Origin of the sequence: Pseudomonas sp. PLB05, assembly GCF_021106615.1 — a bacterium.
Taxonomy (GTDB): Bacteria; Pseudomonadota; Gammaproteobacteria; order Pseudomonadales; family Pseudomonadaceae; genus Chryseomonas; species Chryseomonas benzopyrenica.
On sequence record NZ_JAJOHO010000008.1, the window covers coordinates 1 to 56,547 of the forward strand.

Genomic DNA, 56,547 nt, shown 5'->3' on the forward strand with positions numbered 1-56,547 from the left:
TTTCGTCATCACCCGGAGGTGAGAGCCAAATGGCGAAGAATCCGTGGACCCCTCGCCCGGCCCAGACCTAAGTGCTTGATTTTCAAGCCGCTTCAGCGTCTGCGCCGGAAGTGGGGCGCATTATAGGCGACTTCTGGAGGGCGTCAACAGGTTATTTCAATTTTATTGCTGACGGACGCTGATGCGGGCAAAAGCCTTCTTGCCGGCCTGACATATATAGGTACGGCCGATTTCGAACAGGAAGCCGCGATCGACCACCTCGCCATCCACCTTGACGCTACCTGCGGCCAGCAGATCGCGGGCTGCCGCAGCGTTCTTCACCAGCCCGGCCTTGTTGAGGACGGCCGCGACCGGCAAGGCGGCATCGGTTTCCAGCTCGACGTCCGGCAGGTCTTCCGGCAGCTCGCCATCCTTCATGCGGTTGCCTGCGGAGCGATGGGCCGTCTGGGCGGCTTCTTCCCCATGGAAGCGGGCCACGATCTCTTCGGCCAGCTTGATCTTGATGTCGCGGGGATTGGCCCCCTGCTCCACATCGCTGCGGAACTGGGCGATTTCCTCCAGGCTGCGGAAGCTGAGCAGTTCGAAGTAGCGCCACATGAGGGTGTCGGGAATGGACACCAGCTTGTTGTACATGACCCCCGGCGCTTCCTGGATACCTACATAGTTGCCCAGAGACTTGGACATCTTCTTGACGCCGTCCAGGCCTTCGAGCAGCGGCATGGTCAGGATGCACTGGGCTTCCTGGCCGTAGGCGCGCTGCAGTTCGCGCCCCATGAGCAGGTTGAACTTCTGGTCGGTACCGCCCAGCTCGACATCGGCGCGCAGGGCGACGGAGTCATAGCCCTGGACCAGGGGATAGAGGAACTCGTGGATGGCGATGGGCTGATTGCCGGCGTAACGCTTGCTGAAGTCGTCGCGCTCGAGCATGCGCGCCACGGTGTACTGGGAAGAGAGGCGAATGAAGTCGGCCGGCGACAGCTGATCCATCCAGGTAGCGTTGAAGGCCACTTCGGTACGCGCCGGGTCGAGGATCTTGAATACCTGGGCCTTGTAGGTCTCGGCATTCTCCAGCACCTGTTCCCGGGTCAGCGGCGGGCGGGTGGCGCTCTTGCCACTGGGATCGCCGATCATGCCGGTGAAGTCGCCGATCAGGAAGATGACCTGATGGCCCAACTCCTGGAACTGGCGCAGCTTGTTGATCAGCACGGTGTGGCCAAGGTGCAGATCCGGAGCGGTCGGATCGAAGCCTGCCTTGATGCGCAGCGGGGTGCCGCGCTCCAGTTTTGTTACAAGCTCTGACTCGACAAGCAGCTCATCTGCTCCACGCTTGATGACCGCCAGCTGCTCCTGGACCGTTTTCATGGGGGCTTCGCCTCTGAATTTCGAAAGCGTGAACCTTATCAAGATGCCCCTAGCAGCCGCCAGCCAACACGTCGGATCGACCACCCCAAAGGGTTGTGACAGCCAGCTTTTGATTATATTTTAGGCAGTTATTCACTTCTTTTAACGTCAGATCATCACTTTAGCTAAATGACGAAGCCAATTACCAAAAGCCCGTTCTACCCCAAAAGCCACCTCGTGGCCGCCAGCGGGGTGGCCGCGCTCTTGAGTCTGGCCTTGCTCGTGTTTCCCTCTCAGCAGGTCGAGGCGAAACGTACTTCCATCAGCTTGGATGTTGAACAGGACGCCCAGCGCGTCGTGCAGGGTCAGGATGACCTGAAGGAGCAAGTGCTCGCAGATACTCAGGTCGCGGACACCCAGACCACCTCCCCCTTCGCCCAGGTCTCTGCGGATCAGGCGGAGGCGCAGACCGCCGAGGAAGCCCCTGCCGAAGAAGAAGAGGTCGCCGCCACCGAAAGCGTCGAGCCGCAGTGGAAGACCGAAACCGTGCGCAAGGGCGATACCCTTTCGACGCTGTTCGAGCGGGCCGGCCTGGCTGCCGCCGTGGTGCACGAGGTACTGGCCAGCAGCAAGGAAGCCAAGAAGCTGACCCGCCTGCGGGTGGGTCAGAAGATCGAATTCCAGCGTGATCACGCCGGCGACCTGCTGGCGGTACGCACCAAGCTCACCGCGCTGCAGACCCTGTCGCTGGTCAAGTCCGACCAGGGCTATGAGGTCGAGCACAAGACCGTCACCCCGGACATCCGCCGGGCCTATGCCCAGGGCCGGATCAGCAGCTCGCTGTTCGCTTCGGCGCAGAAGGCCGGGCTGTCCCACGACATGACCATGGCGCTGGCGACCATCTTCGGCTACGACATCGACTTCGCGCTGGACATCCAGGAAGGCGACGAATTCGAGGTGGTGTACGAGGACAAGGTGGTCAACGGCAAGCACGTCGGCTACGGCAACATCCTGGCCGCGCGCTTCGTCAACAAGGGCAAGGCCTATACGGCCGTGCGCTACACCGCCAAGAACGGCACCACCAATTACTACACGGCGGAAGGCGGCAGCATGCGCAAGGCCTTCATCCGTACCCCGGTGGAGTTCTCGCGGATCAGCTCGCGCTTCACCATGGGCCGCTTCCACCCGGTGCTGAACAAGATGCGCGCGCACAAGGGCGTCGACTATGCCGCGCCCACGGGTACGCCGATTCATGCCACCGGCGATGGCAAGATCGCCAAGGCCGGTCGCGAGAATGGCTACGGCAACGTGGTGATGATCCAGCACGGCAAGACCTACACCACGGTCTATGGGCACATGAGCCGGATCGCCAAGGGCATGCAGGCCGGCGCTTCGGTGAAACAGGGCCAGGTGATCGGCTACGTGGGCATGACGGGGCTGGCGACTGGTCCGCACCTGCACTATGAATTCCGCATCAATGGCAACCACGTCGATCCGCTCGGGGTGAAGCTGCCCATGGCCGATCCCATCGCCAAGAACGAGATCTCGCGCTTCCTGGCCCAGAGCCAGCCGCTCATGGCCCGCATGGACCAGGAGCGCGCCTCTCTGCTCGCGATGAACAAGCGCTGAGATGGAGCTCTACCTGGGGGTGATGTCCGGCACCAGTCTGGATGGACTGGATATTGCCCTGATCGAACAGGACGAGCGGACCCGTTTCGTCGCCGCCGTAGGCATGCCCATGCCGGACGCGCTACGCCGCGAGCTGCTGGCGCTCTGTGCGCCCGGCGACAACGAGATCGAGCGCATCGCCCGGGCCGAACAGGCCTGGGTCAGGCTGGCCGCCCAGGGTATCGCCGAGCTGCTGGCCCAGCAGGGACTGACCTCCGCGGATATCCGCGCCGTGGGCAGCCACGGCCAGACCATCCGCCATCTGCCGGCCCAGGGCTACACCCTGCAGATCGGCGATGCCGCCCTGCTGGCCGAGTTGAGCGGTATCGACGTGGTCGCCGACTTCCGCCGCCGCGACCTGGCCGCCGGTGGTCAGGGCGCGCCGCTGGTCCCGGCCTTTCATGCCGATCTCTTCGGCCTGGATCGCCCGCGTGCGGTGCTCAACATCGGTGGCTTCAGCAACGTAACCCTGCTGGCGCCGGGGCTGCCGGTACGGGGCTTCGATTGCGGACCGGGCAACGTGCTGCTGGATGCCTGGATCCACCATAGCCAGGGGCAGCTCTTCGATGCCGATGGCACCTGGGCGGCGCAGGGAAAGGTCGTGCCGGCGCTGCTGCAACGGCTGCTGAGCGATCCCTTCTTCATGAAGAGCGGACCGAAGAGCACCGGACGCGAGCACTTCAATCTGCCCTGGCTACAGGGACAGCTCGCCCAGCATGAGGCGCTGGATCCGGCGGATGTCCAGGCCACCTTGGCCGAGCTGAGCGCTCGCAGCATCGCCGACAGCATCCTGGCCACCCAGGCGGTGGACGAGGTGCTGGTCTGTGGCGGCGGGGCGCACAATCAGGATCTGATGGCGCGTCTGGCGCGGCAACTGGCGCCAGCCAGGGTGCAGAGCACTGCGGCCTATGACGTCTCGCCGGACTGGCTGGAAGCCATGGCCTTTGCCTGGCTGGCCCAGCGCTTCTGCAAACGGCTACCCGGCAATTGCCCTGAGGTCACCGGAGCCAGCGGGCTCCGGGTCCTGGGTGCACTCTACCCACACTAGGCCGGGCGCGGCTCAGGTCAGATGGAGAAGGACTGACCGCAGCCGCAGGTGGTGGCGGCATTGGGATTCTTGATGACGAAGCGCGAGCCTTCCAGGCCTTCCTGGTAGTCCACCTCGGCGCCGGCCAGGTACTGGAAGCTCATGGGATCCACCACCAGGTGCACGCCATCGCGCTCGATGACGGTGTCGTCGTCGGCGGAATCTTCATCGAAGGTGAAGCCGTACTGGAAGCCCGAGCAGCCGCCACCCGTGACGAAGACGCGCAGCTTCAGGCGGGGATTGCCCTCTTCCTCGATCAGGTTCTTCACCTTGCTGGCCGCGCCCAGGGTGAACTGCAGGGGGGTCGGGGTGAAGGTTTCAATGGTCATTGCCGTAGTCTCCCGGCTTGCGCCGAACACAATTCAGTCAGGAAATTATCCGCTTGCCCGAGCAAAAGGGTCAACTATTGGGCGACCACGGGAGGCTGGCCGAGATGACTGGAGTGAATGACTTGCCGTCGGCGCCACTCTAATATCGCGCCGCCTGATAAGGAGAACGCCCCGATGCTCTATCTTTGGTTGAAAGCCTTCCACCTGATTGCCCTGGTCTGCTGGTTCGCCGGCCTGTTCTATCTGCCGCGCCTGTTCGTCTATCACGCCCAGAGCAGCGACGCCGTGAGCCACGAGCGCTTCTGCCTGATGGAGCGCAAGCTGTACCGCGGCATCATGCTGCCGGCGATGATCCTCACGCTGGTGTTCGGCATCGGCCTGCTGCTGATCAATCCGAGCTGGATGACGCAGGGCTGGATGCACACCAAGCTGGCGCTGGTGGTGGTGCTGATCGGTTATCACCATGTCTGCGGCGCCATGCGCAAGCGTTTCGAGCGCGGCGAGAACAAGCGCAGCCATGTGTTCTATCGCTGGTTCAACGAGGTGCCGGTACTGGTGCTCATCGCCATCGTCATCCTGGTGGTGGTCAAACCCTACTAGGTCCACGGCGAATCCGCCGGCGACCGGCGTTTTCCTGGAGAAAGCAGTATGCAGCGTTATGCCCTGGTAACCGGTGCCTCGTGCGGGATCGGCCTGGCCCTGGCCGAGGCCCTGGCGCGGCGGGGTCAGCCGCTGATCCTGCTGGCGCGGCGCAAGGACAAGCTGGAGAGCATCGCCGCCGAACTGGCCCAGCGCTTCGACGTGGAGGTGCTGTACCGGGTCTGCGACCTAGCGGAGCCGCTGCACCTGACCGGTCTGCTGCACGAGCTGGAGCAGAGCGAGAGAGCCATCGGCCTGCTGGTCAACTGCGCCGGGATCGGCAGCGGCGGGGATTTTCTCGCCGCTGACTGGCCGCGGGTACAGGAGCAGCTGGAGCTGAACATCCTGGCGCTCACCCGCCTGTGCCATGCCCTGGGCCAGCACATGGCGATCCAGGGCGGCGGCCAGATCCTCAACGTCGCCTCGACCGCGGCTTTCCAGCCGATTCCCTACATGAGCAGCTATGCGGCGACCAAGGCCTATGTCCTGCACTTTTCCGAGGGCCTGCGCGAAGAACTCAAGAAGCGCGGGGTGTCGGTGTCGGTGCTCTGCCCCGGGCCGACCCGTACCGCCTTCTTCAAGAATGCCGGGCTGCACACCGGGCGCATGGAGCAGGGCAAGCTGCTGATGTCCGCCGAGGAGGTGGCCCTGGCCGCGGTGCGTGGACTGGAGCGGCGCCAGGCGGTGATCGTGCCGGGCTGGCGCAATCGCCTGGGCAGCCTGTTGCCGCGCCTCTTGCCCCGCGCCCTGGTGCGTGCGGCCGCGGTGCGGATCGGCAAACTCTTTCAACCCGCGTAAGGGTGATCCCGCCGGCCGCACCTGACCCCAGGGCACAGCCGCTGGTACACTTGGACGCTATTCAGCCAGCAGGAGATCGACGTGGATTGTCTGTTCTGCAAGATCGTCGCCGGAGACATTCCGGCCAAGGTGCTCTACGAGGACGATCAGGTCATGGCCTTCCATGACATCGCCCCGCAAGCGCCCGTGCACTTTCTGGTCATCCCCAAGAAGCACATCGCGACCCTGCACGACCTCAGCGAGGCCGACGACAAGCAGCTCGCCGGCCATATCCTCTTCACCGCCCAGCGCCTGGCGCAGGAGCAGGGCTGCGAGGAAGGCTTCCGCGTGGCCATGAATTGCAACGCCTTGGGTGGCCAGACGGTCTATCACATCCATATGCATGTGCTGGGCAAGCGGCAGATGACCTGGCCTCCGGGCTGAGCCACATCCTGTCCTCCCTTCGCCCGCCAAGGAGATCACCTTGAGATCCAAGCGCCTCTACTCCCCCCTCGATCGACTGCTGATCCAGGCGGATACCGCCTTGCGTACCCTGACGCCCTTCAGTGGCGCCCCCACGCGCAGCTCGCCGGCCATTCCGCTGAAAGATGCTGAGCTGAGCGACGAGGAACGCCGTCATGCGGCCGGTCTCATGCGCATCAACCACACCGGCGAGGTCTGCGCCCAGGCGCTGTACCAGGGCCAGGCGCTGACCGCCAAGTTGCCGGAAGTCCGGGAAGAGATGGAGCGCGCGGCGGACGAGGAGATCGACCACCTGGCCTGGTGCGAGCAGCGCATCCGCGCCCTGGGTGAGCGCCCCAGCCTGCTCAATCCGCTGTTCTATGGCCTGTCCTTCGGGATCGGCGCCGGTGCCGGGCTGATCAGCGATCGCCTGAGCCTGGGCTTCGTCGCCGCCACCGAGAATCAGGTCTGCCGCCATCTGGACGAGCACCTGGACAAGCTGCCGGCGGCCGACGCCAAGTCCCGCGCGGTGCTGGAACAGATGCGCATCGATGAAGAGCAGCACGCCGAGCACGCTCTGGCGGCCGGTGGCTGGCGCTTTCCCACCCCGGTCAAATACGGCATGAGTCTGGTGTCCAAGGTGATGACCAAGACCACATACCGCATCTGAACTACGGATCACGCCAATGAAAAAGCCCTGCCTTGACAGGGCTTTTTGCTGTCTGGGCCCTCAGATGTCGAAGAAGACGGTTTCCTGCGGGCCCTGCAGGTGGATGTCGAAGCGATAGGCCAGGCGGCCATCGATCTCGCAGCGGCGTGCCAGCAGAGTCGGTCGGCGCTCCGGTTCCGGCAGGTTGTAGACCGGGCAGCGGGCATTGGCCTCGGCTTCGTCGTCGAAGTAGAGGCGCGTCTGCAGGTGGATGTTGATGCCGCGGGCGAACAGGGTGACGTTGATGTGCGGCGCCATGGGCTGGCCGCGCTGGTCGGCGACCTGGCCGGGCTTGATGGTGTGCAGCGTCCAGTCACCGGCATCGAAGGTGGTGGCGGTGCGGCCGAAGCCGTTGAAGGCCTTCTCCACGTCGTAGACCGGATCGTACTGACCCTGGTGATCGGCCTGCCAGAACTCCAGGAAGGAGTCGCGTACCAGGTTGCCATTGCCGTCGAACACCTGGCCGGTGAGCAGGATGTGCTCGCCCGGGGCACCAGGCTTGGCCAGCTGGTTCCAGATCTCGACCTCGCGGGTGGGGTTGCCGGCGGCGGCCAGGGCCAGGCCGATGTGCACGTAGGGGCCGGCGGTCTGGGAGGGTGTTTCTGGCAGCAGGTCGTGGCGGTTGGGGGTCATGTCTGCGTCCTCAATGATGTTCGAAGAACGTCTGCCGCGCGCCGCGGGTGACGATGTCGAAGCGATAGGCCAGGCAGTCCATGGGATTGGCCATGCTCATGTCCAGGCGGGCGATGAGGGTCTGCACGGCATCGGGATCGGCAATGGACTTGACGATGGGGCACAGCGGGATCAGCGGATCGCCCTCGAAGTAGAGCTGGGTGATCAGCCGGGTGGCGATGGCCGGGCCCATGACCGAGACGTGAATGTGCGCCGGGCGCCAGTCGTTGCTGCCGTTGCGCCAGGGATAAGGACCCGGGCGGACGGTACGGAAGACATAGTTGCCCTGGCTGTCGGTACGGGTGCGGCCGACGCCACCGAAGTTGGGGTCGAGCGGCGCCAGGTAGACGTCGTTCTTGTGCCGGTAGCGGCCACCGGCGTTGGCCTGCCAGATCTCCACTAGGGAATTGGGCACCGGCTTGCCGAACTGGTCACGCAGGGTGCCGAACAGGATGATGCGTTCACCCTGAGGCAACTGGCCGGTGCCGAAGTTGAGCAGCAGGTCGTTGTCGTGGGGCCCCAGGGGCAGCCGCGAGAAGTCCGGGCCGCTGCGCTCGGACACAGTCTGGTGCTGCAGGCTAACCAGCGCCTGGCGCGGCGAGCGGGGAATCGAGGATTTGTAGGCGGGCGTATAGGCCTGGGGATGCCAGGTGCGATCACGGGCGACGTAGCGAACGTCGTGGGGCTTGTTATGCATTGGAATGCTCCACGGAAGGATCGAAGCCAAGGGCTGGCTGATCCCAGTGTGGCCCAGGACGCAGCCTGGCTGAATTGAAAGGTGCGCCCTTCTCCATAACCTAGTGGTTATGGGTTAGCTCGCCGGCCACTTCGCGCAAGACGTCGCAGAATCTCTGGGTGGCCAGCGACAGGGCCACGCTGCCATTGCGGCAGATGCCGACCGAGCCGCCGGCTTCGCGGACGCCAAGCTCCACCTCGATCAGCTCGCCGCTGGCCAGGTCGCGGCGTACCGCATCCAGCGGGGCGATCCACAGGGCCTCGCTCTGACGGACATACTGGCGGCTCAGGGTCGGCGACAGGGTTTCCAGGCGCTGGGGACTGAGCGGGATGCCGCACTGGACGAAGAGACTCTCGGCGTGGCGGCGGATGGTGGTACCGGGCAAGGGCAGCACCAGGGGATAGCGCGCCAGGGTCGCCAGGTCCGCCGGCAGCGCCTGGCTCAGTGGATGCCCCGGACGGACCACCAAGGTCAGGGCCTCGGTATAGAGGTGCTCGAAGTCGAGGCCGTGGATGTCGGGGCTGTCGGTCATGCGCCCGACTACCAGATCCAGATCGCCAACACGCAGCTGGCCCAGCAGATAGGCACTGGGGCCGGTGGCGACGTTGACGATCAATTGCCGATGCCGCTCGTGCAGCCGCGCCAAGACCTCGGGCAGCACCTGGCTTTCCACCGTCGACAGCACTCCGACCCGTACCAGGCCACCGGCCTCGCCGCCGCGCACTAGTTGCATTCCCTCGCGCAGGGCCTGGACGCAGGGACCGGCATGGCGCAGGAACAGCAGGCCTGCGTCGGTCAGGGTCACCTCGCCCTTGCCGCGTTCGAACAGGCGCACCTCAAGGATCTCCTCGAGTTCGCGGATGGTCTTGGAAATGGCCGGCTGGGACACGGCGATGGCATCGGCGGCCTTGGCAAAGCTGCGCTGCTGGGCGATCTCCAGAAAGCACAGCAGGTGGCGAAACTTGATACGGTTGTCGAGATTCATGACGCTCTCAAGGCAAGGCTCGGGCCAGAGCCTACCACCCGGCGGTCGTGGAAAACCCTTGGAGTCAGCAGGGGCATCCTTTGCTACAGTGCCGCCTTCTCTCCCGGAATCTCTCCATGTCGATTCGTGCCCAGCAGAAGCTGCAAACGCGCCAGGCGCTGCTGGAATCGGCGCGCCTGCTGATGAACAGCGGCCGCGGCTTCGGCAGTCTCAGCCTGCGCGAGGTGAGTCGCCAGGCCGGCATCGTCCCGGCGGGCTTCTATCGCCACTTCAGCGACATGGAAACCTTCGGCCTGGCCCTGGTGGCCGAGGTGGGCGACACCTTTCGCGACGCCCTGCGCCAGGTGCGTCATCACGAATTGCAGCAGCGCGGCATGATCGAGGCTTCGGTGGAGATCTTTCTCGGCGCCGTGAGCGACAACCGCGATCAGTTCCTCTTTCTCGCCCGAGAGCAATACGGCGGCTCCCAGGCCGTGCGCCAGGCCATCGCCGAGTTGCGCCAGCGCATCACCCAGGACCTGGCCCGCGACCTGCTCGCCCTGGGTCGGCTGCCCCATCTGAGTCCGTCGCAGATCGATGTCCTGGCCGACCTGGTGGTGAAGACGGTGTTCGCCACCCTGCCGGAGTTGATCGATCCGCCGCCGCTGACCACACCGCCGCCGCTGTGGCCGGCGGCGAAGATGGTGCAGCAGCTCAAGCTGATCCTGATCGGCAGCAAGCACTGGCGACGCGGCGAACGCATCAACGCCCCAAAGGAGGGCGTTGCCTTGCTGGCCGACGCAATGGCGCACCAAATAAGAGCAACCTGAACGCCAGGTCAACTTCCGGCGCCCCATAACCAGGCGACTTGCGCGCCTTGGCAGGCCCCTTGCTGTAGAGCTGGGCAAAACTGCCAAGAGTCCTGCCATGCTGGTCGTCCAACGCCGCTGCGCGCCCCGGGATACCTGGGACGCCGAACTCCACCTCACCTACGACGCCCGCAGCAAGAGTCGCCTCAGAGCCACCACCAGTGCCGGCGAAGACATCGGCCTGTTTCTCGAACGCGGACAACCGCCGCTGGCCGATGGCGACTGTCTGGAAGCCCGCGATGGCCGCATCGTGCGGGTCGTCGCCCGGCCGGAAAAACTGCTACATGTGATCTGCGCCAGTGCCTTCGAGCTGACCCGCGCCGCCTACCACCTGGGCAATCGCCACGTCGCCCTGCAGATCGGCGATGGCTGGCTGCGGTTGCTGGACGACTATGTGCTCAAGGCCATGCTGGAGCAGCTCGGCGCCCAGGTCAGCGAGATCGAAGCGGGCTTCCAGCCCGAGCATGGCGCCTACGGTGGTGGCCACCATCACTCGCACCATGGCGAGGAAGGCTTCAACTACGCGCCCAAGCTGCACCACTTCGGCGTGCGCACGTGAATGCGCCGTTCGCGCTGCTGCGCCTGGCCAGTCCTCAGTTGCCCATTGGCGGCTACAGCTATTCCCAGGGACTGGAACTGGCCATCGACAGCGGCCTGATCCGCAGCGCGGCGGAGGCCGAGGTCTGGCTGCGCGACAATCTCGAACTCAATCTGGCGCGCTTCGAGGCGCCGCTGCTGCTGGCCCACTGCGAAGCTGCGGCGGCCAGCGAATGGACGCGCCTGGGCGAACTGGCCGAGCGTCACCGCGCCAGTCGCGAGACCGCGGAATTCCAGCTGGAAAGTCGCCAGACCGGCTATTCCCTGGCGCAGCTGCTGCTCGGTCTGCCGGAGCTGGATGACGCCAGCCGGCGCCTGCTCGCCGAGCTGACCCCGACCTTCGCCCTGGGTTGGGCGCTGGCCGCCCGGGCCTGGGCGATCGCCCCCCGGGCCGCCCTGGACGCCTGGCTGTGGACCTGGCTGGAGAATCAGCTGGCGGTACTGATGAAAACCCTGCCGCTGGGCCAGCAAGCCGCCCAGCGCCTCACCTCCCTTCTGCTGCCGACCCTGGCCGCCACGGCCGAGCAGGCCGCCGAGCTGCCCGAAGCGACCTGGGGCGGCGCCCCCTTCGGCCTGGCCCTCAGCAGCATGGCCCACGAGCGGCAGTACAGCCGCCTGTTCCGTTCCTAGGAGATCCCTTGATGACTACCCAACCCCTGCGCGTCGGTATCGGCGGACCGGTCGGCTCCGGCAAGACCGCCCTCACCCTGGCCCTCTGCCGCGCCCTGCGCGAGCGCTATAACCTGGCGGTGGTGACCAACGACATCTACACCCGCGAAGACGCAGATTTCCTGGTGCGCAACGAGGCCCTGGCGCCCGAACGCATCCTCGGCGTGGAGACCGGCGGCTGTCCGCACACCGCCATCCGCGAAGACGCCTCCATCAATCTGGAGGCAGTTGACCAGCTCAATCGCCGCTTCCCCGGTCTGGACCTGATCCTGGTGGAATCTGGGGGCGACAACCTCTCCGCCACCTTCAGCCCCGAGCTGTCCGACCTGACCCTCTACGTCATCGACGTCTCGGCCGGCGACAAGCTGCCGCGCAAGGGCGGCCCTGGCATCTGCAAGTCGGATCTGCTGGTGATCAACAAGATCGATCTGGCCGAGCAGGTCGGCGCCTCTCTGGAGGTGATGGACCGCGACACCCGCAAGATGCGTGGCGACAAGCCCTTCGTCTTCAGCAACCAGAAGACCGGTCTGGGCCTGGAAGAGATCATCGCCTTCATCGAGAAGCAGGGTCTGCTGACCGCCGCCTAGGAACCTGCTCACGACCTCGCGAGCTAGAGACAAACGAGGCGAAAAGGCCTGAGGAAGCGGAGTTTACAAGTGGTAAATGAGCATTCCGAAGGACTTTTCAACGCCGTTTGGCCGACGCGCAGCAGGTCGTGAGCAGGTTCTGAGTCCAGGATTTCATCCCCAAGGAGCCACCATGAAACACACCAAGATCCTCGCCACCGCCGCCCTGCTGCTCGCCCCGGCCCTGGCTTTCGCCCATCCGGGTCACGCCGAGAACGGCCTGGCCGCCGGGGTGCTGCACCCCCTGACCGGTCTCGACCACCTGCTGGCCATGCTGGCCGTGGGCCTCTGGGCCGCCCAGCAGCAGGGCAAGGCGCGCCTGGCGCTGCCCTGCGCCTTTGTCGGCACCATGCTGATCGGCGGTCTGCTGGGCTTTGCCGGGCTGGAGCTGCCCTTGCTGGAGACCGGCATCGCCGCTTCGGTGCTGGCCCTGGGCCTGCTGGTGGCCCTGGCCGCCCGTCCGCCGGTGGCCGCAGCCGTCAGCCTGACCGCCGCCTTCGCCCTGTTCCACGGCGTGGCCCATGGTCTGGAATTGCCGGAAATGGGCAATCCCTGGGCCTATGCCCTGGGCTTCGTCGCCGCCACCGCCACCCTGCATGGCCTGGGCTATGCCGTGGTACGCTACCTGCCCCAGGCGGCCACGCCGCTGGTGCGACTCGCCGGCGTCGCCACTGCCGTGGCCGGTGGCTGGCTGTTAGCCGCCTGACCTTTCAGAGCCTGCTCAAAGGCTGCTGCGCGTCGGCCAAACGGCGTTAAAAATGGCTTCGGAATGCTCATTTACTATTTGTAAACTCCGCTTCCTCAGCCATTTTCGCCTTGTTTGCCTCTAGCTCGCGAGCCTTTGAGCAGGCTCCTAGGTGATCCCCAACTGCTGGCGCAGCCGCGCCAGCACGCCCTCTTCCGCCACCGCCGGCAACTGCGCGGTATAGCCGCCAAAGCCGGCGAAGCGTGTGGCGAAATCCACCTTGAGCACGAATCTGTTGTCGAACTGCGGCGAGGCCAGGGGCGCCAGCACCGCGGCGGAATAGGTGTCGCGCGGATCGCTGCCCAGCCACACCGGCAGGTCGCCGCTCTGCTGGCGATAGGCGACCCAGGGCGAATAGGTGAAGGCCTCCAGCCGGCCCCGCGCCAGGTCCAGTTCCAGCAGCCGCAGCAGGCCGTTGCCGCCGGCGTATTCGGTCTGGTAGTTGATCAGTAGCAGATCCACGGGATGGCCCAGGTCATTGGTCAGCCGCAGATGACCGCTGCCGTGGTTGTGGCCGTTGAGGGTCAGAAAGATCTGATCGTTGCGGCGAATCAGCCGATGCCATAGCCGCACCCCGGTGTCGTTGCGGCGGGTGGAAAGCACGGCCTGGCCGTTCACCAGGTCGACGATGTTGTGCGAGGCCAGGATGGTCGGCAGGTGCGGATAGCGATCCAGCATGCCCTGGGCCCAGTCCAGACTCTGGTCCGAGGGGCACCAGTCCAGGGTCAGCAGCAGGAAGCCCTGCCCTAGGGCCGAAAAACGATGGGCCTCGTTGAGGCCGGTGACATCGCGTTCGATGAAGGTAGCCTGGCGCGCCGCTCGCTCGCGGCCGAAGTACTGGGTGAAAAGTTCGCGACCGTCGCGCAGGCGATCCTCGGTGTAGAGGTCGACGACATCATGGTCGCCGGTCATGACGCTGTAGGGCACGCCAGCCTGCTCCAGACGTGCCATGGCATGACTGGCCAGGGCCCACTCGCCGCGCTGCTCGGCGTTTTCCACCAGATCGCCCAGGTGCACCACGAAGGGCAGGTTCAGGGCCGCGGCGTTGTGCGCCAGCCAACGGGTCTGAGCATGAAAGGCCAACGCCGGCGAATAGCCCAGGTGACCATAGCGCTTCACCCGCCGGCCATTGGGCAGCATCTCGTGATTGTTCTCGCTGTAGTACTGGGTATCCGGCAGCACGCCGAGCAGGAAGCTGCTGCGCGACGGCAGCGGCGCCAGGGGTTCGAAGGCATGCCGTTCGAACCAGAGTGCGCGGTGTTCCGGCAGGCCGTAGCGCTGGGTCGGCTTGCAGGCGGCCAGCAGCGGCAGACCGGCCAGCGCCAGGCACAGCCGGCGACGTTTGAAATCGGGCAAATCGGTCATCACAGCGGCCTCAGGGCAGGTAGTAGGCCTGCCAGCGGTTGTCGTTGAAGCGCCCTTCCAGCACCGGTCGGCGACTGGCCAGCGGGGTGCCGGCCAGAGCGGGCTGGCTGTCGGCGTCGAGCAGCACATAGGCGGGTCGGGTGACCTGGGCGAGCTGCGCCGCCTGGCCGATATCGAGGAAGGTCGGCAGGGGCACGTCGTAGTCCAGATTCATCAGGTAGCGAAAGGCCTTGGTGTCCTGGCCCAGGCCAAGGAACACCAGTTGCCCGGGCTCCCCCTGGCGCAGGCTTTCCAGGCGGGTGACAAAGACCCGGGTGTCGTAGCGCAGCGCCTGCATCGGATCCAGCGCCAGCACCACCAGCAGCCATTGCGCCAGGGCTGCCGCGGCCAGGGGCATGCCCAGGCGGAAGGCGCCGCGCTCGCGCCAGGCGGCCACCAGGGCGAACAGCGTCAGGATGGCAAAGGCGCCCAGCAGGAAGCGCAGATCAAGTTCAGGCCACCAGCCCGCGGCCTGCAGCTTGGGCTGCTGTAGCTTGACCAGCACCCCGAGCACCAGCGGGAAGATCACCAGCAGCGGCAGGAACAGCCGCCGTACCCAGGCCAGGGCACCCTGCCCCTGCAGCAGCACCCAGGCGCCGAGGGCGGCGCAGGCCGGGATAGCCGGAAGGATGTAATAGGGCTTCTTGAAGGTGGGTATCGACAGGGCCACCACGATTAGCGTGGCGAAGCCGGCCAGCTGGAGCAGCAGGCGGCTGTCCGCCTGCTCATGGCGCAGCCGCCAGTGGTGCCTCAGCGTCGGCAAGGCCAGCAGTGCCAGGGGAAAGGCCGGCGCATAGCGATAGAGCCCCAGTTGCAGGAAGTACCACCAGGGATAGCCGGCACCGTCGGTGTCGTCCAGCCGCCCGGAGACCTGCATGCGCAGCACGTCTTCGACAAAGACCGGGCCGCCGGTACGCCAGGCCAGGCCAAACAGCAGGGCGCCGCACAGCGCCAGCACCACGGCGCCCACCAGCCCGTAGCCGAAGCTGCGCCGCCAGTCGCCCTGCAGCAGCCAGTAGACGCAGACCACGCCACAGGGCTCGATCAGCCCCAGGGGTCCGCGCACGGCGAAGCCGGCGGCCAGGCACAGGAACACCAGCGCGCGCCGCCGGGGCAGGCCGCGCTGGTCGGCGCTCCACAGCAGATAGAAGCAGCCCAGCGCCGCCAGGGTAACGAACTGATCGAGGCAGATGGAGCGGGCCTTGGCCAGAAAGCCGTTGGTGAGCAGCAGCACCAGTACCGCCAGCAGGCCCCAGGCGCGGGACCGCTCGGCCAGCAGGCGATAGAGCAGACCGACGATGGCCGCGGAGGCCAGCGCGGTGGGAATCACCGTGGCCAGGCGATTGACCTCGCCGAATAGCTGGGCGAAGACGTCGATCAGCAGCGTCGAGGTGGCGGGATAGTCCGGATAGGGCTGTCCGTAACTGGTCGGGAAGGCACTGGCCCCGTGGCGAAACATCTCCTGGGCGAACAGCGCGAAGCGGCCGTCGAAGCCGATGAAAGGCTGCTCCCACAGTCCGAGGGTGAACAGCAGCACCGCCAGCAGGCACAGCGCCAGACTTTCGAGGCGCAGGCGCGCCGGACTCGGGATGGAGGACACGCGGCAGGACTCCGGCAGGCTGGGAAAGACGGGCTCGCGGCCCGCCGCCACTATCGCCGAACAACCTTAGGGATCGCTGAAACCAGGCTGACGGTAGGCTGACAGAAACCGCAGGACAGAGCGGTTCGGCCGTGAGGCGGTGGCGACTATGCCGCTAAATTGAAAATTTTTTATGACAGCTGCATCCAAGGCCCCGGCTGCCGGGTATAGCCCCTACAGTCCAGCCGACTGTGCCCCCTCTCAATCCGGAGCAAGTGCATGAACAATATCTCCAGCCGTTGCAGCATCCTGGCCCTGACCGCCCTGTTGAGCACCCCGCTGCTAGCCCAGGGCGAGCTGCCCGAGGCCGTCCGTGTCCCCGCCGGCAACAGCCTGATGCTGGAAACCGTGGGCAAGGGCACCATCGTCTACGAGTGCCGTGACAAGAAGGACATGCCCGGCCAGACCGAGTGGTTCTTTGTCGGCCCCAAGGCCGACTTGCATGATCGCCAGGGCAAGCCGGTGGGGCGCTACTACGGTCCGCCCGCGACCTGGGAAGCCAGTGACGGCTCCAAGGTGGTCGGCAAGCAACTGGCCGTCGCCCCCGCCGGCGCCGGCAACCTGCCCTATCAACTGGTGGAGGCCGCGCCTGCCGAGGGCAAGGGCGCCTTCCAGGGCACCACCTACATCCAGCGCACCGCGCTCAAGGGTGGCGTCGCGCCGACCAAGGCCTGTACCGCGGCCAACAAGGGCGAACAGCAGACCGTCAATTACCAGGCCGACTATCTGTTCTGGAAGAAGGGCTGAGGTCCAGGGGACAGCCACGACCGGATCGGCTAGGCTCGGCTGATCCGGTCGCCACCCCTGGCGCCCCCGAGCCTGGCGTGACCTAGTGACCGACCGTCCCCATGACCCTGAGGCCCTGCTCGCCGCCTGCGCCCGGGGCGAGCGCGCCGCCCTGCAGCGGCTCTACCAGACCGAGGCGCCGCTGCTGCTGGGCATCGTCCTGCGCCTAGTGCGTGATCGCGGGCTGGCCGAGGACATCCTCCACGACGCCTTTCTGCGCATCTGGCGCGGCGCCGCCGGGTTCGCCCCGGAGCGTGGTTCGGCGCGTGGCTGGATGTGCAGCGTAGCGCGCAACCTCGCGCTCAACGCCCTGCGCGATCGCCAGCGGCTGGTGCCCCTGGCGGACTGCTGGGAACCCCTGGCCGAGTTTGCCGATCCGGTGCGAGAGGCCAACGGCCGCCGCCTGGAGGGCTGCCTGCAGAACCTGGAAGCGCCACGGCGGGAGGCCATCCTGGCTGCCTACCTGGACGGCTGCTCCCATGGCGAGATCGCCCAGCGCCTGCAGGCGCCCCTGGGCACGGTGAAGAGCTGGATCACGCGAGGCCTCAAGGCGCTAAGGGAGTGCATGACATGAACGGCGACACCACCCTGCTCCCGGACGAAGAGCGCGAACGCCTGGCCGGCGAATACGTGCTCGGCACCCTGGACGCCGAGGAGCGTCGGCGGGTGGAAGGTGCGCTGACGACGGACGCCCTGCTGGCAGCCGCCGTGGCGCGCTGGGAGGCGCGTCTGCAGCCGCTGGCCGAGCGGGTGCCACCCGTCCAACCCGGCGCGAATCTGTGGCCGCGCATCGAGCGCAGTCTGGGCGAGGCCGACGCCAAGGTCACCCCCCGGCGCGAGTCGCTGTGGCAGCGCCTGGCGCTCTGGCAGGGCCTGAGTGCGGCAGGGCTGGCCGCCAGTCTGGTGCTCGCGGTGCTGCTACTGCTGCGCCCGGTACCCACGCCAAGTTACCTGGTGGTGCTGGCAGCACCTGACGACCGTACGCCCGGTTGGGTGATCCAGACCGCCAGTGCCCGTGACCTGCAGCTGATTCCCCTAGGGCGCGACGCCGTGCCGAGCGGCAAGGCGCTGCAATTCTGGACCAAGGCCGATGCCTGGCAGGGCCCCGTGTCACTGGGCTTGGTCGAGCCGGGGCGTACCCTGCAGGTGCCGCTGGACCAGCTGCCGCCGCTGGAAGCCAATCAGCTGTTCGAACTCACCCTGGAAGACCAGGGCGGCTCGCCCACCGGCCGACCCACCGGACCGATCCAGTTCATCGGTCGGGCGGTCAAGGTGCTCTAGTCCACTACGAACAGTGCGGTGCTCGGCGATGTTTGATCAGAACCGAGCGAGCGGCCTCAGCTGTTGCGATGGATGTTGAAGTTACTGAACGCCTGGCAGGTCGCCATCAGCTGAATGCGGTTGATGTTGACGTGCTTGGGTTGGTTGAGGGTCCAGTGGATGGATTCGGCGATGTCGTCCGGGGTCAGGGGTTCGGTACCGGCATAGACCGCATCGGCCTTGGCCTTGTCGCCACCGAAGCGCACCACCGAGAACTCGCTTTCCGACAGGCCCGGCTCGATGTTGGTCACCCGCACCCCAGTGCCCAGCAGGTCCGATCTCAGGCTCAGACTGAATTGCTTGAGGAAGGCCTTGGTGGCGCCATAGACGTGGCTGCCCGGATAGGGATAGTCGCCCGCCACCGAGCCCAGGTTGACGATGCCGGCACCGGCGCCATGGGCGATCAGTCGGGGCAACAGCAGGCGGGTGCAATAGAGCATGCCCTTGATGTTGGTATCGACCATGGTGTCCCAGTCGTCCAGGTCGCAGCTCTGGGCGGGGGTGTTGCCCAACGCCAGACCGGCGTTGTTGACCAGGGCGCGCAGCTGGTTGAATTCCTCCGGCAGGCCGGCGACCGCGGCTTCCACGGCGGCGCGATCCTGGACGTCCAGCACCAGCGGCAGCACCTTGGCCTGCCCGGACAATTCCTCGGCCAAGGCGTGCAGGCGATCCTCGCGGCGGCCGGTGATGACGATCGACCAGCCGTCCTTGGCGAAGCGGCGAGCGGTGGCGGCGCCGAAGCCGGAGGTAGCGCCGGTGATGAAGATCGAAGACATGAAAGATTCCTTCTGCGAGGGAGTTTGGCCGAGACCCACGATAGCTCAGGGACGTTGGTCAGGCGAATACTCAGATCGCTGGGAATCCAGCGGATCAGTTATAACGCCTTGGTATCTCGAGGTTTTTCTTGCACTGGCGATTTTTTGAACAGTTCCCGCCAGACCAGGCGCCCTGGGCTTCGCATCCGGCTATGCCAAGCTTATCCACAGGACGATCCACGGAATTCCTGTACAGAACCCGAGCCCACTATCAGCTGGATAAGTCCGCCGATGCGAGCCAGGCGGGCGGTCCGGCCGGCGCCAGTCCGGTGCAGGCCGCTTCCACGCAGGCGGCCAGGCCGGCGAAGCGCAGCTCGCGACCGGTGAGGCCCGGGCCATAGTGGGCGAACTTGCCAGAGTTGGTCAGCAGGGTAAGGGCCAGGGGCGGCACCAGGGGTTCGCCGAGCATGCACCAGCAGGTGTCCCCCACCAGCTGGGCACCGAAGGCTTCCAGTTCGGCCAGGCTACCGTTCCGCCCGGCCGCTTCGCGCACGTCCCGCCCGAGGGTAATCACCAGGGCTACCCCGGGATGCTTGTACCGGCCCCGGCATAGTTCGGCCAGCCGCTGGCATTCCTCGGCAGAGAAATGCGGATTACCCAGGGCTACCAGCTGGACCTCGCAGGCAGTGGCGCTGTCCAGTTCGGCCCAGGCCTGACGCAGATCGGCCAGCTCGATGTCCTCGACCTCCAGCTCAGGCGCGGCGACCGCAGCCAGGGTCGGCGCCTCGGGCGTTACCCCGACCAGATGAAACAGCGGCGCCGCCGAGGTGGTGGCGAAGGCGGCGCCAAAGGCCTTGAGATCGTCGCGGCTGGGCTGGGCGTGTTCCAGCCCCAGCACCGCGGGAATCCGGGTGGGCAAGCGCAGGCCGATCCAGTAGCCGAGCAGCGGATAGAAGGCGTCGTCATGGCCCGCGGGCATGCTGACCCGGAACACCTTGGCCGCGCGGCGGCCGCTGTCCAAGTGGCAGCCGGCCCGGGGTGCCCGTCCGGTCAGGGCGGTGCAGATATCGAGAAAGTCGGCGTACTTCTGGGTGCGCGCGCCCAGCACGCTGTTGGCGAAGACCACGGCGTTGGATTCGGCCCAGACCACCTGCTCGCCCAGCGCGGGAGCACTGTCCAGCAGATAGGGCGCGCAGGTGAAGGTGGGGCGACAACCCAGGGCCACATAGGCCTCGGCCAGAGCGCTGGCCGGCTCGCCCAGCGCCGGGTCGACGCCCTGCTCACGCCAACGACGCTGGTCCACGGACACCGCATTGAGACTGGTGGGCACCCGCACCCGACCGCCCCACTCCACCAGCCGCTGGGCAAAGGCCAGACTGGCCGGGCCGGTGTAGATACAGCCGTCGATATGGGCCTGGGTGATGTCGAGCAGTTCGCGGGCGCCCTGCAGCTGCGCCATGCGTACCAGGATCTTCATGGCCGCCTGGACGGCCTTGCCCTGGGCGCCATCCAGCATCGCCTGGTCGGTCACGCTCAGCTGGAGCTCGGCGATGTCAGGCGGCTCCATTTCGGCAAAGTGGCTATTCGGCGTTCCGACCCAGCCATCGGCTACCGCGATCTCGTCGCACTCGGCCAGGGCCGCGAAGGCTGCGGCGCCTAGGCTGACCACCGGCAGGGAGCGACCGAAGAGTTCTTCCGCGACGATGGCACCCAGGCTGAGGATCTCGTCCGGCTCGGCCAGTACCAGCGCTGCCGGTCCGCGTCCCGCCAGCAACAGCTCCAGGAGCACGGCGCTGCCGGTACAGGAGCCGCGTCCGCTGGGGATGGCCAGTATGCGACCGGCCAGCTCCAGACCGTGCAGGGGATGGTGGCGATCGATCACCCGGCCGCTGGCCGGATCGACGCCACCCCAGAAACTCAGGCCCAGGGGCGCCCAGGCCAGGCGTCCCCGGGCGTGGCCCGCGACCAGAGCGCGCCCGCGGACCGCCGCCATCGTTAGTGACCGCCCAGATAGGCTTCGCGCACCTGGGGATTGGCCAGCAACTCCTGGCCGCTGCCGGTCATGCGGATTTCGCCGGTGACCATCACATAGGCACGGTCGGACAGGCGCAGGGCATGGTTGGCGTTCTGCTCCACCAGGAAGATGGTCATGCCGCTCTTCGCCAGTTCGCGCAGGATCTGGAAGATCTGCTTCACCACGATGGGCGCCAGGCCCAGGCTGGGTTCGTCGAGCAAGAGCAGCTTGGGTCGCGCCATCAGCGCCCGGGCGATGGCCAGCATCTGCTGTTCGCCACCGGACATGGTCATGGCGCGCTGGTTACGGCGTTCCTTGAGCCGTGGGAAGAGCTCGAACATGCGCTGCATGTCCTCGTCCACCCAACGGGTGCCGATGGGAATGGTGCCCATCAACAGATTTTCCTCCACCGTCATGTCAGGGAACACATGGCGCCCCTCCGGCGACTGGGCGATGCCGTTGGAAGCCACGTAGTGGGCGTTCTTGCGAGTGATGTCCTCGCCGCGGTAGAGGATCTGCCCATTGCGCGCCTGGGGCTGGCTGAAGATGGACATCAGCAGGGTGGACTTGCCGGCACCGTTGGCGCCGATCAGGCTCACCGTCTCGCCTTCGTTGATGCTCAGGGAGACGCCTTTCAGGGCCTGGATCGGCCCGTAGAAGACGTCGACGTTGCGAAATTCCAGGATCGGCGTGGTCATGCCACCTCCTCTTCTTCGGCGCCGAGGTAGGCGGCGATGACCTTGGGATCGTTGCGAATGTCGGCCGGCAGGCCGCGGGCGATGACCTGGCCGTGGTCCAGCACCACGATGTGGTCGGAGATGTTCATCACCATGCCCATGTCGTGCTCGATCAGCACCACGGTGATGCGGTGCTGGTCGCGCAGGAGCCGGATCATGCCGGCCAGGGCCTCGGTCTCGGCCGGGTTGAGGCCGGCGGCCGGTTCGTCCAGGCAGACGATCTCCGGGCGGGTGCACATGGCCCGGGCGATTTCCAGGCGGCGCTGCTGGCCGTAGGAGAGTTCGCCAGCCAGGCGGTTGGCGTGGTCCACCAGGTCCACCACCTCCAGCCAGTAGAAGGCCGTGTCCAGCGCCTTTTCCTCGGCGCGGCGATAGCCGGGGGTGTTGAGGATGCCGGTGATCAGGTTGCGATTGCACTGCATGTGCTGCGCCACCAGCAGGTTCTCCACCACCGACATCTCCTTGAACAGGCGGATGTTCTGGAAGGTGCGGGCGAGACCGGCGCGATTCACCAGGTGGGTGCCGCCGAACATCTTGTACCAGAGCCGACTGCCGAACTGCATCGGATTGACGAAGTCGGCCGCCTGGAAGCGCTCGCCCATGATCTTGCCGACGCGGGTCGAGCGACCATCGGCGGTGTCCAGGCGGATCTCGCCATCGGTGGCCTTGTAGAAGCCGGTCAGGCAGTTGAACACCGTGGTCTTGCCGGCCCCGTTGGGGCCGATCAGCGCGGTGATGGACTGGCGTTTGATCTCGAAGGACACGTCCGAAAGCGCCTTGATGCCCCCGAATCTCATGCCGAGACCCTTTACGGTCAGAATGTTGTCGCTCACGGCGCCACTCCCTTGCGAATCGCGAAGCCACTGCGGGCGATACGGATCAGGCCGCGCGGCCGCCACATCATCATCACCACCATGAGCACGCCGAACACCAGCATGCGGATGTCGCCGAATTCGCGCAGCAGTTCGAACAGCAGGGTCATGACGAAGGCCGAGACCACCACCCCGACGGTGGAGCCCAGACCGCCCAGTACCACGATGGCCAGCACCAGCACCGACTCGAAGAAATTGAACGAGGCCGGGTTGATGAAGCCCTGGTAGGTGGCGAAGAACACCCCGGCGAGGCCCGCGGTGGAGGCACCGATCATGAAGGCCGAGAGCTTGACCAGCACGTGGTTCAGACCCATGGCGCGACAGGCGATCTCGTCTTCGCGCAGGGCTTCCCAGGCCCGGCCGACCGGCATGCGGGTCAGCCGGTGCTTGATGTAGAGCACCAGCAGCACCACCAGGAACAGCACGGTGTAGATGAAAATCATGGTCGCGTTGGGGTTGTAGCTGATGCCCAGCAACTCATGGATGGGTACCCCGCCCTCCTTTGCGCGCCGACCGAATTCGATGCCGAAGAAGGTCGGCGACGGCGCGGCGATGCCGTTGGGACCCTTGGTCACCTCCAGCCAGTTGTTGAGCACCAGGCGGATGATCTCGCCGAAGCCGAGGGTGACGATGGCCAGGTAGTCCCCGTGCATGCGCAAGACCGGGAACCCCAGTATCGCCCCCGCCACCGCGGCCAGGATCGCGGCGAGCGGCAGCATGGTCCAGAAGCCCAGCCCCAGATACTGGTAACCCAGCGCCAGGCCATAGGCGCCGATGGCATAGAAGCCGACGTAGCCGAGGTCGAGCAGACCGGCCAGACCCACCACGATGTTCAACCCCAGGCCCAGCAGCACATAGATCAGGCAGAGGATGATCACCGTCAGCCAGTACTTGGTGGCCAGGAAGGGAAAGGCGATGGCGACCAGGATGATGATGGGCAGGATGAATCTGAGATTGGACTTGTGCCCCGGCGGCAGCACATGGACGCCGCCGTCGTTGCGCTTGAAGGACTCGATCCAGTCGCGCCCCTTGGCGGTCTGGCCGAACAGGCTGAGCAGGAAGCGGCCGGCCATGACCACCGCAACCATGATGCCGACGCGGCCGGGCTCGACGTTGTAGCCATAGCCGTCGAGCACGATGCCGACGATGGGGCCGAACAGGATCAGCGAGACCAGGCCAACCATGAGGGTGTCGCGCAGCACGACCTTGAGATCGAAGGAGGAAGACGTCTGACTCATGGATTCACACCTTCGTGACCTGGGGTTTGCCGAGCAGCCCCTGGGGCCTAAAGATCAGGATCGCCACCAGCAGCGAGAAGCTGAAGACGTCCTTGTAGTCCGAGTTCACCAGGCTGGCGAACTGGGCTTCTGAGATGCCGAGGATGATGCCGCCGAGCATCGCGCCGGGCAGCGAGCCGATGCCGCCGAGCACCGCCGCGGTAAAGGCCTTGATGCCGATGATGAAGCCGGCATAGAAGTCGAAGGTGCCGTAGTTGAGGGTGATGAGCACCCCGGCCAGTGCCGCCATGGCCGCGCCGATGATGAAGACATAGGAGATCACCCGGTCGGTGTTGATGCCGAGGATCTGCGCCATCTTGCGATCCTGCTGGGTGGCCCGGCACATGCGGCCGAGGGTGGTCTTCTGGATCACGTAGGTGAGCAGGCCCATACCGATGATGGACGCCACGATGATGAAGATCTTGGTGTAGGTGATGATCACGAAGCCTTCGCCGATGTGCAGGCGCAGAGCGCCGTCGAGCAGCGTCGGTACGCCCTGCTGGCGCGCGCCCTGGGCGAGCTGCACGTAGTTCTGCAGGATCAGCGACATGCCGATGGCCGAGATCAGCGGGGCCAGGCGCGTGGAGTTGCGCAGTGGCTTGTAGGCGATGCGTTCGATGGCCCAGCCGTACACGGAGGTGACCACCACGGTGAAGATCAGGGTGCCGAGGATCAGCACGGGAAAGGAGTGCAGGCCGAACACGCTCAACAAGGCGATGCCGATGGCGGCGAGATAGGCCGACACCATGTACACGTCGCCGTGGGCGAAGTTGATCATGCCGATGATGCCGTAGACCATGGTGTAGCCGATGGCGATGAGTCCGTAGACCGAACCCAGGGTCAGGCCGTTGACCAGTTGTTGCAGGAAGATACCGTCCACGTTTGCAGTCTCGCGTTGGATGGATGACGAGGGCCGCCGGCCGCCCTCTCGTCCTGGGGCGGAGACGAGAAGGCGGCCAGCGGATTCACGCGAGGATCAGGGCAGCTGGTTGTACTTGCCCTTGTCGTCCCATTCGTACATCACGTAGTCGGAGACCTTGAGGTCGCCCTTGCTGTCCCAGCTCTTCTCGCCCAGCACGGTGTTGACGCTGTGGGACTTCAGCCACTCGGCGGCCTTGGCGCCGTCGGCGCCCTTGATGCCGTTGAAGGCAGCGGCCACGGCCTGCAGCGAGGCATAGGAGTAGAGGGTGTAGCCCTCGGGCTCGTAGCCGGACTTGCGCAGGGTTTCCACCACGGTCTTGCCGGCTGGGTTCAGCAGCGGATCGGCGCCAAAGGTCATCAGCACGCCCTTGGTGTACTGGGGACCACCGGCGGTGGTGACCAGGTCGGCGGAGACGATGCCGTCGCCGGAAACGAACTTGGCGGTCACGCCCTGTTCGCGCATCTGGCGGACCAGCGGACCGGCTTCGGGGTGCAGGCCGCCGAAGTACACCACGTCGGCACCGGAGGCGCGGATCTTGGTGACCAGGGAGTTGAAGTCCTTCTCGCCGCGGGTCAGGCCCTCGTAGAGCACCTCTTTCACGCCGCGCTTGTTGAGCTGCGCCTTGGTGGCGTCGGCCAGGCCCTGACCGTAGGTGTCCTTGTCGTGGATGATGGCGACCTTCTTGGCCTTGAGGGTATCGACGATGTAGTCGCCGGCCACGATGCCCTGCTGGTCGTCACGTCCGCACATGCGGAACACCCCGGTCAGGCCACGCTCGGTGATCTTGGGGTTGGTGGACGCCGGGGTGATGGAGATGATGCCGGCCTCGTCGTAGATCTCCGAGGCGGGCATGGTGTTGGAGGAGCAGAAGTGGCCGATGACGGCCTTGACCTTCTCGGAGTCCACCAGGCGGTTGGCCACGGCCACGGCCTGCTTGGGCTCGCAGGCGTCGTCGCCCTGCACCAGCTTGATCTTCTCGCCATTGATACCACCGGCGGCGTTGATGTCCGCCGCGGCCTGGGTAGCCCCCTTCCAGAACTGCTCGCCGTAGGCGGCACTGGCCCCGGTATAGGGACCGGCGACACCAATCACGATGTCGGCATGCGCCAGGGAGGAGAGAGTGAACGCAGAACCGATAGCGAGAGCCAGAATGCCTTTTCTGTAAATCTTCGACATGGGAGGTTTGCTCCAGAGGGTGGTTGGCCTGTTCGCCGGAGCAAAGCCTGTGCCATCACCCAGTTGTGTACCGGGCGCAAAGGCCATTTGCCGCCACCGCGACAAGCCAAAACCACCGCTTGCCTACGGCGAGGGCCGCAGTCAGTGGCACGGACTGCCCTTTAGACTTTTGTCTTAACTGGCTCATTAGTCTGAATAATTCCGCATGGCGGTAGCAGCGAGAGTGGCGAAACGCAGCGGTTTGTTACCAGATAGCAACCCGGTTGCACCTGTTTCGCACCAAAACGTAACACCGCCCCCACACTGTGCCACCAAAGTAACCATGATCGCGCCTATCCAAGGTCGCGGGAGCCATCTGTTTCTCGACGTATGCCTGAGCAAGGCAAAGCGGCCGGGTTGCACAGAGTAGGATGCGCAAATCGGCCGCTTGGGAAAGCCATCGCAGGCCAAGGAGCCAGGCATGGCCAGAGATTGGCGGGTCGCTAGAGCACCACGCGCAGGCATTGCCCCGCGTGATAGAGGGTAAAACCGGCTTCGTACATCAGACTGCGCCATTGCCCGACCGGATTGGCATCCAACGGAGCCAGCGGCATTGGCAGCGCGTGGCGATCGCCACTGCACAGATAACGGGCAAAGGCCTGCCCCACCACTGTGCCCGTGGTAACCCCGCGACCGTTGTAACCGGTCACCGCCAGCAAGCCCGGCGCCGGCTCGAACAGGCGCATCAGGTGATCGGGGGTAAAGCCGATGCGGCCCGTCCAGGTGCACTCCCACTCCACCCGCCCGAGCGCGGGGAAATAGTGCCGCTGGATGCGATCGGCCCAGGCGCGGATGAAACCGGCCGGCCGCCCCGCCATGTTGCCCAGGCTACCCAGCAACAGGCGGCCCTCGGCATCGCGGCGGATGCTGCTGAGCACCGTGCGGGTATCCCAGGAGCCACGCCCCTGGGGCAGGATGAAGTCCGCCTCGGGTCCGAGGGGCCGCGAGGCCACCTGGTAGTAGTAACCGGGAAAGAACTGCTTGCGCAGGCTGGTCCATTCGCCTTCGGTATAGGCGTTGGAAGCGATCACCACCTGGTCGGCGGTCACCCGCCCCTGTGGGGTTTCCACCTGCCAGCGATCGCCTACCCGCTGCAGGCGCTGTACCGTGCTCCGCTCGAACAGCTCGCCACCTTCCTGGCGCAGGGCTTTGGCCAGACCCAGGGCATACCCCATGGGCACCAGGGTGCCGGCGCGATGATCGAGCAGCGCGCCACTGATGTCGCGCGTGCCGCAGGCGCTGTAGCAGACCTCGCCTTCCAGCAACTCGACCCGGGCGCCACGCCGCTGCCACTGCTCGGCACGTTGCCCCAGATCGGCCAGGCCCTTGGCGCTATGCGCCATGTGCAGCGTGCCGGCTCGGCGCGGCTGGCAGTCGATGCCATAGCGCTCGATGAGGCCGAATACCTGGCTGGGCGCATCGCCCATCACCCCCAGCAGGCGTTCCCCCACCTCCGGCCCCAGGGTGGCCACCGCCTCGTCCGGCGGGATCCACATGCCAGCATTGACCAGCCCGACATTGCGCCCGGAACCGCCATGGCCGACGCCATGGGCCTCCAGCACCACCACCCGCCGCCCGGCTTGCGCCAGGTGCAGGGCGGTGGAGAGTCCAGTGAAGCCACCGCCGATGACGCAGACCTCGGTGTCACGCTCGCCCTGCAACGGGGCGCCCGGCACCGCCGGATACAGCCGCTCCCACAGGCACTCCTCACGCAACTGCATTCTCGGCGCTCCTGGCGGATCCACTCAGTCGAAGACGATGCCCTGAGCCAGCGGCAATTCGCGGGAATAGTTGACGGTGTTGGTCTGGCGGCGCATGTAGGCCTTCCAGGCATCGGAGCCGGATTCGCGACCGCCACCGGTTTCCTTCTCGCCACCGAAGGCGCCACCGATCTCGGCACCGCTCGGCCCGATGTTGACGTTGGCGATGCCGCAGTCGCTGCCGGTCGCCGACATGAAGGCCTCGGCTTCACGCACGTCGGTGGTGAAGATGCAGGACGACAGGCCCTGGGGCACGGCGTTGTTCAGGGCTACCGCCTCGTCGAAATCGTCGTAGGTCAGCACATAGAGAATGGGGGCGAAGGTCTCGTGGCGTACCGCCTCGCTCTGCTCGGGCATCTCGACGATGGCCGGGGCCACGTAGTAGGCCTCGGGATACTGCTCAGCCAGCTGCCGCTCGCCGCCGTAGACCACCCCGCCCTCGCCCCGCGCCTGCTCCAGCGCACCCTGCATGGCCTGGAAGCTGGCGGCATCGATCAGCGGACCGATCAGGTTGCCTTCCAGCGGATGGCCGATGCGGACTTTGGCATAGGCGGTCTTGAGCCGGGCGACGATCTCGTCCTTGACCGAGCGATGGGCGATCAGGCGGCGCAGGGTGGTGCAGCGCTGGCCGGCGGTACCCACGGCGCTGAACAGGATGGCGCGCACCGCCATGTCCAGATCGGCGCTCGGCGCGAGGATCATGGCATTGTTGCCGCCCAGTTCGAGGATGCTGCGGCCGAAGCGCGCCGCAACCCGCGGTCCTACCTCGCGCCCCATGCGGGTGCTACCCGTAGCGCTCACCAGCGCCACCCGCGGATCGTCCACCAGGGCCTCACCGGCGGCGCGGTCGCCGACGATGACCTGGCTGAGATCGGCGGGGGCATCGCCGAAGCGCGCCAGGGCCTTGTCGAACAGCGCCTGGCAGGCCAGGGCGGTCAACGGGGTCTTTTCCGAGGGCTTCCAGATCACCGGATTGCCGCAGACCAGGGCCAGGGCGGCGTTCCAGGACCAGACCGCCACTGGGAAGTTGAAGGCACTGATGATGCCGACCACACCCAGCGGCTGCCAGCTTTCGCGCATGTGGTGACCTGGACGCTCGGAGGCGATGGTCAGACCATAGAGCTGGCGCGACAGACCAACGGCGAAGTCGCAGATGTCGATCATCTCCTGGACTTCGCCCAGGCCTTCCTGGGTGATCTTGCCGGCTTCCCAGGACACCAGCTCGCCGAGATCGGCCTTGTGGGCACGCAGCTCTTCACCCAGCAGCCGCACCAGTTCGCCACGGCGCGGCGCCGGCACCGCACGCCAGGCCTGGAAGGCGCGCTCGGCCCGAGAGATCTTCTGCTCCACCTCGGCGGCGCTTTCCAGGGCGACGCTGCCCAGTTGGCTGCCGTCGATGGGGGAATTCACCCGATGCTCGCCTTGGGTGTAGTGCTGGGCAGAAACGCCGAGGCGTTCCAACAGGGCCTTGCTCATGCTGAGGTCTCCGCAGAAAGGAAATCGTCCCTGAGTATGGTCAGGCCAGCGGCGCCGGACAACCGACCTTTGCTCGGCATATCATTCCCTTTTTTCATGCCGCGAGTCCGCTCATGCAACGTCGCCACCTGCCGTCCATCACCGCCATGCAGTGCTTCGAGGCGGTCGCGCGTCATCTGAGCTTTACCCGCGCGGCCGACGAGCTGGCGCTGACCCAGAGCGCCGTCAGCAAACAGGTCGCCCAATTGGAGGATCTGCTGCAGCACAGCTTGTTTCGCCGGGTCCGGCGCCGCCTGCAACTGACCCCGGCCGGCGCCCTCTACCTGGCCGAGGTGGACAAGATCCTCAACCAGCTGGAGATGTCGGCACGCTACCTGAGATCCTATGGCGGCGAGACCGAGGTACTGCGCGTGGCCACCCCGCCGACCTTTGGCGAGCGCTGGCTGGTACCGCGACTGAAGGGTTGGCGCCTGCGCTTTCCCAACATCCACCTGGATGTCTCCAGCGCCCTGGAACCGGTGGACTTCCGCGATCCTCGCCATGACGTGGCGTTGTTCTATGGCCATGGCAGCTGGCCGGGTGCCGAGTGCGAACTGCTGCTGCACGAACACATGGTCGCGGTCTGCGCGCCGGACCTGCTGCCCGCCGAGGGCATCGCCGGACCGGAGCAACTGGTGGACTTCGTCTTGCTGCAGAACACCACCCGCCCGGAATCCTGGCACGACTGGTACGCCAGCCTCGGACGCGAGGAGGTCCATAGCCATCATGGGCCGCGCTTCGATACCTTCACCCTCTGCGCCCGCGCGGCCCAGGAAGGTTGCGGGGTGGCCCTGCTGCCGGAATTCCTGGTCGCCGAAGAGCTGGCCTCCGGCCGCCTGGTGCTCGCCTGGCCGCATCGCCTGGCCAGCCCCCATGCCTATTGGCTGGCCTATCCGGAACAGATGGCCGAGGTGCCCAAGGTGCGCAGCTTCATCGAATGGATTCGCGAGAAGGCCTAGCACGGGGCCAATCGCGGCTCAGGCGGTCCGCCGAGTTATCGGCTGATCGCGGCCATGGGCCGCTCCTACCGGTAGTTCTGTCGTAGGAGCAACTGTCTTATCGCGGCCTCGGCGGCGATATAAGGTAGGTTGGGTTGAGACGGCTCTATCGTCGAAGCCCAACATTGCAGGCACTTGGGCCATGTGGGGCTCCGATGGACGGTAGAAGCGGACCGCCAGGACCTCGATGAAATATCCGGTGAGCACCTCACCCCATCAGAAACGAAAAAACCCGGCCGAGGCCGGGTTTTTTCGTTACGCGAGGTCGTCTCAGACGCCGGAGGCTTCCGCCGCCGCCACGTCCTTGATCGACAGCTTGATGCGACCGCGGTTGTCCACGTCCAGCACCAGCACCTTCACTTCCTGACCTTCCTTCAGCACGTCGGTGACCTTCTCGATGCGCTGATCGCTCAGCTGCGAGATGTGCACCAGGCCGTCCTTGCCGGGCAGGATGTTGACGAAGGCGCCGAAGTCGACGATGCGCTCCACCTTGCCGACGTAGATCTTGCCGATCTCGGCCTCGGCGGTGATGCCAAGGACGCGCTGCTTGGCTGCTTCAGCGGCTTCGCGGGTCTCGCCGTAGATCTTGATGGTGCCGTCGTCTTCGATGTCGATCGAGGCCTTGGTCTCTTCGCAGATACCACGGATGGTGGCGCCACCCTTGCCGATCACGTCGCGGATCTTGTCCTGGTCGATCTTCATCGCCAGCATGGTCGGAGCGTTCTCGGACAGCTCGGCACGCGACTCGGAGATCACCTGGTTCATCTGACCCAGGATGTTCAGACGCGCTTCCAGCGCCTGCTCCAGAGCGATTTCCATGATCTCTTCGGTGATGCCGTTGATCTTGATGTCCATCTGCAGGGCGGTGACGCCCTTGGCAGTACCGGCCACCTTGAAGTCCATGTCGCCCAGGTGATCTTCGTCACCCAGGATGTCGGTCAGGACGGCGAACTTCTCGCCTTCCTTGACCAGACCCATGGCGATACCGGCAACCGGGGCCTTGACCGGCACACCGGCATCCATCAGCGCCAGAGAGGCACCGCAGACCGAGGCCATGGAGCTGGAGCCGTTGGACTCGGTGATCTCGGAGACCACGCGGATGCTGTAGGGGAAGGCGTCCTGGGTCGGCAGCATGGCCTGGATGCCACGACGGGCCAGACGGCCGTGACCGATCTCGCGACGGCCCGGGCTACCCATGCGGCCGCACTCGCCAACCGAGAAGGGCGGGAAGTTGTAGTGCAGCATGAAGCTGTCACGACGCTCGCCTTCCAGGGTGTCCAGCAGCTGCGAATCACGGGCGGTGCCCAGGGTCGCGGTGACCAGGGCCTGGGTTTCACCGCGGGTGAACAGGGCCGAACCGTGGGTCTTCTTCAGCGGACCGACTTCGATCTGCAGCGGGCGAACGGTGCGGGTGTCGCGACCGTCGATACGCGGCTTGCCGTCGACGATGTTCTGGCGCACGGTGCGGTATTCCAGCAGACCGAAGGCCTCCTTGACCTCGGCTTCGCTGTACTGACCGTTCTCACCGGCCAGCTTGGCGATGGCCTGGTCACGCAGGGCGCCCAGGGCCGCATAGCGATCCTGCTTGATGGTGATGGTATAGGCACGGGACACGGCCTCGCCGACCTCGGCCTTGACGGCTTCGATCAGGGCGGTGTTCTCGGCAGGCGCCTGCCAGTTCCAGGTCGGCTTGCCGGCTTCGGCGGCGAACTGGCTGATAGCCTCGATGGCCACCTGGAATTCTTCGTGAGCGAACAGCACGCCGCCCAGCATCTGGTCTTCGGTCAGCTCGTCGGCTTCGGATTCCACCATCAGCACGGCGTCACGGGTACCGGCCACGACCATGTCCAGGCTGGAGCTCTGCAGCTGCTCGTAGCTGGGGTTCAGCAGGTAGCCCAGCTCGCTGTGGTAGCCCACGCGCGCAGCAGCGATCGGACCGGCGAAGGGGATGCCGGAAATGGCCAGGGCGGCGGAGGTGCCGATCATGGCGGCGATGTCCGGATCGGACTTCTTGTTGGTGCTGACCACGGTGCAGACCACCTGGACTTCGTTGAGGAAGCCCTCGGGGAACAGCGGACGGATCGGACGATCGATCAGGCGCGAGGTCAGGGTTTCCTTCTCGGAAGGACGGCCTTCGCGCTTGAAGTAACCACCGGGGATGCGGCCAGCGGCGTAGGTCTTCTCCTGGTAGTGCACGGACAGCGGGAAGAAGTCCTTGCCAACGGCAGGCTGCTTGGCACCGACCACGGTGACCAGCACGCTGACGTCTTCGGTGGAGACCAGCACGGCACCGGTCGCCTGGCGCGCGATGCGGCCGGTTTCCAGGGTGAAGGTCTGCTCACCGAACTTGAATTGCTTGATTACTGGATTCACAGTCTTTCCTTCTCTTTATTGCCTTGGGGGAAATCGGGGCGACCAGAGGGATTCGGACCCTCGCTGATCTCCAGGTGACGCAGGCCGATTCTGGCGGCCTTTCAAGCAAAAAAGCCGGAGGCCGGCGCGAGCCGACCTCCAGCTTCAGACTGCTTGCAGCAGGTCTGCATCGTATTAACGACGCAGGCCCAGGCGAGCGATCAGTGCGCTGTAACGAGAGGTGTCCTTGGACTTCAGGTAGTCCAGCAGCTTACGGCGCTGGTTAACCATGCGGATCAGACCACGACGGCTGTGGTGATCTTTGCCGTTGGCCTTGAAGTGACCTTGCAGCTTGTCGATGTTGGCGGACAGCAGGGCAACCTGCACTTCCGGCGAACCGGTGTCGCCTTCGCTCTGCTTGAACTCGTTTACGATCTGGGCTTTGTCTTCAACGCTCAGTGCCATGATAGGGCTCCTCTGAGGAACAGGCCGGGATGGATCCCGTGCTTAAGGAAAGAGGTGTGACCGTGCCTGCTGACAGCCACCCTCGGTATCGGTCTAGGACCGAATCAGTCTACGGGGAGCAACCTGCCCCTCGTCATCAATCTCGCCGATGCCGATGAAACGACCCTGGTCGTCCTGCACCCGCATCAAGCCGAATTTCGGTGCATTGGCCGCCCGGACGGGCTGACCGTGCAACCAGTAGTAGGCGCTGTGCTGCGTCAACTGCACCAGCGGCCAGTGCTCCAGGCCACTGTCGACCGGCAGCAGGAAGCGATCCAGCGCTTCGGAACCGCCTTCGGCGTGCGCCGCCTCCAGCTCTTCCAGGCTGATGGCCTGCGCCAGGCCAAAGGGGCCGGCCTGGGTGCGGCGCAACTCGGCCACATGGGCACCACAGCCAAGACGGGCGCCGAGGTCTTCGACCAGGGTACGCACATAGGTGCCCTTGCTGCAGGCCACTTCCAGCGTCGCACGATCTTCCTGCAACGCCAGCAGTTCCAGACGGGCAATAGTAACAGAACGCGCCTCGCGCTCCACTACTTCCCCGGCACGCGCCAGCTTGTACAGCGGCTGGCCGTCGCGCTTGAGCGCCGAATACATCGGCGGAATCTGCTCTATCTGGCCGCGGAAGGCCGGCAGCGCCGCCTGGATGGCCGCTTCATCGACCGCGACCGCCCGTCGCTCCAGCACTTCACCCTCGGCATCGCCGGTGGTGGTGGTGACGCCCAGTTGCGCCACGGTGCTGTAGCCCTTGTCGGCATCCAGCAGGTACTGGGAAAACTTGGTCGCCTCGCCGAAGCACAGCGGCAGTACTCCGGTGGCCAGAGGATCCAGACTACCGGTGTGCCCGGCCTTCTCGGCGTTGAGCAGCCAGCGGACCTTTTGCAGGGCGGCGTTGGAGGAGAAGCCGCGCGGCTTGTCCAGCACCAGCACGCCATGTACCTGGCGGCGAATACGCTTGACCTGGGCCACCCCTACTCCTCCCCTTCGTGGCGACGGTCTTCGGCGACCGCCCGCTCGATCAGGGCCGACAGCTGGGCGCCGCGACGAATGCTTTCGTCGTACTGGAAGCTCAGTTGCGGAACGGTGCGCAATTTCATCGCCCGACCCAGCTGCTGACGCAGGAAGCCGGCGGCGTCCTTGAGGATGCCGATGTTCTGCTTGATGGCGTCGGCATCGTCGTCCTTGCCCAGGACGGTGATGTGCACCTTGGCATGGGACAGGTCGCGCGCGACGTCCACGCCGGTGATGGTCACCATGCCCAGTCGCGGATCCTTGATCTCACGCTGGATCAGCAGTGCCAGTTCACGCTGCATCTGATCACCGATGCGCTGGGTACGGCTGAATTCTTTGGCCATGTCGAAACTCTCGTACGAAAGGCCGCAGACACCAGGCCTGCCAGCCATGAACCTTGGAAACGCGAACGGCAAGTCCGGACCTGGCAGGGGTCTGCCAGGTCCGCGACCTGCCGTCCTGGTGCAGAGTCGTCGTTACAGCGAACGGGCGACCTGAACCTTCTCGAACACCTCGATCTTGTCGCCGACGCGGACGTCGTTGTAGCTCTTTACGCCGATACCGCATTCCATGCCGGCACGCACTTCGGCCACGTCATCCTTGAAGCGACGCAGGGATTCCAGCTCGCCTTCGAAGATGACCACGTCTTCGCGCAGGACGCGGATCGGACGGTTGCGGTGCACCATGCCCTCGGTGACCATGCAGCCGGCGACGGCGCCGAACTTGGGCGAACGGAAGACGTCGCGCACCTCGGCGATACCCAGGATGTTCTCCCGGACGTCACTGCCCAGCATGCCGGTCAGCGCCTTCTTCACATCTTCGATGATGTCGTAGATGACGTTGTAGTAGCGCATGTCGAGGCCTTCCTGCTCGACGATCTTCCGCGCCCCGGCATCGGCCCGGACGTTGAAGCCGAACAGCACGGCATTGGAAGCCAGCGCCAGGTTGGCATCGCTCTCGGTGATACCACCGACGCCTCCGCCGACCACGCGCACCTGGACTTCGTCGTTGCCCAGACCGGACAGCGAGCCCTGCAGCGCTTCGAGGGAGCCACGCACATCGGACTTGAGCACGATGTTGAGGGTCTTCTTCTCGTCCTGGCCCATGTTCTCGAAGATGTTCTCGAGCTTGCCGGCGTGAGCGCGGGCAAGCTTGATCTCGCGGAACTTGCCCTGACGGAATAGCGCCACTTCGCGGGCCTTCTTTTCGTCGGTCAGCACGGTGAGTTCGTCACCGGCGTCCGGGGTGCCGTCCAGGCCGAGGATCTCGACCGGGATGGAGGGACCGGCTTCCTTGATCGGCTTACCATTCTCGTCGAGCATGGCACGGATACGACCGAAGTTGACGCCGACCAGGGCCATGTCGCCCTGACGCAGGGTGCCGTTCTGTACCAGTACGGTAGCGACCGGACCGCGACCCTTGTCCAGGCGCGATTCGATGACCACACCGCGACCGGGTGCTTCCGGCGTAGCGGTCAGCTCCAGGACTTCGGCCTGCAGCAGGATGGCTTCGAGCAGCTCGTCCACGCCGGTACCGGCCTTGGCCGAGACGTGCACGAACTGGGTGTCGCCGCCCCACTCTTCCGGGATGACCTGACGACCAGCCAGATCGTGCTTGACGCGATCCGGATCGGCGTCGGGCTTGTCGATCTTGTTGACCGCCACGACGATGGGGACACCCGCCGCCTTGGCGTGCTGGATGGCTTCCTCGGTCTGCGGCATGACGCCGTCATCGGCCGCGACGACCAGGATGACGATGTCGGTGGCCTTGGCACCACGGGCACGCATGGCGGTAAACGCGGCGTGGCCAGGGGTATCCAGGAAGGTCACCATGCCACGCTCGGTTTCCACGTGGTAGGCACCGATGTGCTGGGTGATGCCACCGGCTTCGCCCGACGCGACCTTGGCGCGACGGATGTAGTCCAGCAGCGAGGTCTTGCCGTGGTCGACGTGACCCATGACGGTCACCACCGGCGCGCGGTGCAGGGCCTTGCCACCCTCGAACTTGAGAGATTCGGCCAACTGGTCTTCCAGGGCGTTCTCGTTGACCAGCTTGACCTTGTGGCCCAGCTCTTCGGCCACCAGCTGCGCCGTCTCGCGGTCGAGCACCTGGTTGATGGTGGCGGGGGACCCCATCTTGAACATGAACTTGATGACTTCGGCGGCCTTCACCGACATCTGCTGAGCAAGCTCAGAGACGGTGATGGTCTCACCTAGATTGACTTCGCGCACTACAGGTCCTGTCGGGCTCTGGAACCCGTGTTGGTTTCGCTTCTTGAGTCGCGACTTGCCACCGCGACCGCCACGCCGGCCAAAGCCCTCTTCCTCGTCGTCGCCACTGCGCACGGTACGGGGAGCTGCGACCTTGTCCTTGATCGACGGGCGATGCTGGGCGTTCTTGCGCTCACGGCGCTCGTCTTCTTCGCGCTTGCTGCTCGGGGCAGGATGCACGGGACGACGCGGCTCTTCGCGCTTGCGCTCACTGGCCGGATCCGCTTTCTTGACCTCGACGGCAGGCTCGGCAGCGGGTTGCTGCTCGGCTACCACGGCCGGGGCTTCCGGCGCGGCAGGGGCTGCAGCCTCGGCGGAGACCGCCTGCTGCGCGGCCTGAGCAGCGGCTTCAGCCTGCTGCTGGGCAGCCGCTTCGGCAGCGCGCTGAGCCTCTTCCGCGGCACGTGCCTGAGCGGCGGCCTCTTCGGCGGCGCGCAGGGCTTCCTGCTCGCGGCGCTGTTCGGCTTCCAGCTCAGCGGGACTGCGCTTGACGAAGGTCTTCTTCTTGCGCACTTCGACACTGACTGTCTTGCTGCCGGCCACTTTCAGCGTGGTCTGGGTCTTGCGCTGCAGGGTGATCTTGCTGGGCTCGTCGAGCTGCGCAGTCCCCTTCAGGTGTGTCAGTAGCGCCTGCTTTTCCGCATCGCTCACCGTTTGCTCGGCGTTGCTATGCGTCAGACCTGCCTCGCGCATCTGCTGTAGCAGACGTTCCACCGGCGTATTGACCGTTTGGGCCAGTTCTTTCACCGTGACTTGCGTCATGCACTTCTCTCCTCAGACTGCGCCGCTTACTCGAACCAATGGGCACGGGCAGCCATGATCAGCTTGCCGGCACGCTCTTCGGTCATGCCGTTGATGTCGAGCAGGTCGTCGATCGACTGCTCGGCGAGCTCTTCGCGATTGACCACACCACGCTGGGCCAGCGCGCTGGCGAGCTGGGGATCCATGCCGTCGAGGGTCAGCAGATCTTCGCTGGGGCTCTTCTGTTCTTCGGTCGCGATGGCCCGGGTCAGCAGGCGATCCTTGGCCCGGGTACGCAGCTCGTTGACGATGTCTTCGTCGAAGCCATCGATATTGAGCATCTCTTCCATGGGCACATAGGCCACTTCCTCGAGGGAAGTGAAGCCCTCTTCCACCAGCACCTGCGCCAGTTCCTCGTCGACATCCAGCTCGTCGATGAAGCGCTGGATGATGTCGCCGGTCTCGGCCTGCTGCTTGGCGTTGATGTCCGCTTCGGTCATCACGTTGAGCGTCCAGCCGGTCAGCTGACTGGCCAGGCGCACGTTCTGACCGCCACGGCCAATGGCCTGGGCCAGGTTGTCCTCGGCGACGGCGATGTCCATGGTGCGGCTGTCTTCGTCGACGATGATCGAAGCAACTTCGGCCGGGGCCATGGCGTTGATGACGAATTGCGCCGGGTTGTCGTCCCACAGCACGATGTCGACCCGTTCGCCACCCAGCTCACCGGATACCGCCTGGACACGCGAACCGCGCATGCCGATGCAAGCACCCTGGGGATCGATACGCTTGTCCTTGGAACGGACGGCGATCTTGGCCCGCGAACCCGGATCCCGGGCAGCCGCCATGACATCGATCAGCTGCTCGGAAATCTCCGGTACTTCGATGCGGAACAGCTCGATCAGCATCTGCGGATCGGTGCGCGACAGCATCAGCTGCGGACCGCGGTTCTCGGTGCGGATTTCCTTGAGCAGGGCACGCAGACGCACGCCCATGCGGAAGGTCTCACGCGGAATGATGTGCTCGCGCGGCAGCAGGGCCTCGGCATTGTTGCCCAGGTCGACGATCACGCTGTCACGGGTGACCTTCTTGACGGTACCCGAGATGATCTCGCCGACCTTCTCGCGATAGGCATCCACCACCTGAGCCCGCTCGGCCTCGCGCACCTTCTGCACGATCACCTGCTTGGCGGTCTGGGCAGCGATCCGACCGAATTCGATGGACTCGATCTTCTCTTCGATCACTTCACCGGCCTTGACGCCGGGATGCTCTTCCTGGGCGTCTTCCACCGTCAGATGCGAATCGGGCAGCTGATAGTCTTGGTCTTCCACCACGGTCCAGCGGCGGAAGGTTTCGTAGCTGCCGTTGTGTCTGTTGATCGACACCCGCAGATCCACATCTTCTTCGTAGCGTTTCTTGGTAGCCGTGGCGAGAGCCAACTCCAGTGCCTCGAAGATGACGCCGGGTGGAACACCCTTCTCGTTCGAAACAGATTCCACTACCAGCAGAACTTCTTTGCTCATCTTACGCCTCGTATTCGCAATCCTTGGGATCCGCGGTCTCGCGCTCAAATCACTCGAAACGGGGAACGACGTTGGCCTTGTCGATCATCTCGATGGGCAGCAGATACTCATGCTCGTCCACCTGCACCACGACGTCCTGGTCTTCCACACCGCGCAGCAAACCCTGGAAATTACGTCGCCCTTCGAAGGGCGACCGAAGTTTGACCTTGACCTGTTCACCCGCATGGGCAGCAAATTGCTCCAGCGTAAACAGCGGTCTATCCATACCGGGGGAAGACACCTCGAGGGTGTATTCATTGGTGATCGGATCTTCCACATCGAGTACGCCACTTACCTGGCGACTGACAGCCTCGCAGTCTTCAACGAGAATGCCATTGGGATGATCGATGTAGACACGCAGTAGCGAATGCCGCCCTTGGGAGATGTACTCGACACCCCAGCAGACATAGCCAAGCGCCTCGACGACGGGGGCCAGCAAGGCCTGCAACTGTTCTAGCTTGCTCGACACCTGGTTGCCTCGCGTTTTTTGAGAATAAAAAATGGGCATTACGCCCATCCCTAAGAGGTCTGCGCAAGAAAGCGCGACCCGAACTGTCCAGCCAACAAAAAGCCCCTATAAAGGGGCTTTAAATAACTGGTTGCGGGGGCTGGATTTGAACCAACGACCTTCGGGTTATGAGCCCGACGAGCTACCAGACTGCTCCACCCCGCGTCAAAGCTGGAGCGAGATTATATTCAACTGAACTCTAGGAGTCAACCTACTCTCTCTCGCCGCGTCCTGCAGGACGTCTTTGCTATTTGGTGCCGAAGATGGGACTCGAACCCATACAGCCTGTGGCCACTACCCCCTCAAGATAGCGTGTCTACCAATTCCACCACTTCGGCATGAAACCTTTGAAACCTACTTGGACTCCTGGGGCACGTCCCCGGAAGTACCACCCTGGGCAGCGCGGGGCTGACTCAGGGGAACATCGTTACCATCCTGCTTCGGCTGAGGAGCCTGCTGGACCGGCTGAGTGGGCAAACCCACCTCACGCAGACCCAACGCACGGTCTTTGGCGAAATACGCCAGACCCAGGCTAGTCGCGAAAAAAACCGCGGCTAGTATAGCAGTAAAGCGACTCAGAAAGGTAGCAGAACCTTGACTACCGAACACGGTACCCGAGGCACCCGCACCGAAGGATGCACCGGCTTCGGCACCCTTGCCCTGCTGCATCAATACCAGCACGATCAGGCCAAGCGCCATCAGCAAGTGGATCACGACAACTGCAGTTTCCAACATTATCCACGTCCTGCAGCGCGGCAAATCGCACTGAACTCTTCAGCATTCAGGGAGGCTCCACCCACTAGCCCCCCATCGATATCCGGCATGCCGAACAACTCGGCAGCATTGGCAGCCTTGACACTGCCGCCATACAACAGCTGAAGGCCTTCAGCGACCCCAGCATCGGCTTCGCGCACCAGGGCGCGAATCGCCGCATGAATCTCTTGCGCCTGCTCCGGCGTCGCCGTCAGCCCGGTACCTATCGCCCAAACAGGCTCGTAGGCCACTACAGCCTTGGCGAAAGCCGCGACCCCGACTGCGTCGATGACCGCCTTCAGCTGGCCACCCACCACATCCAGAGTACGCTCGGCCTCCCGCTCTTCACGGGTTTCGCCGACACAGAGCACGGGAATCATCCCGCCCTCCTGGATGGCCGCGAATTTCTTTGCCACCACCACATCATCCTCGCCCAGCAGAGCACGCCGCTCGGAGTGCCCCACCAGTACGTAACGGCAACCGAATTCTGCCAACTGGGTCGAGGATACCTCGCCAGTCAGAGCCTTCTCGCCCGCGACGGGAGCACAGGTCTGCGCCCCCACCATCAGCGACGTTGCCGCCAGCGCTTCAGCCACCCCCGGCAGATGCACCAATGTCGGAATCACCACGACATCGACACCCGCTGCGCCATCTAACCCTTTCAAGCCTGCGACCAGCACCGACACGCCTTGCAGCGAGCCATGCATTTTCCAGTTACCGGCAACCAGGGAACGACGCATGCGTTTTACCTCAGGGAGCGAAGTGGGCGCAGATGTTACTCAATCGAAAACCGGCATGCAAGCAAATCAAGCACATACCTCGGTTATCAACTGAGCGAGCGCCTCGGCATGGGCCCGCACCTCACGCTCGTTCTCGCCTTCGACCATGACCCGCAGCAACGGCTCGGTACCGGATTTGCGCAGCAGCACCCGCCCCTTGCCGGCCATCTTCTCGGTGACCTCGGCACTGGCCTGCTTGACCCGCGGATTCTCCAGGGGATCCTGGCCGCCGCCGAACCTCACGTTGATCAGCACCTGCGGGCACTTGCGTAGCGCCATGCGCGCCTGGGCCAGGGTCTGACCGGCATTGCGCAGGGCGATCAGCACCTGCAGGGCGGCGATGGTGGCGTCACCGGTGGTGGTGTACTGGCAGCAGACCACGTGCCCGGAATTCTCGCCACCCAGCACCCAGTTGCGCTCCAAGAGCTCGGCCATCACATAGCGATCGCCTACCTTGGCGCGGACGAAGGGAATCTCCAGCTCCGCCAGTCCCAGCTCGAGACCGAGATTGCTCATCAGGGTACCCACCACCCCACCCTCGAGGCGACCACGACGCTTGAGATCGCGGGCGATCAGATAGAGCAGCTCATCGCCATCCACTGCCGCTCCGGTGTGATCCACCATCAGCACCCGATCACCGTCGCCGTCGAAGGCGATACCGAGATCGGCGTGCTGGTCGAGCACCGCCTGCTGCAGCCCCTCGAGGTGAGTGGAGCCACAGTCTTTGTTGATGTTGAGCCCGTCCGGCTGCACCCCCAGCACGCTGACATCGGCGCCGAGTTCGCGGAAGACACTGGGCGCGATCTTGTAGGTGGCGCCATTGGCGCAATCGAGCACGATCTTCAGGCCGGCGAAACTAGTCCCGGTCGGCACGCTGCTCTTGCAGAACTCGATGTAGCGACCGGCCGCATCATTGATGCGCGAGACCTTGCCGATACGCGCCGAATCCACCACGGTCATGGGCGTATCGAGCAGCTCCTCGATCATGGTTTCGAGCTCATCGGGCAGCTTGGTGCCGGCGCCGGAAAAGAACTTGATGCCATTGTCGTAGTAGGGATTGTGTGACGCACTGATGACAATGCCGGCACTGGCCTGGAAGGTCCGTGTCAGGTAGGCGATCCCAGGGGTTGGCATGGGACCGAGCAACATGACATCGGCACCGGCAGCGGACAGCCCGGCTTCCAGGGCTGACTCGAACATGTAGCCCGAGTTGCGGGTGTCCTTGCCGACCAGCACCCGACAACCGCCGCGACTGCGAAAGGCAATGCCCGCCGCCCAACCCAGCTTGAGCATGAAATCCGGGGTGATGGGATAGGTGCCGACCTTGCCGCGAATGCCATCGGTTCCAAAATACTTTCTTGCCATCAGTTTTGTTCCTGCCTGAAGCCTTCGACCGCGGTGATCATCTTCACCACGTCCACCGTTTCCGCCACATCATGGACCCTGAGGATCTGCGCGCCCTTGACCAGCGCCAGGGCCGCCAGGGCCAGACCGCCCGCCAGGCGCCCCTCCACAGGCCGCCCGGTGACCGCGCCGATCATGCTCTTGCGCGAGACGCCTACCAGCAAGGGTAGCCCAAAGGCGAGCAACTCGGCTTGTCGCTTGAACAGTCCGAGATTGTGCTCGAGGGTCTTGGCGAAGCCGTACCCCGGATCAAGCACCAGCCGCTCGCGTGCGATACCAGCCGCTTCGCAGCGCCTGACCTGCTCGGCCAGAAAAGCACCTACCTCGCCTGCGACATCGGTATAGACGGGCGCCTGCTGCATGGTGCTGGGCTCCCCCTGCATGTGCATCAGGCAGATCGCCAGATCGCTCGCGGCGGCAGCTTCGAGAGCGCCAGACCGGCGCAGCGAGCGGACGTCATTGATCAGGCCGGCGCCCGCCCTGGCACCTTCGCGCATCACCGCGGGCGTGGAAGTATCCAGGGAAATGACGACATCCAGCTCTCGGGCGATCGCCTCGACCACCGGGATGACCCGATCGAGCTCCTCCGCCTCGGACACCGCTGGCGCCCCCGGGCGAGTGGACTCTCCACCGACATCGATGATGGCCGCACCAGCGTTCACCATCCCTTCGGCATGGCGCAGAGCGCTTTCCACCGCCGTATAGCGACCACCATCGGAAAAGGAGTCGGGGGTGACGTTGAGGATGCCCATGACCTTGGGCGCGTCAAAAACAAGAACCCGATTGCCGCAAGGCAATCGGGTCGAAGGAAACGGATTGAACATGGGTGTTTCAGTGTTCTCCGGCTGGACCACCGATGGGGGTTTCCGGACGATCGCTACCACTCTGGGGCGCTGGGGCATCACCGGTAGGACCACCACGGTCATGCCAGTCACGCGGCTCGCGCGGGACCTTGCCGGCCATGATGTCGTCAATCTGATCGGAGTCGATGGTCTCGTACTTCATCAAGGCATCGGCCATTAGCTCGAGCTTATCGCGGTTCTCGTCCAGTAGCCGCTTGGCGGTGCCATAGCAGTCATCGATGATCCGGCGAATTTCCAGGTCGATCTGCTTGGCGGTTTCGCCCGACATGTTGCCGGCGCCACCACCACCCGAGCGACCCAGGTAGCCTTCGTTCTCTTCCTCGCCATACAGCAAAGGACCGAGCTTTTCGGACAGACCCCACTTGGTCACCATGTTCCGCGCCAGCGAAGTCGCCCGCATGATGTCATTGGAGGCACCAGTGGTAACGCCTTCGAAACCCAAGGTCATCTCCTCGGCGATACGGCCACCGAACAGCGAGCAGATCTGGCTTTCCAGTGCCCGCTTGGACAGGCTGTAGCGATCTTCCTCGGGAAGGAACATGGTCACGCCCAGGGCCCGACCACGGGGAATGATGGAAACCTTGTAGACCGGATCGTGCTCAGGCACCAGGCGACCGACGATGGCGTGACCCGCCTCATGGTAGGCCGTGTTGCGCTTCTCCTTCTCGGACATGACCATGGTCTTGCGCTCGGCGCCCATCATGATCTTATCCTTGGCCAGCTCGAACTCGCGCATGTCGACAGTGCGCTTGTTGGCACGCGCGGCGAACAGCGATGCTTCGTTGACCAGGTTGGCGAGGTCAGCACCGGAGAAACCCGGGGTACCACGCGCGATGACACCGGCATCGACGCGCTCGCCGACCGGCACCTTGCGCATGTGCACCTTGAGGATCTGCTCGCGACCACGGATGTCCGGCAAGCCGACCACCACCTGGCGGTCGAAACGACCAGGACGCAGCAGCGCCGGGTCCAGGACATCGGGACGGTTGGTGGCGGCGATGACGATGATGCCATCGTTCATCTCGAAGCCGTCCATCTCGACCAGCAACTGGTTCAGGGTCTGCTCACGCTCGTCGTGCCCACCGCCCATGCCGTTGCCGCGATGACGACCGACCGCATCGATCTCGTCGATGAAGATGATGCAGGGAGCGTGCTTCTTGGCCTGGTCGAACATGTCGCGGACACGGCTGGCGCCGACACCCACGAACATCTCGACGAAGTCCGAACCGGAGATGGTGAAGAACGGCACCTTGGCCTCACCCGCCACGGCCTTGGCCAGCAGCGTCTTGCCGGTACCCGGCGAACCGACCATCAGCACACCACGGGGAATGCGGCCACCCAGGCGCTGGAACTTGCCCGGATCACGGAGGAACTCGACCAGCTCGGTGACCTCTTCCTTGGCTTCGTCGCAACCGGCGACGTCGGCAAAGGTGGTTTTGACCTGGTCTTCCGACAGCAGGCGTGCCTTGCTTTTGCCAAAGCTCATAGGGCCGCCGCGACCGCCGGCACCTCCCTGCATCTGGCGCATGAAGAACATGAAGACGGCGATGATCACCAGGATCGGGAAGCTGGCCACCAGCAGCTGAGTCCAGATGCTCTGCTGCTCGGGCTGCTTGCCAGTGATGGTGACGCTGTTGTTGACCAGATCGCCGATCAGGCCATTGTCCTGGATCGCCGGACGGATGGTCTTGAAGGGATCGCCATCACGATGCTTGCCGGTGATGACATAGCCATCCACGGTCACGCTCTCGATCTGCCCGTCCTTCACCTGCTGGATGAAGTCGGAGTAGTTGAGCGTTTGGGGTTCGTTGGGGCTGGAGAAGTTGTTCATCACGGTGACGAGCACCGCGGCGATGATCAGCCACAGGATCAGATTCTTTGCCATGTCGTTCAATTGACTACCCTCTGCGCCGGTTTCGTGGGTAAACCGTTCGAAGCGAAACCGGCAGTGACCGGTAAGTTACTACACAAAGCCTGGCCCACGGCAGACATCGTCTGTAACGCTATATGAGTCTTCTGCCTTTGACTCTAGGGCAATGCAGACGTTGCGGCCATCAATTCTCTCAATTGCCCCTAAAACCGCGACCCAATAGATATTGCTGGCGCGATCTGGTCCCGCGACGCGGAAGGCGGCGCCTGAGCCTCTGCCCGTAGGACTCAACCGCCCTGAAACAGGCGGCAGTTTCCTAGCAGCAGAGCGCCCTGGAGCAGCCCAACGCACTCAGCTCGCTCATATGGGGGCCAAGTCGTAAATAACAAGGTCTCTTGGCAAGCACTTGATAGCTTGCCAAGCGGAGGGTCAACGTCGGCATCCTGCCGGCGTTCTCTCGGCCTTCGGAATCTTCAGCATCGCCATCCTTTCAGGCTGACTCGACGCCGCGCCTGTCGAGGTGCTCCTTGAGCGGACGAGGCAGGTTCCACCGGGCTAATGGCAAGTTGTCGCGTATCGCTGGGCGGCACCGGGCAGCTGGGATAAACTCTTCGGCTTTTATCTGGGGTGAATTATGGCGCTCAACAACGAGCTTAAAAAGCGGTTCAAGGCGATCGGTCATCAACTCAAGCCGGTGGTCACCATCAGCGAGAACGGCCTGAGCGAAGGCGTGCTGGGCGAGCTCGACCGCGCACTGAACGATCATGAACTGATCAAGATCAAGCTGGCCGTCACCGAGCGCGAAGACCGTCGCGCCCTGATCGATGAGCTGTGCGCGTCGAGCAAGGCCGAGCTGGTGCAGGTGATCGGCAAGATGGCGCTGATCTATCGCAAGGCTCGCGAGCAGAACCGCAACCTGTCCAATGTGGTGCGCTACACCGTCTGATTGCCCGGCGCGCGCCCGGGAACGGGCTGTAGCACCAGGATCAGACCGCAGAGCAGCAGGACCAGGTAGCCGGCCAGAGCGGTCGGCCCGGCCCAGAAGCGCGCCAGTTCGTTCTGCAGCAGCACAGCGAGTGCGCTGGCCAGCAGCAGCTGGCCACGCAGGTCACGCCACAAGGCGCTTACACCCGCCCACCACACCAGCACCACGATCTGGGTAAAGACCCCACCGCCTGCGGCGCTGAGCATCATGCGCAGCAATTCTTCGCGCCCGGACTGGATCAGCAGGGGCGCCCAGCCCGCCTGGGCGAGCGCCACGGGGATGCACAGGTGCAGGGCGACCAGCGGGCCGACCCAGAACACCTGGGCCAGCTGCCAGGCTGCGGCGAGCAGCCTGGCGAGCCAGCCGCCGGTGCGAGGATCAGAGGTGACGGACGGCGACAATTTCGTATTCGACATTGCCGCCCGGGGTCTTCACCAGCACCACGTCGCCTTCTTCCTTGCCGATCAGGGCACGGGCGATGGGCGAACCCACCGACAGCTTGCTCTGCTTGATGTCCGCCTCGTCGTCACCGACGATCTGGTAGGTCACCGTCTCGTCGGTTTCGGTGTTGGCGATCTCCACCGTGGTACCGAAGATCACCTTGCCGGTGTGCGGCAGGGCGGCCACGTCGATCACCTGAGCATTCTGCAGGCGGCCTTCGATGTCGCGGATACGGGCCTCGACCATGCCCTGCTGTTCGCGAGCGGCGTGGTATTCGGCGTTCTCCTTGAGATCGCCCAGCTCGCGCGCCTCGGCGATGGCCTGGGTGATCTGCGGGCGCAGTTCGGTCTTGAGGTGCTTGAGCTCCTCTTCCAGGGCGCGAGCGCCCTGGACGGTCATCGGGTACTTGGTCATGCCTTCACTCCTGCATGCAGATCTTGCAGCCGGCGCACGGTCTTTTCGGCGCCGAATTTCAAAGCTTCGCAAATGGCCTGGCCGCCGGCAATGGTGGTGGTACAGCAGAGCTTGTGCTGCAGGGCGTTGCGGCGGATCGAATAGGAATCGGCGATGGACTGCCGGCCTTCGGTGGTGTTGATGATCAGGGTGACTTCGTCGTTCTTGATCATGTCGACCACATGGGGGCGACCCTCGGTGACCTTGTTCACGCGACGCACCGGCAGACCGGCCGCCTCGATCACCCGCGCGGTACCGGCGGTGGCCACGACCTCGAAGCCGAGGCTGACCAGATCGCGGGCGACCTGCACGGCTTCGGGCTTGTCGTCGTCACGCACGCTGATGAAGGCGCAACCGGAATTCGGCAGGATCTCGTTGGCACCCAATTGAGCCTTGGCGAAGGCTTCGCCGAAGCTGTCGCCGACCCCCATCACCTCGCCGGTGGACTTCATCTCCGGGCCGAGGATGGGGTCGACACCGGGGAACTTGTTGAAGGGGAACACCGCTTCCTTGACGCTGAAGAAGGGCGGGATGATCTCCTGGGTAAAGCCCACCTCGGCCAGGGTCTTGCCGGCCATGACCCGAGCGGCCACCTTGGCCAGGGATTCGCCGATGCACTTGGAGACGAAGGGCACGGTACGGGAGGCGCGCGGGTTGACCTCGATGACGTAGATGTCTTCGCCCTGCACGGCCATCTGCACGTTCATCAGACCGACCACGCCGAGTTCCAGGGCCATCTTCTTGACCTGCTCGCGGATCTCGTCCTGGATGTGCTTGGGCAGCGAATAGGGCGGCAGCGAGCAGGCGGAGTCGCCGGAGTGTACGCCGGCCTGTTCGATGTGCTGCATGATGGCGCCGATCACCACGGTCTTGCCGTCGCACACCGCATCCACGTCCACCTCGATGGCGCAGTTGAGGAAGTGGTCGAGCAGCACGGGGCTGTCGTTGGACACCTTCACCGCTTCGCGCATGTAGCGCTTGAGTTCTTCTTCCTGGTAGACGATCTCCATCGCCCGGCCGCCCAGCACGTAGGAGGGGCGCACCACCATCGGGTAGCCGATGTTCTTGGACAGGGCCAGGGCCTCGTCTTCGCTGCGCGCGGTGGCGTTGGCCGGCTGCCGCAGATTCAGGCGCTGGACCATCTGCTGGAAGCGCTCGCGGTCTTCGGCGCGATCGATGGCGTCGGGGCTGGTGCCGATGATGGGCACGCCGGCCTCTTCCAGGGCGCGGCAGAGCTTGAGCGGGGTCTGGCCGCCGTACTGGACGATGACGCCCTTGGGCTGCTCAACGCGAACGATCTCCAGCACGTCCTCCAGGGTCACCGGTTCGAAGAACAGGCGGTCGGAGGTGTCGTAGTCGGTGGAGACGGTTTCCGGGTTGCAGTTGACCATGATGGTCTCGTAGCCGTCTTCACGCATAGCCAGGGCCGCGTGCACGCAGCAGTAGTCGAACTCGATGCCCTGGCCGATGCGGTTGGGACCGCCGCCAAGGATCATGATCTTGTCGCGACCGCTGGGCTTGGCCTCGCACTCTTCCTCGTAGGTGGAGTAGAGGTAGGCGGTGTCGGTGGCGAATTCGGCAGCACAGGTGTCCACCCGCTTGTACACCGGCAGCACCTTGAGCTTGTGGCGATGGGCCCGCAGGTTCTTTTCGGTGACGCCGAGCAGCTTGGCCAGGCGTGCATCGGAGAAGCCCTTGCGCTTGAGCTTGCGCATCAGGTCGTAGTCGAGATCGGCCAGACCCAGGGTCTTGATGCGCTCTTCGTCCTTGATCAGGTCTTCGATCTGCACCAGGAACCAGGGATCGATACGGGTCAGCTCGAAGACCTTGTCCAGGCTGTAGCCCTGACGGAAGGCGTCGCCGATGTACCAGATGCGATCGGCACCGGGCACGGTCAGCTCGCGCTTGAGGGTGCTGTCGGCCTCGGGATCGGTCGGGTCCAGCTTGGGATCGAAGCCGACCACGCCCACTTCCAGACCGCGCAGGGCTTTCTGCAGGGATTCCTGGAAGGTACGGCCGATGGACATGACCTCGCCCACGGATTTCATCTGGGTGGTCAGACGAGCGTCGGCCTTGGGGAATTTCTCGAAGGCGAAGCGCGGGATCTTGGTGACCACGTAGTCGATGGCCGGCTCGAAGGACGCCGGGGTACGCCCGCCGGTGATGTCGTTCTGCAGCTCGTCCAGGGTGTAGCCGACCGCCAGCTTGGCGGCGATCTTGGCGATGGGGAAGCCGGTGGCCTTGGAGGCCAGCGCCGAGGAACGCGACACTCGCGGATTCATCTCGATCACCACCATGCGCCCGGTGTCCGGGCAGATGCCGAACTGGACGTTGGAGCCGCCGGTCTCGACGCCGATCTCGCGCAGCACCGCCAGGGAGGCGTTGCGCAGGATCTGGTATTCCTTGTCGGTCAGGGTCTGGGCCGGGGCCACGGTGATGGAGTCACCGGTGTGCACGCCCATGGGATCGAAGTTCTCGATGGAGCAGACGATGATGCAGTTGTCCTTCTTGTCGCGGACCACCTCCATCTCGTATTCCTTCCAGCCGATCAGGGATTCGTCGATCAGCAGCTCGTTGGTCGGCGACAGGTCCAGACCGCGGTTGCAGATCTCCTCGAACTCTTCGCGGTTGTAGGCGATGCCGCCGCCGGTGCCGCCCATGGTGAAGCTTGGCCGGATGATGCAGGGGAAGCCGACCTTCTCCAGTACGCCGTAGGCTTCTTCCATGCTGTGGGCGATGCCGGAGACCGGGCAGGCCAGGCCGATGTCCTTCATGGCCTTGTCGAAGCGCGAGCGATCCTCGGCCTTGTCGATGGTGTCGGCGTTGGCACCGATCATCTCGACGCCGAACTTCTCCAGCACGCCATGACGCTCCAGGTCCAGGGCGCAGTTCAGCGCGGTCTGGCCACCCATGGTCGGCAGCAAAGCGTCGGGACGCTCCTTCTCGATGATCTTGGCCACCGTCGCCCACTTGATCGGCTCGATGTAGGTGGCATCGGCCATGGAGGGGTCGGTCATGATGGTGGCCGGATTGGAGTTCACCAGGATGACGCGGAAGCCTTCCTCGCGCAGGGCCTTGCAGGCCTGGGCGCCGGAATAGTCGAACTCGCAGGCCTGGCCGATGACGATGGGGCCGGCTCCGAGGATCAGGATGCTCTTGATGTCTGTACGCTTAGGCATGGGCTTCTCGAATGCAGGTAATCAGGTCAGGGTCGCGGTGGCCAACTTCACACCGAACCCTACGAACAGGGCGCCGACGCCACCGGTGGCGCCCGCGCTGAGGCGACGCCGCTGACGGAACCAGGCCGCCAGGCGAACGCCGCAGAAAATCAGGAACGACAGGTAGCAGAAGCTGATCGCCTCCAGTACCGCGCCCAGCACCAGGAAGGACAGCGCCGGATGGGCGTAACCGGGGTCCACGAACTGGATGAAGAAGGAGACGAAGAACAGGATCGCCTTCGGATTCGACAGACTCAGCAGCAGCGCCTTGCGGAACGGCTGGTGGACGTCTTCGCGCAGGGTCGCCTCGGCCTGACCCTGGGCCGGGCTGCGCCAGGACTTGAGTCCGCCGCGCAACATGCCCCAGCCAAGGTAGAACAGGTAGGCCGCGCCCAGGTACTTGAGGATCTGGAAGAACAGCGGCTCGGCCTTGAGCAGCGAAGCAACGCCCAGGGCCGAGAGCAACATCAGCACGGCGTCACCCAGGAACACGGCCGAGGCCGCCTGGTAACCGCTGCGGATGCCGCGCTGGGCGCTGGTAGCAAGCACGAAGAAGGAATTGGGGCCAGGCAACAGGATGACGAACAGGGTCCCGACCACATAGGTCCAGAAGTCGATGACACCCAGATTCGCCAGCATGAGCCTTACCCTCCTTTCGTCTTAGCGGCGCGCGGCCATGGCCTGGATGAACTTATCGAACAGCGGTGCCACGTCGTGCGGACCAGGGCTCGCCTCGGGGTGCCCCTGGAAGCTGAAGGCGACCTTGTCGGTACGCTCGATGCCCTGCAGGGTGCCGTCGAACAGCGACTTGTGGGTGGCCCGCACATTGGCCGGCAGACTGGCCTCGTCCACAGCGAAGCCGTGGTTCTGGCTGGTGATCATCACCACGCCGCTGTCGAGATCCTGCACCGGATGGTTGGCGCCGTGGTGACCGTTGGGCATCTTCACCGTCTTGGCGCCGGAAGCCAGGGCCAGCAGCTGGTGGCCCAGACAGATGCCGAACACCGGGATCTCGGTTTCCAGAACGTCCTGGATCGCCTTGATGGCGTAGTCGCAGGGCTCGGGATCGCCCGGGCCGTTGGCCAGGAAGATGCCGTCGGGTTGCAGCGCCAGGGCTTCGCTGGCCGGGGTCTGGGCCGGCAGCACGGTGATGCGGCAGCCGCGAGCCACCAGCATGCGCAGGATGTTCAGCTTGACGCCGTAGTCGAAGGCCACCACGTGGTAGGGCAGTTGCTCGGCCGGAATCTCGGCGTGACTGTCGGTTTCCAGCGACCAGACGCTGGAGCGCCACTCGTAGCGCTCCTTGACGCTGACTTCCTTGGCCAGGTCCATGCCCTTGAGGCCGGGGAAGGCGCGGGCCAGTTCCAGCGCGCGCTCTTCGGTGGCGTCTTCACCAGTGAGGATGCAGCCGTCCTGAGCACCCTTCTCGCGGAGGATGCGGGTCAGGCGACGGGTGTCGATGCCGGCAATTGCGATGGTGCCGTTTTCCTTGAGATAGTCCGGCAGCGATTGCTTGTTGCGCCAGTTGCTGGCCAGCAGCGGCAGATCACGGATGATCAGCCCGGCGGCCCAGACCTGGGCGGCCTCACCATCCTGCGGCGTGGTGCCGGTGTTGCCGATGTGCGGATAGGTCAGGGTGACGATCTGCTTCGCATAGGAAGGATCGGTCAGGATTTCCTGGTAGCCGGTCATGGCGGTGTTGAACACCACTTCGCCGACCGTGTGGCCGTCGGCACCGATGGATTCACCGCGAAAGATGCTGCCATCGGCAAGTGCGAGTATGGCTGGCTTAGTCAAGAAGACCTCCGAAAATCAAGCCTTGGCGGGCAAACGCAGGGTGCAAAAAAACGGGATGACATCTCGAAGAGTCATCCCGTTTTAATGTTGTGATTTCATTCTGCGCTAGCTTTTAGTGGATACACTAAAGCTGCATTGTACACGAAATGATCACGCCTTGCACCCCCACGAGTGGGTCAGCGCAACTCCAGCACGTCCTGCATGTCATATAGCGCCGGCTGTTTGTCCTTGAGCCAGAGCGCCGCGCGCACCGCGCCCTTGGCGAAGGTCATGCGACTGGAGGCCTCGTGGGTGATCTCGACCCGCTCGCCTTCGCTGGCGAAGAGCACCGTGTGATCGCCCACCACGTCCCCGGCACGCACGGTGGCGAAGCCGATGGTCTGGCGATCACGGGCGCCGGTCTGGCCTTCGCGACCATAGACGGCCACCTCTTCCAGATCGCGACCCAGTGCCTGGGCGACGACCTCGCCCATGCGCAACGCGGTACCCGAGGGTGCATCGACCTTGTGTCTGTGGTGCGCCTCGATGATCTCGATATCGACCTCGTCACCCAGCACGCGGGCAGCGGTATCCAGCAGCTTGAGGCAGAGATTGACGCCGACGCTGAAGTTGGCGGCGAAGACGATGGGGATTTCCTTGCTGGCTTCCAGCAGGGTCAGCTTCTGCTCGGCGGTGAAGCCGGTGGTGCCGATCACCATGGCCTTCTTCGCCTTGCGGCAGAGCGCCAGATTCTGCAGGGTCACGTTGGGATGGGTGAAGTCGATGAGGACATCGAAATCATCCAGCACCCGCGCCAGGTCACCGGACAGCATCACCCCGTTACGGCCGATGCCGGCGAGTTCGCCCGCGTCGGCACCCACCAGGCTGCTCTCGGGACGATCCACCGCCGCAGTCAGGCCGGCAGCGCCCTGGGTCTGCTGGACCGCTTCGATCAGGGTCTTGCCCATGCGCCCCGCGGCGCCCATTACAGCTATACGTCGCATCATCAGCTCCAGGCTGCTGGCCGGGCGCCGCCTCGCGACGACGCCCCTGCCGGTTTAGAGGTCGTCGAAGAAGCGCTTCATGCCGTCGAACCAGCCACTGGCGCGGGGCGAATGGGAGCTGTCGCTCTGCAGGGTGTTGCGGAATTCCTCGAGCAGCTCGCGCTGACGCCGGCTCAGGTTGACCGGGGTTTCCACCACCACCTTGCACATCAGGTCGCCGGCGCCACCGCCACGCACGGGCGTCACGCCCTTGCCACGCAGGCGGAACATCTTGCCGGTCTGGGTGCCCTCGGGGATCTTCAGCTTGACGCGGCCATCCAGGGTCGGCACTTCCAGTTCGCCCCCTAGGGCGGCGTCGGTGAAGTTGATCGGCACCTCGCAATAGAGATGCTTGCCGTCGCGCTGGAAGATCGAGTGCTCGCGCACATTGACCACTACGTAGAGGTCGCCGCTAGGGCCACCCAGGGTCCCGGCCTCGCCTTCGCCGGTCAGGCGGATGCGGTCGCCAGTGTCGACGCCCGCCGGCACCTTGACCGACAAGGTCTTCTGCTCTTCCACGCGGCCCTGGCCATGACAGGCGTTGCAGGGCTCGGGAATGATCTTGCCGCTGCCGTGGCAGCGCGGGCAGGTCTGCTGCACCGAGAAGAAGCCCTGCTGCATGCGCACCTGGCCGATACCGCCGCAGGTGGGGCAGGTGGACGCCGAGGTACCCGGCTTGGCGCCATTGCCGTCGCAGACCTTGCACTCGACCAGGGTGGGCACGCGAATGGTGACCGTGGTCCCGCGCACCGCCTCTTCTAGATCCAGGTCCAGGGTGTAGCGCAGGTCGGCGCCGCGCTGCGGACCGCCACGACCACCGGCGCCACCGCGGCCGCCGAAGAAGTCACTGAAGACGTCGCCGAAGATGTCGGAGAAGCTCGCGCCACCGGCCGCACCACCGAAACCACCGCCGCCCATGCTCGGATCGACGCCAGCATGGCCGTACTGGTCGTAGGCCGAGCGCTTGCCCGCATCGGACAGCACTTCGTAGGCCTCGGCGGCCTCCTTGAACTGCTCCTCGGCAGCCGCGTCCCCCGGATTGCGATCCGGGTGGTATTTCATCGCCAGGCGTCGGTAGGCCTTCTTGAGCTCGGCTTCGCTAGCGCCGCGCTCGACCCCGAGCACCTCATAGTAATCACGTTTGGCCATAGACTTTCTGCACCTTAAATTTTCTCACCCTCCAGACACGCCAACGCGGGAGCAGGCTCCCGCGTAGCGGATCCGACGGGCACGAAGCCCGTCAGGTGCGGTAAGCACGGGGCTTACTTGTTGTCCTTCACTTCCTCGAACTCGGCATCGACCACGTCGTCGCCGGGCTTCTTGGCCTCACCGTCCGCCTTGGCCGAGGCGCCTTCGGCACCCGCGGCAGCGCCCTGCTCGGAGTAGAGCTTCTGGGCCAGCGGCGCGGAGGCCTGGGACAGGGCATTCATCTTGGCTTCGATGGCGTCCTTGTCGTCACCGCGCACGGCGACTTCCAGCTCGCCAATGGCCTTCTCGATGGTGCTCTTCTCTTCGGCCGTGGCCTTGTCGCCTGCCTCGGTCAGCATCTTGCGGGTGCCGTGCACCAGGGCATCACCCTGGTTGCGGGCCGCGGCCAGCTCTTCGAACTTGCGATCCTCGTCGGCATTGGCCTCGGCGTCACGCACCATCTGCTGAATCTCGTCCTCGGACAGACCGGAGGACGCCTTGATGACGATGGACTGCTGCTTGCCGGTGGCCTTGTCCTTGGCGGACACGTTGAGGATACCGTTGGCGTCGATGTCGAAGGTCACCTCGATCTGCGGCACGCCACGGGGCGCCGGCGGGATCTCGGCCAGGTCGAACTTGCCCAGCGACTTGTTCTGCGCGGCCTGCTTGCGCTCGCCCTGCAGCACGTGGATGGTCACGGCGCCCTGGTTGTCGTCGGCGGTGGAGAACACCTGCGACTTCTTGGTCGGGATGGTGGTGTTCTTCTCGATCAGCGCGGTCATCACGCCACCCATGGTCTCGATGCCCAGGGTCAGCGGAGTCACGTCCAGCAGCAGCACGTCCTTGACGTCACCGGCCAGCACGGCGCCCTGGATGGCCGCACCAATGGCGACGGCTTCGTCCGGGTTGACGTCCTTGCGCGCTTCCTTGCCGAAGAAGTCGGCCACACGCTTCTGCACCAGCGGCATGCGGGTCTGACCACCCACCAGGATGACCTCGTGGATGTCGGAGACGTCCAGGCCGGAGTCCTTCAGGGCAGTACGGCACGGCTCGATGGTGCGCTCGACCAGCTCTTCCACCAGGGACTCCAGCTTGGCGCGGGAGACCTTGACGTTCAGGTGCTTGGGACCGCTGGCATCGGCGGTGATGTACGGCAGGTTGACGTCGGTCTGGGTAGCCGAGGACAACTCGATCTTGGCCTTCTCGGCAGCTTCCTTCAGGCGCTGCATGGCCAGCGGGTCACCCTTGAGGTTCATGCCGCTTTCTTTCTTGAATTCTTCGACGAGGTAGTCGATCAGGCGGATGTCGAAGTCTTCGCCACCCAGGAAGGTGTCGCCATTGGTGGCCAGCACCTCGAACTGATGCTCACCATCGACCTCGGCGATCTCGATGACCGAGACGTCGAAGGTGCCGCCGCCCAGGTCATAGACGATCACGGTGTGGTCGCCCTTGGCCTTGTCCAGGCCATAGGCCAGAGCCGCCGCGGTGGGCTCGTTGATGATGCGCTTGACGTCCAGACCAGCGATGCGACCGGCATCCTTGGTGGCCTGGCGCTGGCTGTCGTTGAAGTAAGCCGGTACGGTGATGACCGCTTCGGTCACGGCCTCGCCCAGGTAGTCCTCGGCGGTCTTCTTCATCTTCTTCAGGACTTCGGCAGACACCTGGGGCGGCGCCATCTTCTGGCCCTTGGCCTCGACCCAGGCGTCACCGTTGTCGGCCTTGACGATCTTGTAGGGGACCATCTCGATGTCTTTCTGCACGACGTTTTCTTCATAGCGCCGACCGATCAGGCGCTTGACCGCGTACAGGGTGTTCTGCGGATTGGTCACCGCCTGGCGCTTGGCCGGCTGGCCAACCAGGGTCTCGCCATCGTTGGTGTAGGCGATGATGGACGGCGTGGTGCGGGTGCCCTCGGCGTTTTCCAATACCTTGACGTTGCCGTTTTCGAGGATCGCGACGCAGGAGTTGGTCGTCCCCAGGTCGATACCGATGATCTTGCCCATGTAGTCTTCTCCAGAAATCTCAGATTCCGCGCGGCCCGCTCAGGGGGCCTTTGATGTTCGCTTGCCTACCAGATGGGGCCGAGCGAAAGAATTTCAAGCCTTTTCGTCAATGCTCGGCTGCTGCGCTGCAGGGGCCTTGCTGACTACCACCATCGCCGGCCGCAGCAGGCGACCATTGAGCAGATAGCCCTTTTGAAACACCTTGAGCACGCTGCCCGGCTCGGCGGTGGCGCTCTCCTCCATGGCCATGGCCTGGTGGTGTTCGGGATTGAAGGGCGCGCCGTGGGGATCGACGGCCTCGACCTGATAGCGCTTGAGGGTGTCCTGCAGCATCTTCAGGGTCAGTTCCATGCCTTCGCGCATGGGCTTCAAGGTCTCGTCGGTGGCGTTGGACAGCTCCAGGCCCCGCTCCAGGCTGTCGAGCACGGGCAACAGATCGCCAGCGAATTTCTCCAGCGCGAATTTGTGCGCCTTCTCCACGTCCTGCTCAGCGCGACGACGCACGTTCTGCAGCTCGGCGACGCTGCGCAGCGACTGATCCTGGGCTGCGGCGAGTTGCTCTTCGAGCGTGGCGATGCGGGCGGCGACGTCCTCGTGCTGGACGTCACCCTGGGCCGCGGCCTCGTGCTCGGGGTTCTGGGAGTTCTGTTCGTCGGCCATGGGAGTCCTCCTGTGATATTGCCGGTGGGCGCGCCCTCTAATGGACGACGCCTTGATCGATG

53 protein-coding genes and 2 tRNA genes are annotated in these 56,547 nt (G+C 64.7%); 16 read left to right on the top strand and 39 right to left on the bottom strand.

Annotated features, from left to right (window positions below):
- Nucleotides 1-162: 162 nt before the first annotated feature.
- Nucleotides 163-1,362 (bottom strand): tyrosine--tRNA ligase, encoded by a 1,200-nt coding sequence (gene tyrS, locus LRS53_RS23130; RefSeq protein WP_064308146.1) that lies wholly within the window; start codon nt 1,360-1,362, stop codon nt 163-165.
- 168 nt (nt 1,363-1,530) lie between these two features.
- On the opposite strand from tyrS, the gene LRS53_RS23140 reads away from it, so the two are divergent.
- Nucleotides 1,531-2,970 carry a peptidoglycan DD-metalloendopeptidase family protein gene (locus LRS53_RS23140; RefSeq protein ID WP_026084084.1) on the top strand — a complete coding sequence of 480 codons (1,440 nt, stop codon included), beginning with the start codon at nt 1,531-1,533 and terminating at the stop codon, nt 2,968-2,970.
- 1 nt (nt 2,971) lies between these two features.
- Nucleotides 2,972-4,057, top strand: coding sequence for an anhydro-N-acetylmuramic acid kinase (locus LRS53_RS23145; RefSeq protein WP_231357435.1), 1,086 nt, complete (start codon nt 2,972-2,974; stop codon nt 4,055-4,057).
- A 17-nt stretch (nt 4,058-4,074) separates the two neighbouring features.
- Here LRS53_RS23145 and erpA read toward each other — a convergent pair whose 3' ends face one another.
- On the bottom strand, nt 4,075-4,425 hold the full coding sequence (erpA, locus tag LRS53_RS23150) for an iron-sulfur cluster insertion protein ErpA (protein WP_007162616.1): 351 nt from the start codon (nt 4,423-4,425) through the stop codon (nt 4,075-4,077).
- A 174-nt stretch (nt 4,426-4,599) separates the two neighbouring features.
- On the opposite strand from erpA, the gene hemJ reads away from it, so the two are divergent.
- From hemJ to coq7, 4 genes are all read left to right on the top strand, one after another.
- The gene (hemJ, locus tag LRS53_RS23155) at nt 4,600-5,025 is read left to right on the top strand and encodes a protoporphyrinogen oxidase HemJ (protein ID WP_017642983.1); all 426 of its coding nucleotides are present in this window, start codon (nt 4,600-4,602) and stop codon (nt 5,023-5,025) included.
- A gap of 48 nt (nt 5,026-5,073) precedes the next feature.
- Nucleotides 5,074-5,862, top strand: a complete 789-nt coding sequence (locus LRS53_RS23160; RefSeq protein WP_017642984.1) for an SDR family NAD(P)-dependent oxidoreductase — start codon at nt 5,074-5,076, stop codon at nt 5,860-5,862.
- 81 nt (nt 5,863-5,943) lie between these two features.
- Nucleotides 5,944-6,285: a histidine triad nucleotide-binding protein gene (locus LRS53_RS23165; protein WP_017642985.1), complete on the top strand. Its 342-nt coding sequence runs from the start codon at nt 5,944-5,946 to the stop codon at nt 6,283-6,285.
- A 40-nt stretch (nt 6,286-6,325) separates the two neighbouring features.
- Nucleotides 6,326-6,973, top strand: coding sequence for a 2-polyprenyl-3-methyl-6-methoxy-1,4-benzoquinone monooxygenase (gene coq7 / locus LRS53_RS23170; protein ID WP_231357436.1), 648 nt, complete (start codon nt 6,326-6,328; stop codon nt 6,971-6,973).
- A 60-nt stretch (nt 6,974-7,033) separates the two neighbouring features.
- On the opposite strand, the gene pcaG is transcribed toward coq7, so the two are convergent.
- The 3 genes from pcaG to pcaQ form a co-directional block, all read right to left on the bottom strand.
- Complete coding sequence (gene pcaG, locus LRS53_RS23175) at nt 7,034-7,645, bottom strand: protocatechuate 3,4-dioxygenase subunit alpha (RefSeq protein WP_231357437.1); 612 nt, start codon at nt 7,643-7,645, stop codon at nt 7,034-7,036.
- Between the two features lie 10 nt (nt 7,646-7,655).
- Nucleotides 7,656-8,381, bottom strand: a complete 726-nt coding sequence (gene pcaH / locus LRS53_RS23180; protein ID WP_017642988.1) for a protocatechuate 3,4-dioxygenase subunit beta — start codon at nt 8,379-8,381, stop codon at nt 7,656-7,658.
- A gap of 100 nt (nt 8,382-8,481) precedes the next feature.
- Nucleotides 8,482-9,405 carry a pca operon transcription factor PcaQ gene (gene pcaQ / locus LRS53_RS23185; protein ID WP_231357438.1) on the bottom strand — a complete coding sequence of 308 codons (924 nt, stop codon included), beginning with the start codon at nt 9,403-9,405 and terminating at the stop codon, nt 8,482-8,484.
- A gap of 116 nt (nt 9,406-9,521) precedes the next feature.
- On the opposite strand from pcaQ, the gene LRS53_RS23190 reads away from it, so the two are divergent.
- The 5 genes from LRS53_RS23190 (at nt 9,522) to LRS53_RS23210 (ending at nt 12,851) form a co-directional block, all read left to right on the top strand.
- Nucleotides 9,522-10,214, top strand: coding sequence for a TetR family transcriptional regulator (locus LRS53_RS23190; RefSeq protein WP_017642990.1), 693 nt, complete (start codon nt 9,522-9,524; stop codon nt 10,212-10,214).
- Nucleotides 10,215-10,311: 97 nt separating this feature from the next.
- Nucleotides 10,312-10,812 (top strand): urease accessory protein UreE, encoded by a 501-nt coding sequence (gene ureE, locus LRS53_RS23195; RefSeq protein ID WP_231357439.1) that lies wholly within the window; start codon nt 10,312-10,314, stop codon nt 10,810-10,812.
- Entirely contained in the window at nt 10,809-11,480 is a 672-nt protein-coding gene (locus LRS53_RS23200; RefSeq protein ID WP_231357440.1) for an urease accessory protein UreF, read from the top strand. The genes ureE and LRS53_RS23200 overlap by 4 nt, the downstream gene beginning before the upstream one ends.
- A gap of 11 nt (nt 11,481-11,491) precedes the next feature.
- The gene (gene ureG / locus LRS53_RS23205) at nt 11,492-12,106 is read left to right on the top strand and encodes an urease accessory protein UreG (protein ID WP_007162627.1); all 615 of its coding nucleotides are present in this window, start codon (nt 11,492-11,494) and stop codon (nt 12,104-12,106) included.
- 172 nt (nt 12,107-12,278) lie between these two features.
- On the top strand, nt 12,279-12,851 hold the full coding sequence (locus LRS53_RS23210) for a HupE/UreJ family protein (protein WP_231357441.1): 573 nt from the start codon (nt 12,279-12,281) through the stop codon (nt 12,849-12,851).
- Between the two features lie 147 nt (nt 12,852-12,998).
- Here LRS53_RS23210 and LRS53_RS23215 read toward each other — a convergent pair whose 3' ends face one another.
- Together LRS53_RS23215 and LRS53_RS23220 are read right to left on the bottom strand one after the other, a co-directional pair.
- Nucleotides 12,999-14,255 (bottom strand): metallophosphoesterase, encoded by a 1,257-nt coding sequence (locus tag LRS53_RS23215; RefSeq protein WP_231357442.1) that lies wholly within the window; start codon nt 14,253-14,255, stop codon nt 12,999-13,001.
- A gap of 10 nt (nt 14,256-14,265) precedes the next feature.
- Entirely contained in the window at nt 14,266-15,894 is a 1,629-nt protein-coding gene (locus tag LRS53_RS23220; protein WP_231357443.1) for an ArnT family glycosyltransferase, read from the bottom strand.
- A gap of 258 nt (nt 15,895-16,152) precedes the next feature.
- On the opposite strand from LRS53_RS23220, the gene LRS53_RS23225 reads away from it, so the two are divergent.
- From LRS53_RS23225 to LRS53_RS23235, 3 genes are all read left to right on the top strand, one after another.
- On the top strand, nt 16,153-16,680 hold the full coding sequence (locus LRS53_RS23225) for a DUF3455 domain-containing protein (RefSeq protein ID WP_064308136.1): 528 nt from the start codon (nt 16,153-16,155) through the stop codon (nt 16,678-16,680).
- A gap of 85 nt (nt 16,681-16,765) precedes the next feature.
- Complete coding sequence (locus tag LRS53_RS23230) at nt 16,766-17,293, top strand: sigma-70 family RNA polymerase sigma factor (RefSeq protein ID WP_231357444.1); 528 nt, start codon at nt 16,766-16,768, stop codon at nt 17,291-17,293.
- Nucleotides 17,290-18,000, top strand: a complete 711-nt coding sequence (locus LRS53_RS23235) for an anti-sigma factor (RefSeq protein ID WP_231357445.1) — start codon at nt 17,290-17,292, stop codon at nt 17,998-18,000. The genes LRS53_RS23230 and LRS53_RS23235 overlap by 4 nt, the downstream gene beginning before the upstream one ends.
- Nucleotides 18,001-18,056: 56 nt before the next feature.
- Here the strand turns inward: LRS53_RS23235 and LRS53_RS23240 are convergent, their stop codons facing one another.
- The 9 genes from LRS53_RS23240 to amaB form a co-directional block, all read right to left on the bottom strand.
- Complete coding sequence (locus LRS53_RS23240) at nt 18,057-18,815, bottom strand: SDR family oxidoreductase (protein ID WP_017640609.1); 759 nt, start codon at nt 18,813-18,815, stop codon at nt 18,057-18,059.
- Nucleotides 18,816-19,065: 250 nt separating this feature from the next.
- Nucleotides 19,066-20,787, bottom strand: coding sequence for a cis-3-hydroxy-L-proline dehydratase (lhpI, locus tag LRS53_RS23245; protein WP_231357446.1), 1,722 nt, complete (start codon nt 20,785-20,787; stop codon nt 19,066-19,068).
- 2 nt (nt 20,788-20,789) lie between these two features.
- Nucleotides 20,790-21,506: an ABC transporter ATP-binding protein gene (locus LRS53_RS23250; protein ID WP_093257132.1), complete on the bottom strand. Its 717-nt coding sequence runs from the start codon at nt 21,504-21,506 to the stop codon at nt 20,790-20,792.
- Entirely contained in the window at nt 21,503-22,378 is an 876-nt protein-coding gene (locus LRS53_RS23255; RefSeq protein ID WP_231357447.1) for an ABC transporter ATP-binding protein, read from the bottom strand. Before LRS53_RS23255 ends, LRS53_RS23250 begins: the two co-directional genes overlap by 4 nt.
- Nucleotides 22,375-23,655 (bottom strand): high-affinity branched-chain amino acid ABC transporter permease LivM, encoded by a 1,281-nt coding sequence (gene livM / locus LRS53_RS23260; RefSeq protein WP_017640613.1) that lies wholly within the window; start codon nt 23,653-23,655, stop codon nt 22,375-22,377. The genes LRS53_RS23255 and livM overlap by 4 nt, the downstream gene beginning before the upstream one ends.
- Nucleotides 23,656-23,659: 4 nt before the next feature.
- Complete coding sequence (locus LRS53_RS23265; protein ID WP_017640614.1) at nt 23,660-24,574, bottom strand: ABC transporter permease subunit; 915 nt, start codon at nt 24,572-24,574, stop codon at nt 23,660-23,662.
- A gap of 96 nt (nt 24,575-24,670) precedes the next feature.
- Nucleotides 24,671-25,792, bottom strand: coding sequence for a branched-chain amino acid ABC transporter substrate-binding protein (locus LRS53_RS23270; protein ID WP_231357448.1), 1,122 nt, complete (start codon nt 25,790-25,792; stop codon nt 24,671-24,673).
- 482 nt (nt 25,793-26,274) lie between these two features.
- The gene (gene amaA, locus LRS53_RS23275; protein WP_231357449.1) at nt 26,275-27,552 is read right to left on the bottom strand and encodes an L-pipecolate oxidase; all 1,278 of its coding nucleotides are present in this window, start codon (nt 27,550-27,552) and stop codon (nt 26,275-26,277) included.
- Between the two features lie 24 nt (nt 27,553-27,576).
- Nucleotides 27,577-29,067 (bottom strand): L-piperidine-6-carboxylate dehydrogenase, encoded by a 1,491-nt coding sequence (gene amaB, locus LRS53_RS23280; RefSeq protein ID WP_331275311.1) that lies wholly within the window; start codon nt 29,065-29,067, stop codon nt 27,577-27,579.
- Between the two features lie 113 nt (nt 29,068-29,180).
- Between amaB and LRS53_RS23285 the strand changes: the two genes are divergently transcribed.
- Entirely contained in the window at nt 29,181-30,065 is an 885-nt protein-coding gene (locus tag LRS53_RS23285) for a LysR substrate-binding domain-containing protein (protein WP_007162643.1), read from the top strand.
- A 309-nt stretch (nt 30,066-30,374) separates the two neighbouring features.
- Here the strand turns inward: LRS53_RS23285 and pnp are convergent, their stop codons facing one another.
- The 14 genes from pnp to ftsH all read right to left on the bottom strand — a co-directional run bounded on the left by pnp (nt 30,375) and on the right by ftsH (nt 44,733).
- A complete protein-coding gene (pnp, locus tag LRS53_RS23290; RefSeq protein WP_231357450.1) occupies nt 30,375-32,477 on the bottom strand; it encodes a polyribonucleotide nucleotidyltransferase in 2,103 nt (700 codons plus the stop codon).
- Between the two features lie 174 nt (nt 32,478-32,651).
- Nucleotides 32,652-32,921, bottom strand: coding sequence for a 30S ribosomal protein S15 (gene rpsO, locus LRS53_RS23295; RefSeq protein ID WP_007162645.1), 270 nt, complete (start codon nt 32,919-32,921; stop codon nt 32,652-32,654).
- A 93-nt stretch (nt 32,922-33,014) separates the two neighbouring features.
- Nucleotides 33,015-33,929, bottom strand: a complete 915-nt coding sequence (gene truB / locus LRS53_RS23300) for a tRNA pseudouridine(55) synthase TruB (protein ID WP_027601370.1) — start codon at nt 33,927-33,929, stop codon at nt 33,015-33,017.
- 2 nt (nt 33,930-33,931) lie between these two features.
- The gene (gene rbfA, locus LRS53_RS23305) at nt 33,932-34,315 is read right to left on the bottom strand and encodes a 30S ribosome-binding factor RbfA (RefSeq protein ID WP_007162647.1); all 384 of its coding nucleotides are present in this window, start codon (nt 34,313-34,315) and stop codon (nt 33,932-33,934) included.
- Nucleotides 34,316-34,447: 132 nt separating this feature from the next.
- Nucleotides 34,448-37,003 carry a translation initiation factor IF-2 gene (gene infB / locus LRS53_RS23310; RefSeq protein ID WP_231357451.1) on the bottom strand — a complete coding sequence of 852 codons (2,556 nt, stop codon included), beginning with the start codon at nt 37,001-37,003 and terminating at the stop codon, nt 34,448-34,450.
- Between the two features lie 26 nt (nt 37,004-37,029).
- The gene (nusA, locus tag LRS53_RS23315; protein WP_017640621.1) at nt 37,030-38,502 is read right to left on the bottom strand and encodes a transcription termination factor NusA; all 1,473 of its coding nucleotides are present in this window, start codon (nt 38,500-38,502) and stop codon (nt 37,030-37,032) included.
- Between the two features lie 49 nt (nt 38,503-38,551).
- Entirely contained in the window at nt 38,552-39,010 is a 459-nt protein-coding gene (gene rimP / locus LRS53_RS23320; protein ID WP_007162650.1) for a ribosome maturation factor RimP, read from the bottom strand.
- 127 nt (nt 39,011-39,137) lie between these two features.
- Nucleotides 39,138-39,214: transfer RNA gene (locus tag LRS53_RS23325), tRNA-Met, on the bottom strand.
- An 87-nt stretch (nt 39,215-39,301) separates the two neighbouring features.
- Nucleotides 39,302-39,387: transfer RNA gene (locus LRS53_RS23330), tRNA-Leu, on the bottom strand.
- Between the two features lie 16 nt (nt 39,388-39,403).
- The gene (gene secG, locus LRS53_RS23335; protein ID WP_017640623.1) at nt 39,404-39,784 is read right to left on the bottom strand and encodes a preprotein translocase subunit SecG; all 381 of its coding nucleotides are present in this window, start codon (nt 39,782-39,784) and stop codon (nt 39,404-39,406) included.
- Nucleotides 39,784-40,542, bottom strand: coding sequence for a triose-phosphate isomerase (tpiA, locus tag LRS53_RS23340; RefSeq protein WP_231357452.1), 759 nt, complete (start codon nt 40,540-40,542; stop codon nt 39,784-39,786). The genes secG and tpiA overlap by 1 nt, the downstream gene beginning before the upstream one ends.
- A gap of 66 nt (nt 40,543-40,608) precedes the next feature.
- A complete protein-coding gene (gene glmM / locus LRS53_RS23345) occupies nt 40,609-41,946 on the bottom strand; it encodes a phosphoglucosamine mutase (RefSeq protein WP_064308126.1) in 1,338 nt (445 codons plus the stop codon).
- Nucleotides 41,946-42,809 (bottom strand): dihydropteroate synthase, encoded by an 864-nt coding sequence (folP, locus tag LRS53_RS23350; RefSeq protein ID WP_231357453.1) that lies wholly within the window; start codon nt 42,807-42,809, stop codon nt 41,946-41,948. Before folP ends, glmM begins: the two co-directional genes overlap by 1 nt.
- 7 nt (nt 42,810-42,816) lie before the next feature.
- A complete protein-coding gene (gene ftsH / locus LRS53_RS23355) occupies nt 42,817-44,733 on the bottom strand; it encodes an ATP-dependent zinc metalloprotease FtsH (protein WP_017640627.1) in 1,917 nt (638 codons plus the stop codon).
- Between the two features lie 619 nt (nt 44,734-45,352).
- On the opposite strand from ftsH, the gene yhbY reads away from it, so the two are divergent.
- The gene (gene yhbY, locus LRS53_RS23360) at nt 45,353-45,664 is read left to right on the top strand and encodes a ribosome assembly RNA-binding protein YhbY (RefSeq protein ID WP_017640628.1); all 312 of its coding nucleotides are present in this window, start codon (nt 45,353-45,355) and stop codon (nt 45,662-45,664) included.
- Here the strand turns inward: yhbY and LRS53_RS23365 are convergent.
- The 9 genes from LRS53_RS23365 to grpE form a co-directional block, all read right to left on the bottom strand.
- Nucleotides 45,652-46,104: a hypothetical protein gene (locus LRS53_RS23365; RefSeq protein WP_064308124.1), complete on the bottom strand. Its 453-nt coding sequence runs from the start codon at nt 46,102-46,104 to the stop codon at nt 45,652-45,654. The two genes, yhbY and LRS53_RS23365, sit on opposite strands and share 13 nt — an antisense overlap.
- On the bottom strand, nt 46,082-46,558 hold the full coding sequence (greA, locus tag LRS53_RS23370; protein ID WP_017640630.1) for a transcription elongation factor GreA: 477 nt from the start codon (nt 46,556-46,558) through the stop codon (nt 46,082-46,084). Before greA ends, LRS53_RS23365 begins: the two co-directional genes overlap by 23 nt.
- Nucleotides 46,555-49,776, bottom strand: coding sequence for a carbamoyl-phosphate synthase large subunit (carB, locus tag LRS53_RS23375; RefSeq protein ID WP_093257093.1), 3,222 nt, complete (start codon nt 49,774-49,776; stop codon nt 46,555-46,557). The genes greA and carB overlap by 4 nt, the downstream gene beginning before the upstream one ends.
- A 21-nt stretch (nt 49,777-49,797) precedes the next feature.
- Nucleotides 49,798-50,454, bottom strand: a complete 657-nt coding sequence (gene leuE, locus LRS53_RS23380) for a leucine efflux protein LeuE (protein WP_007162660.1) — start codon at nt 50,452-50,454, stop codon at nt 49,798-49,800.
- 21 nt (nt 50,455-50,475) lie between these two features.
- Nucleotides 50,476-51,612, bottom strand: a complete 1,137-nt coding sequence (gene carA / locus LRS53_RS23385) for a glutamine-hydrolyzing carbamoyl-phosphate synthase small subunit (protein ID WP_017640632.1) — start codon at nt 51,610-51,612, stop codon at nt 50,476-50,478.
- A gap of 176 nt (nt 51,613-51,788) precedes the next feature.
- A complete protein-coding gene (gene dapB, locus LRS53_RS23390; RefSeq protein ID WP_231357454.1) occupies nt 51,789-52,595 on the bottom strand; it encodes a 4-hydroxy-tetrahydrodipicolinate reductase in 807 nt (268 codons plus the stop codon).
- A gap of 54 nt (nt 52,596-52,649) precedes the next feature.
- Entirely contained in the window at nt 52,650-53,783 is a 1,134-nt protein-coding gene (dnaJ, locus tag LRS53_RS23395) for a molecular chaperone DnaJ (RefSeq protein WP_007162663.1), read from the bottom strand.
- 113 nt (nt 53,784-53,896) lie between these two features.
- Nucleotides 53,897-55,825 carry a molecular chaperone DnaK gene (dnaK, locus tag LRS53_RS23400; protein ID WP_017640634.1) on the bottom strand — a complete coding sequence of 643 codons (1,929 nt, stop codon included), beginning with the start codon at nt 55,823-55,825 and terminating at the stop codon, nt 53,897-53,899.
- A 93-nt stretch (nt 55,826-55,918) separates the two neighbouring features.
- Nucleotides 55,919-56,485 carry a nucleotide exchange factor GrpE gene (gene grpE, locus LRS53_RS23405; RefSeq protein WP_017640635.1) on the bottom strand — a complete coding sequence of 189 codons (567 nt, stop codon included), beginning with the start codon at nt 56,483-56,485 and terminating at the stop codon, nt 55,919-55,921.
- Nucleotides 56,486-56,547: the final 62 nt, after the last annotated feature.

What these genes read in the sequence shown, in the direction of transcription:
- tyrS (WP_064308146.1), bottom strand. Translation starts at nt 1,362, where the DNA reads ATGAAAACGGTCCAGGAGCAGCTGGCGGTCATCAAGCGTGGAGCAGAT.
- LRS53_RS23140 (WP_026084084.1), top strand. Translation starts at nt 1,531, where the DNA reads ATGACGAAGCCAATTACCAAAAGCCCGTTCTACCCCAAAAGCCACCTC.
- LRS53_RS23145 (WP_231357435.1), top strand. Translation starts at nt 2,972, where the DNA reads ATGGAGCTCTACCTGGGGGTGATGTCCGGCACCAGTCTGGATGGACTG.
- erpA (WP_007162616.1), bottom strand. Translation starts at nt 4,425, where the DNA reads ATGACCATTGAAACCTTCACCCCGACCCCCCTGCAGTTCACCCTGGGC.
- hemJ (WP_017642983.1), top strand. Translation starts at nt 4,600, where the DNA reads ATGCTCTATCTTTGGTTGAAAGCCTTCCACCTGATTGCCCTGGTCTGC.
- LRS53_RS23160 (WP_017642984.1), top strand. Translation starts at nt 5,074, where the DNA reads ATGCAGCGTTATGCCCTGGTAACCGGTGCCTCGTGCGGGATCGGCCTG.
- pcaG (WP_231357437.1), bottom strand. Translation starts at nt 7,645, where the DNA reads ATGACCCCCAACCGCCACGACCTGCTGCCAGAAACACCCTCCCAGACC.
- pcaH (WP_017642988.1), bottom strand. Translation starts at nt 8,381, where the DNA reads ATGCATAACAAGCCCCACGACGTTCGCTACGTCGCCCGTGATCGCACC.
- pcaQ (WP_231357438.1), bottom strand. Translation starts at nt 9,405, where the DNA reads ATGAATCTCGACAACCGTATCAAGTTTCGCCACCTGCTGTGCTTTCTG.
- LRS53_RS23190 (WP_017642990.1), top strand. Translation starts at nt 9,522, where the DNA reads ATGTCGATTCGTGCCCAGCAGAAGCTGCAAACGCGCCAGGCGCTGCTG.
- ureE (WP_231357439.1), top strand. Translation starts at nt 10,312, where the DNA reads ATGCTGGTCGTCCAACGCCGCTGCGCGCCCCGGGATACCTGGGACGCC.
- ureG (WP_007162627.1), top strand. Translation starts at nt 11,492, where the DNA reads ATGACTACCCAACCCCTGCGCGTCGGTATCGGCGGACCGGTCGGCTCC.
- LRS53_RS23210 (WP_231357441.1), top strand. Translation starts at nt 12,279, where the DNA reads ATGAAACACACCAAGATCCTCGCCACCGCCGCCCTGCTGCTCGCCCCG.
- LRS53_RS23215 (WP_231357442.1), bottom strand. Translation starts at nt 14,255, where the DNA reads ATGACCGATTTGCCCGATTTCAAACGTCGCCGGCTGTGCCTGGCGCTG.
- LRS53_RS23225 (WP_064308136.1), top strand. Translation starts at nt 16,153, where the DNA reads ATGAACAATATCTCCAGCCGTTGCAGCATCCTGGCCCTGACCGCCCTG.
- LRS53_RS23235 (WP_231357445.1), top strand. Translation starts at nt 17,290, where the DNA reads ATGAACGGCGACACCACCCTGCTCCCGGACGAAGAGCGCGAACGCCTG.
- LRS53_RS23240 (WP_017640609.1), bottom strand. Translation starts at nt 18,815, where the DNA reads ATGTCTTCGATCTTCATCACCGGCGCTACCTCCGGCTTCGGCGCCGCC.
- lhpI (WP_231357446.1), bottom strand. Translation starts at nt 20,787, where the DNA reads ATGGCGGCGGTCCGCGGGCGCGCTCTGGTCGCGGGCCACGCCCGGGGA.
- LRS53_RS23250 (WP_093257132.1), bottom strand. Translation starts at nt 21,506, where the DNA reads ATGACCACGCCGATCCTGGAATTTCGCAACGTCGACGTCTTCTACGGG.
- livM (WP_017640613.1), bottom strand. Translation starts at nt 23,655, where the DNA reads ATGAGTCAGACGTCTTCCTCCTTCGATCTCAAGGTCGTGCTGCGCGAC.
- LRS53_RS23270 (WP_231357448.1), bottom strand. Translation starts at nt 25,792, where the DNA reads ATGTCGAAGATTTACAGAAAAGGCATTCTGGCTCTCGCTATCGGTTCT.
- amaA (WP_231357449.1), bottom strand. Translation starts at nt 27,552, where the DNA reads ATGCAGTTGCGTGAGGAGTGCCTGTGGGAGCGGCTGTATCCGGCGGTG.
- amaB (WP_331275311.1), bottom strand. Translation starts at nt 29,067, where the DNA reads ATGAGCAAGGCCCTGTTGGAACGCCTCGGCGTTTCTGCCCAGCACTAC.
- LRS53_RS23285 (WP_007162643.1), top strand. Translation starts at nt 29,181, where the DNA reads ATGCAACGTCGCCACCTGCCGTCCATCACCGCCATGCAGTGCTTCGAG.
- rpsO (WP_007162645.1), bottom strand. Translation starts at nt 32,921, where the DNA reads ATGGCACTGAGCGTTGAAGACAAAGCCCAGATCGTAAACGAGTTCAAG.
- rbfA (WP_007162647.1), bottom strand. Translation starts at nt 34,315, where the DNA reads ATGGCCAAAGAATTCAGCCGTACCCAGCGCATCGGTGATCAGATGCAG.
- infB (WP_231357451.1), bottom strand. Translation starts at nt 37,003, where the DNA reads ATGACGCAAGTCACGGTGAAAGAACTGGCCCAAACGGTCAATACGCCG.
- nusA (WP_017640621.1), bottom strand. Translation starts at nt 38,502, where the DNA reads ATGAGCAAAGAAGTTCTGCTGGTAGTGGAATCTGTTTCGAACGAGAAG.
- secG (WP_017640623.1), bottom strand. Translation starts at nt 39,784, where the DNA reads ATGTTGGAAACTGCAGTTGTCGTGATCCACTTGCTGATGGCGCTTGGC.
- tpiA (WP_231357452.1), bottom strand. Translation starts at nt 40,542, where the DNA reads ATGCGTCGTTCCCTGGTTGCCGGTAACTGGAAAATGCATGGCTCGCTG.
- glmM (WP_064308126.1), bottom strand. Translation starts at nt 41,946, where the DNA reads ATGGCAAGAAAGTATTTTGGAACCGATGGCATTCGCGGCAAGGTCGGC.
- folP (WP_231357453.1), bottom strand. Translation starts at nt 42,809, where the DNA reads ATGTTCAATCCGTTTCCTTCGACCCGATTGCCTTGCGGCAATCGGGTT.
- ftsH (WP_017640627.1), bottom strand. Translation starts at nt 44,733, where the DNA reads ATGGCAAAGAATCTGATCCTGTGGCTGATCATCGCCGCGGTGCTCGTC.
- yhbY (WP_017640628.1), top strand. Translation starts at nt 45,353, where the DNA reads ATGGCGCTCAACAACGAGCTTAAAAAGCGGTTCAAGGCGATCGGTCAT.
- greA (WP_017640630.1), bottom strand. Translation starts at nt 46,558, where the DNA reads ATGACCAAGTACCCGATGACCGTCCAGGGCGCTCGCGCCCTGGAAGAG.
- carB (WP_093257093.1), bottom strand. Translation starts at nt 49,776, where the DNA reads ATGCCTAAGCGTACAGACATCAAGAGCATCCTGATCCTCGGAGCCGGC.
- leuE (WP_007162660.1), bottom strand. Translation starts at nt 50,454, where the DNA reads ATGCTGGCGAATCTGGGTGTCATCGACTTCTGGACCTATGTGGTCGGG.
- dapB (WP_231357454.1), bottom strand. Translation starts at nt 52,595, where the DNA reads ATGCGACGTATAGCTGTAATGGGCGCCGCGGGGCGCATGGGCAAGACC.
- dnaJ (WP_007162663.1), bottom strand. Translation starts at nt 53,783, where the DNA reads ATGGCCAAACGTGATTACTATGAGGTGCTCGGGGTCGAGCGCGGCGCT.
- dnaK (WP_017640634.1), bottom strand. Translation starts at nt 55,825, where the DNA reads ATGGGCAAGATCATCGGTATCGACCTGGGGACGACCAACTCCTGCGTC.
- grpE (WP_017640635.1), bottom strand. Translation starts at nt 56,485, where the DNA reads ATGGCCGACGAACAGAACTCCCAGAACCCCGAGCACGAGGCCGCGGCC.